General features: G+C 44.6%; 42 protein-coding genes and 1 tRNA gene (2 of these 43 only partly in view). 30 read left to right on the top strand and 13 right to left on the bottom strand.

The features are described 5' to 3' along the window. The 20 genes from A3CY_RS0110305 to A3CY_RS22055 all read left to right on the top strand — a co-directional run. Positions 1 to 488 carry the final stretch of a SusC/RagA family TonB-linked outer membrane protein gene (locus tag A3CY_RS0110305; RefSeq protein WP_155828259.1) on the top strand. The gene continues 3,058 nt to the left of window position 1, outside the view, so the window shows 488 of its 3,546 coding nt (coding positions 3,059-3,546); the start codon falls outside the window, past its left edge; the stop codon is at positions 486 to 488. Between the two features lie 12 nt (positions 489 to 500). After that, complete coding sequence (locus A3CY_RS0110300) at positions 501 to 2,039, top strand: RagB/SusD family nutrient uptake outer membrane protein (protein ID WP_018337834.1); 1,539 nt, start codon at positions 501 to 503, stop codon at positions 2,037 to 2,039. Between the two features lie 11 nt (positions 2,040 to 2,050). Beyond that, complete coding sequence (locus tag A3CY_RS0110295; protein ID WP_018337833.1) at positions 2,051 to 3,019, top strand: hypothetical protein; 969 nt, start codon at positions 2,051 to 2,053, stop codon at positions 3,017 to 3,019. 1 nt (position 3,020) lies between these two features. Beyond that, positions 3,021 to 4,043, top strand: a complete 1,023-nt coding sequence (locus A3CY_RS0110290) for a peroxiredoxin family protein (RefSeq protein ID WP_018337832.1) — start codon at positions 3,021 to 3,023, stop codon at positions 4,041 to 4,043. 89 nt (positions 4,044 to 4,132) lie between these two features. Further along, the gene (locus tag A3CY_RS0110285) at positions 4,133 to 5,854 is read left to right on the top strand and encodes a S8 family serine peptidase (RefSeq protein ID WP_026207535.1); all 1,722 of its coding nucleotides are present in this window, start codon (positions 4,133 to 4,135) and stop codon (positions 5,852 to 5,854) included. A gap of 3 nt (positions 5,855 to 5,857) precedes the next feature. Then, the gene (locus tag A3CY_RS0110280) at positions 5,858 to 6,985 is read left to right on the top strand and encodes a retropepsin-like aspartic protease (protein WP_018337830.1); all 1,128 of its coding nucleotides are present in this window, start codon (positions 5,858 to 5,860) and stop codon (positions 6,983 to 6,985) included. 14 nt (positions 6,986 to 6,999) lie between these two features. Then, positions 7,000 to 8,268 carry a thioredoxin domain-containing protein gene (locus A3CY_RS0110275; RefSeq protein ID WP_018337829.1) on the top strand — a complete coding sequence of 423 codons (1,269 nt, stop codon included), beginning with the start codon at positions 7,000 to 7,002 and terminating at the stop codon, positions 8,266 to 8,268. Positions 8,269 to 8,514: 246 nt separating this feature from the next. Then, positions 8,515 to 9,027: a sigma-70 family RNA polymerase sigma factor gene (locus A3CY_RS0110270; RefSeq protein ID WP_065219452.1), complete on the top strand. Its 513-nt coding sequence runs from the start codon at positions 8,515 to 8,517 to the stop codon at positions 9,025 to 9,027. A 138-nt stretch (positions 9,028 to 9,165) separates the two neighbouring features. Further along, a complete protein-coding gene (locus tag A3CY_RS0110265) occupies positions 9,166 to 10,335 on the top strand; it encodes a FecR family protein (protein ID WP_018337827.1) in 1,170 nt (389 codons plus the stop codon). A gap of 165 nt (positions 10,336 to 10,500) precedes the next feature. Then, positions 10,501 to 14,064, top strand: coding sequence for a SusC/RagA family TonB-linked outer membrane protein (locus A3CY_RS0110260; protein WP_155828258.1), 3,564 nt, complete (start codon positions 10,501 to 10,503; stop codon positions 14,062 to 14,064). A gap of 12 nt (positions 14,065 to 14,076) precedes the next feature. Continuing rightward, positions 14,077 to 15,582, top strand: a complete 1,506-nt coding sequence (locus tag A3CY_RS0110255; RefSeq protein ID WP_026207533.1) for a RagB/SusD family nutrient uptake outer membrane protein — start codon at positions 14,077 to 14,079, stop codon at positions 15,580 to 15,582. Positions 15,583 to 15,606: 24 nt separating this feature from the next. Next, a complete protein-coding gene (locus A3CY_RS0110250) occupies positions 15,607 to 16,515 on the top strand; it encodes a hypothetical protein (protein ID WP_148375350.1) in 909 nt (302 codons plus the stop codon). A 110-nt stretch (positions 16,516 to 16,625) separates the two neighbouring features. Next, entirely contained in the window at positions 16,626 to 19,262 is a 2,637-nt protein-coding gene (locus A3CY_RS0110245; protein WP_026207532.1) for a zinc-dependent metalloprotease, read from the top strand. Positions 19,263 to 19,360: 98 nt separating this feature from the next. Beyond that, positions 19,361 to 19,642 (top strand): RNA polymerase sigma factor, encoded by a 282-nt coding sequence (locus A3CY_RS20760; protein ID WP_231932310.1) that lies wholly within the window; start codon positions 19,361 to 19,363, stop codon positions 19,640 to 19,642. A gap of 108 nt (positions 19,643 to 19,750) precedes the next feature. Beyond that, the gene (locus A3CY_RS0110235) at positions 19,751 to 20,326 is read left to right on the top strand and encodes an RNA polymerase sigma factor (RefSeq protein ID WP_018337821.1); all 576 of its coding nucleotides are present in this window, start codon (positions 19,751 to 19,753) and stop codon (positions 20,324 to 20,326) included. 87 nt (positions 20,327 to 20,413) lie between these two features. Further along, positions 20,414 to 21,589: a FecR family protein gene (locus A3CY_RS0110230; RefSeq protein WP_018337820.1), complete on the top strand. Its 1,176-nt coding sequence runs from the start codon at positions 20,414 to 20,416 to the stop codon at positions 21,587 to 21,589. 164 nt (positions 21,590 to 21,753) lie between these two features. Then, complete coding sequence (locus A3CY_RS0110225; RefSeq protein ID WP_040371621.1) at positions 21,754 to 25,245, top strand: SusC/RagA family TonB-linked outer membrane protein; 3,492 nt, start codon at positions 21,754 to 21,756, stop codon at positions 25,243 to 25,245. A gap of 4 nt (positions 25,246 to 25,249) precedes the next feature. After that, positions 25,250 to 26,794, top strand: coding sequence for a RagB/SusD family nutrient uptake outer membrane protein (locus A3CY_RS0110220; protein ID WP_018337818.1), 1,545 nt, complete (start codon positions 25,250 to 25,252; stop codon positions 26,792 to 26,794). A 46-nt stretch (positions 26,795 to 26,840) separates the two neighbouring features. Next, positions 26,841 to 27,461, top strand: a complete 621-nt coding sequence (locus A3CY_RS0110215; protein WP_240388147.1) for a hypothetical protein — start codon at positions 26,841 to 26,843, stop codon at positions 27,459 to 27,461. Between the two features lie 20 nt (positions 27,462 to 27,481). Next, complete coding sequence (locus A3CY_RS22055; RefSeq protein WP_018337816.1) at positions 27,482 to 28,024, top strand: hypothetical protein; 543 nt, start codon at positions 27,482 to 27,484, stop codon at positions 28,022 to 28,024. A 162-nt stretch (positions 28,025 to 28,186) separates the two neighbouring features. Here the strand turns inward: A3CY_RS22055 and A3CY_RS0110205 are convergent, their stop codons facing one another. From A3CY_RS0110205 to A3CY_RS0110150, 12 genes are all read right to left on the bottom strand, one after another. Then, a complete protein-coding gene (locus A3CY_RS0110205) occupies positions 28,187 to 31,417 on the bottom strand; it encodes a glycoside hydrolase family 2 TIM barrel-domain containing protein (protein ID WP_018337815.1) in 3,231 nt (1,076 codons plus the stop codon). A 186-nt stretch (positions 31,418 to 31,603) separates the two neighbouring features. Continuing rightward, positions 31,604 to 32,182 carry a DUF4251 domain-containing protein gene (locus A3CY_RS0110200; RefSeq protein ID WP_018337814.1) on the bottom strand — a complete coding sequence of 193 codons (579 nt, stop codon included), beginning with the start codon at positions 32,180 to 32,182 and terminating at the stop codon, positions 31,604 to 31,606. Positions 32,183 to 32,280: 98 nt separating this feature from the next. Next, a tRNA-Lys gene (locus A3CY_RS0110195) sits at positions 32,281 to 32,353 on the bottom strand. Between the two features lie 73 nt (positions 32,354 to 32,426). Then, complete coding sequence (locus A3CY_RS0110190; protein ID WP_018337813.1) at positions 32,427 to 33,143, bottom strand: YebC/PmpR family DNA-binding transcriptional regulator; 717 nt, start codon at positions 33,141 to 33,143, stop codon at positions 32,427 to 32,429. A gap of 101 nt (positions 33,144 to 33,244) precedes the next feature. Then, positions 33,245 to 34,486 carry a FimB/Mfa2 family fimbrial subunit gene (locus A3CY_RS0110185; RefSeq protein ID WP_018337812.1) on the bottom strand — a complete coding sequence of 414 codons (1,242 nt, stop codon included), beginning with the start codon at positions 34,484 to 34,486 and terminating at the stop codon, positions 33,245 to 33,247. A gap of 43 nt (positions 34,487 to 34,529) precedes the next feature. After that, positions 34,530 to 35,444 carry a glutaminase gene (locus tag A3CY_RS0110180; protein ID WP_018337811.1) on the bottom strand — a complete coding sequence of 305 codons (915 nt, stop codon included), beginning with the start codon at positions 35,442 to 35,444 and terminating at the stop codon, positions 34,530 to 34,532. An 82-nt stretch (positions 35,445 to 35,526) separates the two neighbouring features. Next, a complete protein-coding gene (locus tag A3CY_RS0110175) occupies positions 35,527 to 36,558 on the bottom strand; it encodes an AMP-binding protein (RefSeq protein WP_018337810.1) in 1,032 nt (343 codons plus the stop codon). A 3-nt stretch (positions 36,559 to 36,561) separates the two neighbouring features. After that, entirely contained in the window at positions 36,562 to 37,608 is a 1,047-nt protein-coding gene (locus tag A3CY_RS0110170) for an o-succinylbenzoate synthase (RefSeq protein ID WP_026207529.1), read from the bottom strand. A gap of 27 nt (positions 37,609 to 37,635) precedes the next feature. After that, positions 37,636 to 38,457: a 1,4-dihydroxy-2-naphthoyl-CoA synthase gene (gene menB, locus A3CY_RS0110165; protein WP_018337808.1), complete on the bottom strand. Its 822-nt coding sequence runs from the start codon at positions 38,455 to 38,457 to the stop codon at positions 37,636 to 37,638. A 38-nt stretch (positions 38,458 to 38,495) separates the two neighbouring features. Beyond that, a complete protein-coding gene (locus A3CY_RS0110160; protein WP_018337807.1) occupies positions 38,496 to 39,074 on the bottom strand; it encodes a DUF4840 domain-containing protein in 579 nt (192 codons plus the stop codon). A gap of 31 nt (positions 39,075 to 39,105) precedes the next feature. Continuing rightward, entirely contained in the window at positions 39,106 to 40,800 is a 1,695-nt protein-coding gene (gene menD / locus A3CY_RS0110155) for a 2-succinyl-5-enolpyruvyl-6-hydroxy-3-cyclohexene-1-carboxylic-acid synthase (protein WP_018337806.1), read from the bottom strand. Further along, a complete protein-coding gene (locus A3CY_RS0110150) occupies positions 40,781 to 41,923 on the bottom strand; it encodes an isochorismate synthase (RefSeq protein WP_026207527.1) in 1,143 nt (380 codons plus the stop codon). Before A3CY_RS0110150 ends, menD begins: the two co-directional genes overlap by 20 nt. Before the next feature lie 151 nt (positions 41,924 to 42,074). Between A3CY_RS0110150 and A3CY_RS0110145 the strand changes: the two genes are divergently transcribed. The 7 genes from A3CY_RS0110145 to A3CY_RS0110110 all read left to right on the top strand — a co-directional run bounded on the left by A3CY_RS0110145 (position 42,075) and on the right by A3CY_RS0110110 (position 52,103). After that, positions 42,075 to 43,439 (top strand): MFS transporter, encoded by a 1,365-nt coding sequence (locus A3CY_RS0110145; protein ID WP_018337804.1) that lies wholly within the window; start codon positions 42,075 to 42,077, stop codon positions 43,437 to 43,439. Positions 43,440 to 43,857: 418 nt separating this feature from the next. Continuing rightward, positions 43,858 to 44,409, top strand: coding sequence for an RNA polymerase sigma-70 factor (locus A3CY_RS0110135; RefSeq protein WP_169503616.1), 552 nt, complete (start codon positions 43,858 to 43,860; stop codon positions 44,407 to 44,409). 71 nt (positions 44,410 to 44,480) lie between these two features. Beyond that, positions 44,481 to 45,647 carry a FecR family protein gene (locus A3CY_RS0110130; RefSeq protein ID WP_018337801.1) on the top strand — a complete coding sequence of 389 codons (1,167 nt, stop codon included), beginning with the start codon at positions 44,481 to 44,483 and terminating at the stop codon, positions 45,645 to 45,647. A gap of 165 nt (positions 45,648 to 45,812) precedes the next feature. After that, positions 45,813 to 49,319: a SusC/RagA family TonB-linked outer membrane protein gene (locus tag A3CY_RS0110125; RefSeq protein ID WP_018337800.1), complete on the top strand. Its 3,507-nt coding sequence runs from the start codon at positions 45,813 to 45,815 to the stop codon at positions 49,317 to 49,319. A gap of 6 nt (positions 49,320 to 49,325) precedes the next feature. Further along, positions 49,326 to 50,867 (top strand): RagB/SusD family nutrient uptake outer membrane protein, encoded by a 1,542-nt coding sequence (locus A3CY_RS0110120; protein ID WP_018337799.1) that lies wholly within the window; start codon positions 49,326 to 49,328, stop codon positions 50,865 to 50,867. A gap of 26 nt (positions 50,868 to 50,893) precedes the next feature. Continuing rightward, on the top strand, positions 50,894 to 51,550 hold the full coding sequence (locus tag A3CY_RS22050) for a hypothetical protein (RefSeq protein WP_018337798.1): 657 nt from the start codon (positions 50,894 to 50,896) through the stop codon (positions 51,548 to 51,550). Positions 51,551 to 51,560: 10 nt separating this feature from the next. Next, positions 51,561 to 52,103 (top strand): hypothetical protein, encoded by a 543-nt coding sequence (locus tag A3CY_RS0110110; protein ID WP_040371554.1) that lies wholly within the window; start codon positions 51,561 to 51,563, stop codon positions 52,101 to 52,103. Positions 52,104 to 52,180: 77 nt separating this feature from the next. Here the strand turns inward: A3CY_RS0110110 and A3CY_RS0110105 are convergent, their stop codons facing one another. Then, a complete protein-coding gene (locus A3CY_RS0110105; protein WP_018337796.1) occupies positions 52,181 to 52,801 on the bottom strand; it encodes a trimeric intracellular cation channel family protein in 621 nt (206 codons plus the stop codon). 237 nt (positions 52,802 to 53,038) lie between these two features. Between A3CY_RS0110105 and A3CY_RS0110100 the strand changes: the two genes are divergently transcribed. From A3CY_RS0110100 to A3CY_RS0110090, 3 genes are all read left to right on the top strand, one after another. Continuing rightward, positions 53,039 to 53,665 carry an RNA polymerase sigma-70 factor gene (locus A3CY_RS0110100; RefSeq protein ID WP_018337795.1) on the top strand — a complete coding sequence of 209 codons (627 nt, stop codon included), beginning with the start codon at positions 53,039 to 53,041 and terminating at the stop codon, positions 53,663 to 53,665. Between the two features lie 153 nt (positions 53,666 to 53,818). Next, positions 53,819 to 54,973, top strand: a complete 1,155-nt coding sequence (locus A3CY_RS0110095; protein ID WP_018337794.1) for a FecR family protein — start codon at positions 53,819 to 53,821, stop codon at positions 54,971 to 54,973. A gap of 76 nt (positions 54,974 to 55,049) precedes the next feature. Continuing rightward, positions 55,050 to 57,671, top strand: the 5' portion of a protein-coding gene (locus A3CY_RS0110090; RefSeq protein ID WP_018337793.1) for a SusC/RagA family TonB-linked outer membrane protein. Its footprint extends 774 nt past the window's final position; 2,622 of the gene's 3,396 nt are visible here — the first part of the coding sequence; its start codon is at positions 55,050 to 55,052; the stop codon falls past the right edge of the window.

Raw genomic sequence — 57,671 nt, 5'->3', positions numbered from 1 at the left:
GTTCTTTCACGTTAGGGACTTCGTTTTCTTTATTGTTGGGAGGTGTTACCCGATTGAGTTCTCCGTATCGCGATATGAAAGATGGGTACTATATGCCGAATGCAGAGAAAAATCTCAATAGGGATTTATTGAAGCGGTGGAAGGAACCGGGAGATGAGGTATTCACAAGTATCCCGGGATTCGTGATCGGGGGAAAGGACAGGATGATGACATTGCCTACAGGTGGTAGTTATAATCTTCTGCAAGCTTACGCGTATTCGGATGCATTAACTGTTCCGAGGTCATTCCTGCGTTGCCGGGGATTGAATTTGAGTTGGAGATTGAATAACGAGATGACGAAGAAGATCGGGTTAAATAATTTGACGGTAACGGCATCCGTGAATAACCTGTTTGTCATCGCTTCCAAACGATATAACGGATTCGATCCGGAAATGCAGGATCGGGTGATGCCGAAGACTTATTCTTTTGGAATTAATGTTGGTTTTTAAATGCTTTGATATATGAAAAAGATATTATTCAATATAATTTTAGCCGTGAGTTTATGCGGGTGTTCCAGTTTCCTGGAACCGGATTCTCCCAGCGAATACGTGCCGAAGACTGCTAATGCATTGAACGAAATGTTATTGGGGGACGCTTATCCATTAGCTAATTCCACTTGTTTATTTACTTTTCACAATGCTCTGGATGATGATATCGAGATGAGTGAAGATTGTATTTTGCAGACTTCTTCTTCGGGTATCGAGGGTTTACAGTACGTTTATTCGTGGGATCCCCAGATGTTTGATTTATATCCGGCGCAATCTAGTGTTAAGATATGGAGTACGTATTACCAGTATATCCTGGGAACGAATGCCGCGTTGGATTATCTGGATGACGTGAGTGGCTCTGCCGAGGATAAGGCTTACGTGGCAGCCCAAGCTCATGCGTTGCGTGCGTTCTTCTATTTTAACTTGGTAAATCTTTTCGGGGAACCGTACAATCATAATAAAGATGCCGACGGGGTGCCCTTGAAACTGGCGAGCGGTTTGTCAAGCAGTTTGGAGAAACGGGAATCAGTTGCCAAAGTGTACGAGCAGATTGTTAAAGATTTGAATGCGGCAGAAGAAAATTTCCTTACATTGCCGGCAACACAACAGAAAAAAGCGGGTTATCGTATAAACTTGCCTGCGGTGCAGTTGCTTCACGCTCGCGTGTGCCTGCACATGGAAGATATGGAGGGGGCTGCCAAATATGCAAAAAAGGTGATCGAAGACTGGGGATACGAGTTATATGATTTGAAGTCATTCGAGAAGAAGACTACGATTGTTGTGGGGGAGGATGCTTCTTATCCTAGCTATGTAACTTTAGATAATCCGGAAACCATTTGGGTGTACGGGAATGCAGCAGATTTTAGGGGAATCATTGGAATGCAAGACAAAATGGAAGATGGAATCACGTATGCCTATTTTGTTAATGCTTCCCGGGATTTAATTGCTTGTTATAAGGATGAGGATTTGCGGAAGACGTTGTATCTCGTGGAAGAGTTGCGAGGACCTTTAAGTGCTAAACCTTCAGAGCTTAAGCCTGCCGAGGGACATTATCTCCCGTGGAGCAAATGTGTCATGCAGTACAATAATGCGGTGAAATTCAATACGGAGTTCGGTATGTCATTGCGTTTGTCGGAAGCTTACCTGATTCTTGCCGAGGCTGTGTACGATACGGACGAAACGTTAGCTCTGAAAATGATTAATGATTTGCGCGAGAAACGATACGCGGAGAATGTGGATTACGAGGTTCACTATTCCGGTGAGGATTTGTTGAGTTTTATCCGGGAGGAACGCCGCCGGGAATTCTGTTTCGAGGGGCAACGTTGGTTTGATCTGCGCCGTTACGGGATGCCTCGTTTCGAGCATCGCTGGGTAGAGTTGGGGGTTAACTTGGGTAAGTACGTGATCGAGGAGGGGGATGCCGCATATACCTTGCCGATTCCTTCGGACGTGATGGAGCGCAATTCGGCATTGAACCAGAATAAATTAACAACAACGAAGACATTACAATAAAACGAGGAACGATGAAATACAAGAATATTTTTAGTTTGATATTTTTACTGGCGACGCTTGTTGCTTGTGACGATGAAAAAAAATTGTATCCCCGGAGTGAGGATGCTTCCAGTATCAGTCGTTTTGAATTTCCGCAAGGGAGTAATTCTTGGGATTCGGATTTGGAAGAAATGGCGAATACTTTTGGAACGATTCCAATATACACGGCTTTTGATACATTGGATTTGAATCAAGCTTGGTCTGGGACGTATACTATTAAATATTATGGGGAACCTTTGAGTGACGAGTATGCGATATTTTATACCGATTTTTTCAAGAATCATGTATTTGGTTTCTTAAAACCGGAATTGTGTAAAGGTGTGTTGCCTAATTATATCTATTTGGTCGATGATCTTCGTCAGGTGGTTGCTGGTGCTATTGGATATGCGCCTTTGCTCTGTTTTTGGGACGGGTTGGATTATTGGGCGTTTTCTTTCCGTGCGAAGGAGGAAAATTTGGCTTACTATGATTACGGGAGCATAATTATTAGACCGTATAAGCCTTACGATTTGCCGAAAACTCCATGGGAGTATAAGATGCGGCGTACCGTTATTCTGCAAAACATTTTGGCTAAAATGGTGGAGAAAGGCAAGATTGCGATTCCGGCAGATTTCCAGACGGGAGGGGCTTTTGATTATTCTAAAAAATTCAGCATCTCGGTGAATGCTGAGAATTATTACATGAAACTCGGTTATCCCGGGAGAATGCTTGCGGCGGCTTACGATTTCACACCTCTTCAGACAAATGTGACGATGGATGCTACAACCAATTTCGCGAGTTATTTGAAATTGGGTATGCGCTACACTCGTGATTCGGTATTGATCAAGTACCCGGAAGATAAATATCCGTTGATCATCCGGTACTATGATTTCACGGTGAAGTACATGAAAGATAAATATGATTGGGATATTACTCGAATGGCAGCTTTGAAAGAAGATTAATATGATGAAATTATTGGTATCTACTTTATTTATGTTGTTGACGTTAAGCGTTTCCGCACAGTTTTCCCTGAAGGGGAAACTGCGGACGCTGCGTCCGTTGACGATCAAGGTGACTGATCTGGCGGGAAAGACAGTTGTCGAGTGTCCGGTGAAAAGTGGAGAGGAATTTAAGACAAAAACCGTGCATATCAAGAAGGATTTGTATAACGTTCATTTCGGGGAATATTCCGAGATGATGATCCTCACGGATCGTCCTGTAATATTGAAAGGCTTTCTGAATGAAGACCGACCGGAAGAGAGTTCGATGGAGTTTGACGGGATTGATTTGTATATGCAATACATGGATATCATGACAAAATTTCGAGCTTCGGGTTCCAGACGAGCCGTGATTCAAGAAGCCGTGGAGAAGGATTTGGTGATAGATCCCGTGGTACGTGTCTCGTTAATGTACCAGAACAAGGGATTCTTTGAACTGGATTACGAGTCCTACAAACGGATATTGGATCTGATTCCTGAAAACGAGAGGGAAGCGCAAGTAGTGAAATATCTTGTGGATGAAGTAGCACGCCGTCAGAAGTTTGCTTTGGGGCAGCAGGCTTACAATTTTACTTTCGTGGATTTGGACGGGAAAGAAGTAAGTTTGAGTGATTTTAAAGGAAAATACGTGTTGTTGGACTTCTCTGCATCCTGGTGTGGGGGATGCCGGATGGAGGCGAAGAAGTTAGTGTCGGAGTATGGAGAATTGAAAGGGGATGATCTGGTGATTATCACGATATCAATGGATAATCGAGAAAAGGATTGGCGAAGAATGGTGGAAGAGGATAAGTTGCCTTGGGTGACTCTGTGGAATCCGGAAGGATTCACGAAAGGGAACAAGCAGAATGTCATTCAGGATGCTTATGGTTTTTACCAGATTCCTTTTATCGTTCTGATCGATAAAGAAGGGAAGATTATTGCCCGGGACTTGCGGGGTGATAAGGTGAAAGAGGCAATAGAAAAAGCGAGAAAGATGGATCAATTTTAGATTTTAAATTTTAGATTGAGGGATTAGGGAATTTTCAATTTTCAATTGAAACAGGGTTTTGTATTGTGTAAAAATAATAAACTGTAATGATGAAAAAGTATTCTATGATTTTGATGATGAGTGTATTAGTCGCTATTGGCAGTGCGGCAAAGGCTCAACTGGTGAAACAAAAGGCGAAAGTGGAAGAGCAGAAACAGTCGGATCGGGACTGGTACAACTGTTCTTTTGAAAAAGACGGTGTGTATGGGGCTTGCGTGAACGAGGCATACGAGTTTTTGAAAGGAAAAAAAGCGAAGACGAGACCGATCGTGGCACTTATCGGTACGGGTGTTGACACGGAACACGAAGCTATGAAGGCAAATATCTGGAAAAACCCGAAGGAGAAAACCGACGGGAAGGATAATGATAAAAATGGGTACACGGACGATGTGAACGGCTGGAACTTCATCGGGGGGAAGGATGGGCAGGTGATGCCGTTCGTGAACCGGGAGGGGGAACGCGAGTTCTTCCGCTTGAAAGATAAATACGGGGATATCCTGAAAGACGGGGATAAATATTATACCATTATTAACGGGGAGAGAAAAGAATGTGCCGCTCCCGAAAACATGGAGGAATTTCGTTACTATAATTCCGTGGTTCGGGGTGAGTCCCGTTTATTGCAGGCTTATAGTGCCGTGAATTCAGGATATAATTCTCAATATTACATGGGGGTGTTCGACCGAGAGGTACAGGCGGCTTTCCCGGATAAGACCGAATTCACGGTTGGAGATGTAGTAGAGGCGTGTTCACCTAAAACGGCTCAGGATTCTACAAGCCGGGGAATATTGATAGCTGCCTTACAAATGAGGGCTAGTATGGTGAAAAACAATGCTTGGGAATCTAACCGGGATGCTTTTCTAAAGGAAAGTTATATTGCGGATTTGAAAAAGAAATACGACCGGGCTGTTCAGCAATATGGTAATGACGGGCGTCGGGCGATCGTGGGGGATAATTATTTGGATATAAACGACAGTAAATACGGGAATAACGTGTTGTTGACGGCGGATGCCGCTATCGGGACGATGATCGCAGGTGTGATTGCCGGACAACGGGGTGTGGAAGGACGGAATAATCCGATCGCAGACGAGGCGGAAATCATGACCTTAGTGGTAGAAGCCGGGGCGGGAGAGCCTTATTTGAAAGATATGGCTTTGGCGATTCGTTATGCCGTGAATCACGGGGCTTCTGTCGTGGTGTTGCCGCAACAGAACTCGTTTTACCCGGAGATGCAGAAGAAATGGATGAGCGAGGCGATTCGCTATGCCGAACAGAAAGGGGCATTGGTTATTGTTCCCGTGCACGATATGTCCCGTGACTTAAGTGAGGATACGTTTTTCCCGAATCGCTGGATGGATGGCGGAAAAGAATTTACCAACTTAATGACGGTGGGAATGTCCGACAAAGACGGGTTACCTTCCGAGAATTCAAATTTCGGGGCGAAAGAACTGGATATTTACGCTCCGGGGGTAAAGATGTTGTCTACTTGCACGGGGGATACTTATCAATACGGGAATGGCGTGCCGATGGCTTCAGCCACGGTAGCGGGTGTTGCCGCTTTGATTAAAACGTATTACCCGAAATTGACGGGCAGCCAGATTCGTGATATATTGTTGCAAACAGTGACTTCCCGGAAAGGCGTGGAACTGGAAAAGAATGTTACCAGAGGCGGGAAGAAAGCTGTCGACCTGTATCTTTTTGAACAATTGTGCCTTTCCGGTGGTATTGTGAATGCTTTGGAAGCCGTGAAAGCTGCCGATAAATTGAGTAAATAAACCATGAGGTATAAGATAATCATTTTGTGTTTGCTTTGCGTGATCGCTTTCCCGGCGATCGCGCAGCAATACAAGGCAGAATTGCCTTACCGGATGATCGGGGGTAAGATGGTCGTGGAGATGAAACTGAACGGAACGCTTCGTTCATTTATTTTCGACACGGGGGCATCCCGAACAACCTTGAAGGGTGAGTTTTGCCGGGAGTTCGGGTTGGCGGTAACGGATTCGTTAGAGGTGACAGACGCGAACGGGCGCAAGTCATTTTATCCGCTCGTGCGGGTGGATAGTATCGAGACTCCCGATAATGTGTTCCGCTTCAAGAGCGTGGCGGCAATGAAAATGCCGGAACCGTCGCCTTTGGCTTGTTTCCCTGTTGATGGGTTGATCGGGAGCGATTTGTTCGCCCAATTGATTTTGGTTATCGACGGGGAGAAAAAGACCGTGACAATCTCTACGGCGGAGAAAGAATCGACCGTGTCGCTTCGGAAAATGACTCGTTTCGTGCAAGCGAAAATGCCGATTATTTCGGTTCAGGCGGGAAGCGGGCATAACATTGTTTGCTTGTTTGACACGGGGTGCCCGAGATTCCTTTCATTGAAGGAATCCGATTTCGAGGCTTTGTCGTCCGGTTCCGCTTATGAATTTTTGTCCGAGGGATGTAGCGTGGGAGCCATCAGCGTGGGGGGAGTGTCTGCGGAGAGAGTTTCCCGGCGGGTAAACTTTCCCTTGTTGTCCGTGGCAGGCTCTAAATTCAGGAACGTGGTAGCCGAAACGGCTACACCGCCTTACACGTTGTTGGGCGTAAAATTGTTGGATTATGGCAGGGTGACGATAGATTATCCCCGGGCTCGCTTTTATTTCGAGCCATACAAGCCGGAGAGTGATCTCGCGGAGAAGCCCCATGACGTGAGGTTGCAGGTGAAGGACGGCGATCTGGTGGTTGCGGCAGTATGGGGTGCGATGAAGGACGTGGGGGAGATGGGTGACAAGGTGCTTAAGATTAACGGGAAGCCTATCGGGAAATACGATTTTTGCGAGAGTATCATCAACGGAATCCCGGAATTGAAGGCGAAGAAGAAAACAAAATTGACGGTTCTAACCCGGAAGGGCGAGAAGGTGATTGTTTATTGAAATCAGAACAAAAGATGAAAAGTAAATTATTTGTATGGCTTTTTGTAGCGCTGCTGCCCTTGATGTCATGGGCGCAGACGAAGAATAATGTTTCCGAGGTGAGAGATTACCGGGTAGTAGACGGGAAAATCATTATAACGTGTGTCGTGAACGGCGTGGATGCCGATTTCGTGTTAGATCTGGCGGGACAGACGGCTATTTTGCCGGAGTACGTGGAGAAGTTGAATGTTGACCCGGATAGCAAAGGAAAACTTCCGTACGATACATTCCAATTCAAAAAAATACCGACGTCTAAAGTGGTGTCGATTAATTCGGTTTCTTTCGGGAATAGCGCTTTCGCTAACGAACTTGGAGCTTTTGTGCTGGAAGATGAGCCTTATCTGCGGGAATTGGGTGTTGCCGGTATCATGGGGGGAGCTCTTTTCCGGGGTGTCGTTTTAACCATCGATTCCCGCAGGAAAAAGATTACGATGTCACTGCCTTATCGTCCAGCTTACATGAAATTGGATCATCGTGCGAATGCCAAGTTATTGCAAGGAGTCGGGATGGAATGCCCGGTAATAATAGACGGCATGGCTTTTTCTTGTATACTGGATACCTGGACCCCGGGATTGGTGGAATTGAACGAGGCTGATTTTACCCGTTGGAAAGGAGAGCCCGGGAATGCGGTATCGGTGTATAACGGGTATGGCAATACTCCGGTGTCCAGCCAGACAAAGGTGGCGTCACAATGTGATTTTGTACGGGAATCTTTTCAAGGAACGGTGATTCCCGTGAATGGTTCTCTCGTGCGTTCCGTGGTAGGAGCCGGTATATTGGAATACGGGATTCTTTCGTTGGATTTTTCTCGACAAACAATTTATTTCCAGCCTTTTGACTTGGTGGAAGTGAAGGATGAGGTAGCGGAGAAAAAAATCGTGATAGAACCCGGGAAATTAAACGAGATCACGGGAATCTATTTCCGGGAGAATATCCATGATTATAAGAACGGGACCGAGTTCACGTACAAGGGTGACAAGCCGGTTGTGATTGATTTTTGGGCTTCGTGGTGTGGTCCTTGCATGAGATTGTTGCCCGTGATGGAGCAATTGGCGGAAAAATACAAGGATCAGGTGATATTCCTGAAGGTAAATGCTGATAAGGAAAAAGAATTGTGCAATAAATTCAAAATAAATGCGTTGCCTACCTTGTTCTTTTTACCCGTGAATGGCAAGCCTATTATCGAAATCGGGGCAGAGCCTGCAAAGTACGAGAAGATTATACAAGAGCAATTGTTGAAATAAGCACTCGTGACAGCTTAGAATCTATATTGAGAAGTAAGCGCTTCACTTCTTTTGGAATGCTTAAAAGTCCCTGAACGGATTTTTAAGCATTCCTTTTTTGGTGGTATGATAATTTCTCCTAATTTTGTAAATATGGATTTGAGATGAGAGAGTTGTTAATTATTAGAAATAAAGCGAGTGGATAATTCCGGGAAAAATAAGGATCAGGAAATATGTATCGTGTTGTGTTCCAAAAGCCAGAAGGGGATGGATATGCTATTTGATGTATACTATAAGCCTTTGGTTGTTTGGGCTGATACCTTTTTACGGGATTTGAATTTGGCGGAGGACGTGGTGCAGGATTTATTCGTTTCTATTTGGAAAGATAAGGTTTACCTGAAATTCAAGCCGGAGACGTTGGCTTCTTTTCTTTACGTGTCTGTGCGTAACCGTTGTTTCAAGCGGATAGAAAAACGGGATGTTTTTCGGAATGCTTTGGAGTTGGATCACGTGAATTTGGCTTTCGAGGAGTATAATGAACGGCATGATCAGATCGTGTCGAGAGTGTTGGAAGAAATGGCATTATTGCCGGAGCGGAGCCGGGAAATAATGAATTGCGTTTTTCTGGAAGGCTTGAAATATCGCGAAGTGGCGGAGCGGTACGGGATCTCCGTTTCCACTGTGAAAACGTTGCTGGGTAACTCCGTGAAGAAGCTAAGAGAGCGGTTGGATAAAGAGCTGTTCTCGGGCTTTTTGTTTTTCTATTGTCGTCGGGAATAGTGTTATTGATAGGGTAGAAATACCCGCTTGCAAAAGTAAGGCTTTGGTGTGGCGATAAAAAATAATTTGAAAAAAAATTGTAAATCCATTAGACCTTTTTGAAGTTTTCCGGTATTATGCATGAAAACAAGTTGAACTATGGAAAAAGATTTAATGGGTCAGGAAAAGGAAACACTACTGCTGGATTATTTCAACGGGGAGTTGGATGACGTGCAGGGTGCTGCTGTCGAGCGGTGGCTGGATGCTGATCCCGCGAACAGGGAGGAGTTCGAGCGTTTGGTGAAGGACTGCTTGCACATCCGATGGGCACGGAAGGAGCAATTGGTGGATGCGATGACAGGGAAGAAGTTGGTGTCACGTCGAATAAGCAGGATAAAAGTGCGTCGGGTGTGGTATGGTGTGGCGGCTTCGATAGCCATCCTTGTGGCGATAGGCGGGATGTATTTGGTCAATAAACCTTTGCCCGAAAAAAAGTCGATCGCCCGCAATGAGGTGATCCGTCATGGATTCCCGCAAGCGAGGCTCGTGCTTTCTTCCGGTAAAGTTATTGATTTGACGGACAATGAAGACTCGATCTTGGAACAGGATGGTTCCGTCGTGAAGATGAAAGATGGTAAGGGAATCGAGTACAATACGGAACAAGCGGGAGTAGCAAATCAAGTGATATATAACAAGATTATCGTGCCAAGAGGGGGAGAGTTTTTCGTGACGTTGGCAGACGGCACGGAAGTGTGGTTGAATGCTGATTCGGAGTTAGAGTACCCGGTGAAGTTTACTTCCGACAAGCGGGAAGTACGCTTGAAGGGGGAGGCTTATTTTAGCGTGAAGAAAGACACGGAAAAGCCTTTTCTGGTACGTTCCGGGGAGTATCAGCTGAAAGTGTACGGCACGGAGTTTAACTTGAATACTTACAAGAACAACGAGATTCAGGCGGTACTGGTGAAAGGTTCGGTCGGTTTTAAGGCGAATCGTACCGCGGAGGAAGTGCGGTTGAAACCGAGTCAACTGGGAGTGGCGAATGAGGTGACCGGGAAAACGGAAGTGAATAATGTTGACGTGTATCCTTATATCGCCTGGAAGAATCAGGATGTGGTGTTCGTGAACGAGCGGTTGGAGTCGATCATGGAAAAGGCAGCACGTTGGTATGACGTGAACGTGTTCTTCCAGAATGAATCGCTCAAGGACTTGCGCTTCTTCGGGAATATGCAGCGGTATGCCGATATTCAGGAGTTGTTGTTCTTCCTGGAGAATACCTCGGATGTACGTTTCAGCGTGAAAGATAGAACTGTAGTAGTTAGTGGTAAATAAAAAACGGAGAGTTGTGGCGACTCTCCGGATTGTAGTAATCCGATAACAACATCTTGGGGGATGCGGTTATCATGTTTAACACAAAAATTCTTATACAAAAGTATGAAAAAAAAGAGAATGTCGTGCCTCTTTTTGGGTCGAGTGCGCGAAAAAATTTGGAAAATTATGAAATTAACTGTCTTTTTGATCGTGTTTTTCGTGTTCTCTGCTGTTGCGGAAGGCTTGGGGCAGGAACAGAATGTGACGTTAAAATTAACAAAAGTTAGCTTGTACGAGTTGTTCGATGCTATTCATAAGCAGACGGGGTTGCGTTTCTTGTACAATGCGGAACAGATGCAAGAGATTTCCACGGTCGACGTGGATGTCGAGAATAAGAAAGTGAAAGAGGTCTTGGCGGATGTACTTGCTGGTTCTTCTCTTACTTTCAAGTATGACAAGGATGTGGTGATGCTAGTGAAAAGAACTGCGGTAGCCCAACAGAAAAGCGTGAAGATCTTCGGTTTGGTGACCGACGAGAAGAAAGCCCCGCTACCGGGAGTTACAGTGATGGTGAAGGGCTTGACGGTAGGCACCGCCACGGATAAGGACGGGAAGTATCGTCTTCAGATCCCTAATCTGGAACAATTCTCTTTGGTCTTCTCTTTTGTCGGGATGGAAACCGTAGAGGTGAAGTATCAGGGGAAAGACACCATCAACGTGGTGATGAAGGAGGAGTTGAACACGATGGAAGAAGTTGTGGTTACCGGTTATCAAAATATCAATCGCCGGGATATGGTAGGGTCTTATAATACCATGAAGGGAGATGATATTATGATGCCGAATTATAATTCTCTGGATCAAATGTTGCAGGGACGTATGGCAGGAATGATCGTGATGAACACGAGCAGCCGCGTGGGAACGAGTCCCAAAATTCAGATTCGAGGCGCCTCTACTCTGTTGGGGAATACCGATCCCTTGTGGGTGGTAGATGGTATTATTCAGTCAGATCCGATCACGTTGAATGCGACGGCTGTGATGACGCAGGATTTGTCCACGATTATCGGGAACCAGATTGCTTGGTTGAATCCGCAGGATGTTGAAACGATCACGGTGTTGAAAGATGCGTCTGCCACGGCGATTTATGGGTCGAAGGCTTCCAATGGGGTGATTGTAATTACCACGAAACGGGGAAAAGTTGATCGGATGACCGTAAATTACACGGGAAATTTTTCGTTTACAACACGCCCCACGTATGATCGTTTCAATTTGATGAATTCCCAGGAACGGGTGGCGTTTACTGACGAAACGATAGAGGAAGGTTCTTATTATACGTATAGGCCTATAAAACAGATGAATGTTTACGAGGGACTATACCGGATGTTTCTCGAGAGAGATATTACGGAAGCGGATTTTCTGAAGCGTAAAAAGGAGCTGGAAAGCGTGAATACGAATTGGTTGAAATTGCTTACCCGGAATGCTTTCAGCCATAAACATAGTGTCAGTGTTTCTGGAGGGTCTGAAAAGTTTACTTATAATGCGTCTATTGGGTATTCGAAAGAGAACGGTCAGGAGATTGGTAATGACAAAGAAATGTATACCGGGAGAATTGCTTTCAATACGAAATTACGGAAAAATATTACTTTGGATGTTACCGCAAACGGAACGTCGATGATCACGAACGGTTTTGGTCCTGGCGTAAATCCCATGGATTATGCTCTTTCCACTAGCCGTGCAATTCCGGCTTATGACGGGCGTGGGGATCTTTTGTTTTACCAAAACCGGACAACTTACACTTATAACGGAAACGTGGAATCGCTAGGATATAATATTATTAACGAACGAGATAACAGTGGCTCTGAAGTACGTAATTTTACGATAGCTTCGTCTGTTGATTTCAAGTGGGAGATTATTAGTGGTCTGACTTACCAGTTTACCGGTGGATATAGCCGCTATACCAAGAGTAATGAAGTTGAGGCGTTGGAGCGTACATATTATATCGCTAAAAATTATAGAGGATATGATTATGGAAGTAAAAGTACGGGGGATCCGGAATTTAAAGCTGCCATGCTGCCTTATGGCGGTTCTTTGTACACGAACGAGATCACGCAAGCTTCTTATAACGTGCAGAATAAATTATTATACACGAAGACGTTTAATACGGATCATCGCATAAATGTGATGTTGGGGATGGAAGTGCGTTCTAATCGTAATATGACAATTGAGAATATGGTATGGGGATATATGCCTGAACGAGGCTATAAATTGGCTCGTCCCACGGATGCGGATAAATTGGTGCCGATTAATGCTCCTTATTCTACCCCGAAGCCATTGGGACCATTGGAAGATATATATAATACACTTCGTCCTTCTTGGGGTAAGAGTGACCAAACGGATAATTATTTTTCGTGGTTTGGGACGTTGGCTTATTCTTACAAAAACCGCTACGTGTTGAATGCCAATATTCGTAATGACATATCAAACCGATTTGGTCAAGATGTAAAGAAACGTTTGGACCCAACTTATTCATTCGGTTTGTTATGGCGGGTTACCGAGGAGTCTTTTATGGAGTCAACGAGCAATTGGATCAATAATTTGGCTTTTCGTGTGACTTACGGTATTCAAGGGAACGCTCTTTCGAATAAATCCATGGATTTGATTTTAAAGATGGAGGGTGTCGATGCCGTTTATAACCAATATTATTCGTCTATTAACGACATTCCTAATCCCCATCTGTCCTGGGAACGTACGACCTCGTGGAATCTTGGCGTTGATCTGGAACTTTTCAAGATTTTTAATGTAACCGCAGAGTATTATACTCGTTCGTCAAATGCTATCGTGAGTCAGGATGTGGCTTATGAATACGGGAAAACTTCATTAGATCTCAATGGGGGAATGATTGATAATAAGGGGATGGAGTTTACTGTTGCTTTTACTCCTGTCCGGACAAAAGATTTTGCTATAAGTGTCAGTTTGAATTCATCTAAAAATTGGAATAAGGCAAAGTCAACGGTGAAAAATCCCAAATCAACAGAGCTGGTTACCGCATTTACCGATAGGTTACAAAAGGAAGGGTATCCCGTGGAAAGTTTTTGGTCGTTCTCGTTTAAGGGGTTAAGCCCGGAGGATGGTCGCCCGCTATTTAATTATTTTGATGTACCAGAGGAGGAACGGGATGCTAATATGGACCCGACAAAATTTATGGTTTGGTCGGGACAGAAAGATCCTTACTTCACGGGAGGTTTGAATCTCGGAATACGTTATAAAGGGTTTACATTGAATACGGATTTTGCTCTTTTGCTGGGAGGCAAAAAGCGTCTTCCGAGCCCGTATAGTTCTTTTATGTCCGGAAAAGTACCTGACTCTTACCAAAATCTTAGCCGGGATTTATTGAAACGTTGGAAGCGGCCGGGAGATGAATTGAAAACTAATATTCCGGCATTGACTCGCGGAATTTCAGATCCGAGAATAACAGCTCCGGATAATTATTCGACAAACTGGTATTGGTTTTGGGCAAATTCGGATGTTTTGGTCGTGGATGCTTCTTTCCTGCGGTGTCGTGGAATTAACCTGACTTGGAATATGCCATTGGATTTGTGCAAACAGGTGGGAATCAAAACACTTGCCTTGAGTGCCACGGTGAATAACGTGTTCGTGATCGCCAGTAAGCGTTTTGACGGTTTTGATCCGGAATTGTCGACACAAAGCGTGATTCCACAGACCTATTCTTTGGGTATCAATATAGGATTTTAAATGTATGAACAGATGAAAAAGAATTTATTATTAATAACTGTTATTCTTGGATTGATGGGCTGTGATAGCTTTTTGGAGCCCAAATCCGATACCTTGTATATTCCAAAAGATGTTACTTCTTTGGATGAGATGTTACTGGGAAGCGCTTATCCCCGCCCGACCTCAACTTCGGTGGTAATAAGTGCTGGACTTCAGTTGTTGGATGATGATGTCACTTGTACGTCGGCATCTGGTGAAGTTTCGAGTTATAATGAGCCAAAAGTGAATAGCGTGAGGTATATTTATTCGTGGCAACCGAATATGTTTGAAGAGGCGGCGAAGGTTAGCATGATGTATAGAGGTATGTGGGAGTCCCAGTATAAATTGATTTTGGGGGCAAATGGGGCATTGGACTACGTGGATGGTGTCGATGGCACGTACAACGAGAAAACGCTGGTGAAGGCACAAGCATACGCATTGAGGGGGTTCTATTTTTTCAATTTGGTGAATATCTTTGGTGAACCTTATAATCATAACCCAAAAGCACTTGGAATCCCGTTGAAATTGAACAGTGGGGTGGAACAAGAAGATATTGCCCGCAACACGGTCGAAGAGGTTTATAAGCAGGTGCTGGAAGATTTAGGAGATGCGGAAGAGCTTTATCTCTCTTTGCCGAAAGATATGCAGCATAAAGCAGATTTACGTACGAGTTTGCCGATGGTACAATTGCTGAAATCAAGAGTGTATCTTTACATGGAAAATTGGAAGGAAGCCGCCCAATATGCCAAAAAGGTAATTGATGATTGGGATTTTGCTTTAATTGACCTTAATACCTTGGAATTGTCGACCGGAACTAGAACTTATTACCCGTTTATAACTAGGGAATCATCCGATGTGATATGGTTATTTGGTCAAGGTGGGGATATTACGAATTACTATTCATTAGAAACAGTTGGAGCGGGGTACACTTATCGAAAGATTTTTAACGCTTCGGCGGAGTTGACCGATGGTTTCAAGGAGGGTGATTTGAGAAAAGAATGGTATATTTTTAGAGAATCGTATAGATTCCCGGACGTGTTTTTAGCTCACGGTAAAATTAAAACCTCTTCTTCGACAGGAATCCTACTAGAAAATAATGCATTCACGCAAGCGTTTCGTTTGGCAGAAGCTTATTTGAATTTGGCGGAAGCGGCAGCAATGGATGGAGATGAAACAACAGCATTGAAGGCGTTGAACGATTTGCGGGAGAAACGTTTTACTCCCGGTGCTCCGGATGTAGAAGTGTCAGGTTTAACAGGAAGTGCGCTGGTTGACAAAATCAGGCAGGAACGCCGATTGGAATTGTGTTTCGAGTTTCATCGTTGGTTTGATTTGCGTCGTTATGGAATGCCATCTATCAAGCACGTGTGGAATGATGGAAAAGGACCGGTTGAGTACGTGTTACAGGAAAAGGATCCCGGTTATACATTGCCTATACCTGAAGTAGTGATGAATCAAAACAGGGCTTTGATACAAAATAAGTTGGCAAGCCCGAGATAATGTCTGATGTAAAAAATGGAATTTATGAGATATATCGTATTAATATTATTGACTTGGGGATTACTGGCTTCGTGTAACGATGAAGACACGATAATTCCGAGAGAAGCAGAAGTCGTACTTCGTTATGAATTCCCACAAGGTACGAATGAATGGGATGAGATCGCGAAAGAAATCAAGGAAAAACATGATGTGTATTTGATTTACAAAGGGTATTCTTCCTTGGATTTTAGTCGAGCTTGGACGGTTTCCTCTGGAACCAATTATTTCGGGGAATCTTTGACGGATGAGAAAGCCAGCGTTCACGTGAAATTTATGAAGGAGCATATATTTGATTATTTACCTGTAGAATTGACTCGTACAGTTTTGCCTTTATATTATTTTTTGATTGATAATTACCGGACAGAAAAACTCAATTATTCAGGGGGTATAGATAAAACGAATGTTACTAACTCTGCTGACGGATTAGATTATTGGGCGAGCTCGATCTATACGGAAAACTTGACAGAATTTCCCTCTACATGGGAGAAATTGAGAGAGCATCGGACAAGAATTATGAGGCAATTATTGGAGGCTGCAATTAATCGCGAGCGAATAGTTATTCCAGCTAGTTTTAATGAGGGATTTGATTACGTGAAAGCAATAAATTCATGGAATACTAGCGATCCTGATTATTATGTGAAGCGCGGGTTTTTAGGCTCTTTAAATGTGGATGCATATAATTTCGGAAGTATTTATAATATTACTAGTACAAATCCGACTTTGAATTTCCTGACTTACGTTTTCTTGGGAATGCGTTACACGGAAGAGGAGTTCCTTGCTAATTCTTTGGCTACTTACCCGTTGGTCGTGAAGAAACGCCTGGAAGTCATCAATTACATGAAAGAGAAGTATCATGTAGATTTGGAGGCAATAGCACGAGGTCCGGAACTTTAATTATGTGTTTTTTTCATTTCACAATAAATGTCGGTAGGATAACTACCGGCATTTAGGAGAGAATTGTATGTTTTTCAATTATATATGAATTTTATTTTAAAATGAATTTTATGAAAAGATGGATGTTAGTATTGTTGGTAGCCGTACTCGTGCTACCCGTTAGCCAAGAGGCTTTGGCGTCTTCCCGGAAGAAGAAAAAGGCGACCGTGGAGAAGAAGGAAACGGCTCCCGCCCAGACGGAGTATGACAAATTGCTGAAGAAGCCGGGGAAAGTGACGGCTACAAGTAATTTTATCACGTTGCACAAGTTGAACGGGAAACTTTATTTTGAAATTCCGTTGAAATACTTAGGACGGGAGATGTTGTTGGCTTCTACGTTGACCGAAACTTCAAGTGATCTGATTGGCGGAACCGTGGGTTACAAGCAGCAAAATCCTTTGCACGTGCGTTTCGTGATGGGTGATAGTTGTCTTTATTTAAAGAAAATTACGACATCGGCAACCGTTGATCCCGGTAACGAGGCTTTGCAGAATGCTGTTGACCGGAGTTTCAGTGATGCCATCGTGGGAAAATACAAGATCGAGACTTATAATAACGACCGAACTGCCGTGGTGATCGATATAACGAGTTTGTTTACCACGGACGTGAAAGACTTCTCATTCTTGCCTAACATGGGAATGCTTACCGTGAAAGGTGATTTCCGTAGTGATGCTTCGGGTTTGGATGAAATCAAGAGCTTCGACGATAACCTGGTCGTGAAATCTTATATGTCATATCGGGTGTCGGTTGGTTTTTGGATCATCACGTTATTGAGTGATGTCCCCGTAACCGGTAAAGTGACCCGTTCTTTGGTGTTGTTGCCGGAAGATAAAATGCGTCCCCGTATTTCGGATTCACGCGTGGGTATTTTCAATACAACCAAGCAACACGTTTCCACGAGAGAGGATGGAATTCAGGTATATTCGCTAGCTCATCGTTGGCGGTTGGAACCCAAGGATATGGCTGCATATCAACGGGGTGAATTGGTGGAACCGGTCAAACCGATCGTGTGGTACGTGGATGATGCTTTCCCGGCGGAGTGGAAAAGCCCCGTGAAGAAAGCTATCTTGAGATGGAACAAGGCTTTCGAGGCAATCGGTTTCAAGAACGTGATGCAGGTACGGGATTTCCCGAAAGACGATCCCGAGTTTGACCCGGATAATATTAAGTACACGTGTATCCGTTATTTGCCCTCAACGACGGAAAACGCGATGGGACCGTCTTGGATAGACCCGACGACAGGTGAGATCGTGAACGCTACCGTATTGATTTATAACGATGTGATTAAATTGCTAAACAACTGGCGTTTTGTTCAGACTGCACAAATCGATCCCAAGGTAAGGACAAAAAAATTGCCGCAAGATGTGATGGAAGAGGCGATGATTTATGTCGTGGCTCACGAGATCGGTCACACGCTTGGGTTCATGCATAATATGGCAGCATCCGCTTCTTACCCGGTTGATTCTTTGCGTTCGGCATCATTTACCCAGAAATACGGGACAACGCCGTGTATCATGGATTACGCCCGTTTCAATTACGTGGCTCAACCCGGAGATAAAGGTGTGAAGTTGACTCCCCCGGATTTGGGTGTTTATGATTATTTCCTGGTTAAATGGAACTATCAACCTATCCCGCAAGCAAAGGATATATGGGAAGAGCAGGCTACGCTGGAAAGTTGGGTAGACGAGAAAGCCGGTGATCCGAGATTCCGTTACGGAAGACAACAGATATTGTCTCGCTATGACCCGAGTGCTATCGAGGAAGACCTGGGTGATGATCCGATCAAGGCAAGTACCTATGGTATCAAGAATTTGAAGTATATTTTGCCTAATTTGGAACAATGGATCGAGGATGATGCGGATTATAGCCACCGGGCAGACCTGTATAAGTCGATCGCTAACCAGTATTTCCGGTATATCACGAATGTTTCTTATAACGTGGGTGGTATTTATTTGACGGAGATCAAGGAAGGTACTCCCGGGGAGCGTTATGTAGCGGTTCCGAAGGATGTACAAAAGGCTTCTTTAGCTTGGTTACTGAACGAGTACAGAAATGCAGATTGGTTAAGCAAATCTCCTTTGTTGAAGAAATTCCCGATGGGAGTGGATATGACTACGGTATTGAGAATAAGATTGGCAGGAAACTTGACGAAATTGAAAGATAACGTTGTTCTTTCCGCATACATCGCTTCCAATCCTTATACGGTAAAAGAGTTCTTGAACGATTTGTATAACGGTGCCTTCGAGAGCGCAATCAAAGGTAAGAAGTTGACGGACGGTGATAAGTTATTACAAAGTACACTCGTGGATCTCGTGATCGCTCCTTTGGCTGACAAGAAAGAATCGGGCGGGTTGTTTGGCTTGAACTCGGCTTATGCCCCGAGTCTTGACGAGATATTGGCTTATGACCTTGATCCTAGCGGGTTGGTTGGTCGTTTCGAGGATCAGCTTCGGGCTATCGAGCAAGAGCATGGTGCGGGGTTCATCGCTTCACAGTTGAGATTGGACGAATTCGGAGCTCCCGGGTATGGTTTCTTGCAAAAAGTGGACACGAAGGCGATAGACAATTCCACGGTTTATTTGATAGACCTAGCATTTAAGGCTCAAAAGTTGGTTAATAGTAAGTTAGCTACTTCCACGGGAGAAGACAGACTCCATTATCAGGCTTTGGCTGCTAAGATCAATAAGACGTTGAAAAATAATAAATAGATGTTGTTTTAATGTTTTGTGAAAAGGGGCTGTTCAATACAGCCCCTTTTATTTCTAGGTGGTGTGATGCCTGTCTGTTATTTTGTTTGTTCTGCAGAATGTTTTATATTTGTCGGGAATCCAATGAAGAGAAAGAAAAGGAGTATAATTTGATGCGGGAAGAAATTTACCGGGAGATGTATTTGGCTATACAAGAATTACCGGATCGTTGCCGAGAGGTTTTCGAGTTACACTTACGGGGAAAAAAGAATGAAGAGATTGCCGAATCGCTTGATTTGCCTGTGCAAACGGTGAAAATGAGCAAAAGGGAAGCTATCGCCTATTTGAAGAATCGTTTAAGAAATAGGTTCTGTTGGTTTATTTTCATGCATATAATTTAAAATTGTTGCCTGTTATTGAATAAGGAAAAATTTTTAACTTTGCAAGAGGAATAAGTGGGAAAGGTGGTGCAATTTAAGGCATGGTATGTAATTAAAGCATAAAGGACAATGGGGAGATCCGTGATGAACAGGCAGATTTGCGATTTGTTGAATGCGCATGACCAGAAAGGGATGAAGCTTCTGTTTGAGGCTTATTATAAATCTTTGGTTTCATGGGCAAACACTTTTTTGAATGATCTGGATCTGGCGGAGGATATTGTTCAGGAGTTTTTTATCGCGTTATGGAACCAGGAAATACACCGGGAATTGAAGCCGGATACGCTTGCTTCGTTTTTACGGGTATTGGTGCGTAATCGGTGTTATAACCGGATGGTGAAACGGGATGTTTTCAGCCGTTTCGTGGGGTTGGAAAGAATTGAATGTATATTTGAAGAATATGATGATTCCCGGGATCAGGTGGTGGCGAAGGTGATGGCAGAGATAGATCTTTTACCCCCTCGTAGCCGGGAAATATTGAATTGCGTTTTTGTCGAGGGAATGAAATACCGGGAGGTGGCGGAACGATATGGCATATCTGAATCGACCGTAAAAACTTTATTGGGAACATCCGTACGTAAACTTCGGGAGCGGATGGGACGGGATGGATTTGCCGATTTTTTACTTTTCTATTGCCGGTATTGTTAAATTTTTGAATTCAGTTCATTTTTTTTGAAAAATCACTAGACTTTTTTCTCCTCTTTTTTGTACTAAGTATGAAAAATGAGGTGATTTATGAAAAAACTAAAGTTAGATCAGGAGATAGAGGATTGGTTGGTTGCCTTTTTTAATGGAGAATTGGAAGAGGCGGAAGAAGAAAACGTGAGCGAGTGGCTTAAGAAATGTCCGGAAAACCGGGAGGCTTATGACGTGTTATTGGAAGATTACTTGCGAGTACGTTGGTCACAGGAAAATGTCCGGATTCGGGAAGACCGGGCAAAGAAAGTAATTTTCTCATCCTTGAAAAAGAAGCGGCATCCGTGGTTATATTATAGTGCGGTGGCATCCGTCGTCCTGTTGCTTGTCTTTGCCGGGATTTTATTCACGAGGGAGAAAACGAACGTGTTACCGCAGGGAGCGGTTGCCGTGGAGATAAAGCCGGTTCGTTCACAGGCTGTTTTGGTCTTGTCATCCGGAGAACGAGTGGAATTGGCTTCTTCGCATTTAGAAATTCGGGAACGGGATGGCTTGATCGTGAAAGTGGATAGCAATTCTGGGATTCGTTATGATTCATTAGCAACGGAAGTATCTGAAAAAGTAGAGTTGATTTATAATAAAATCATTGTTCCGCGAGGGGGGGAATATTTCGTGACGTTGAGCGACGGGACGAAGGTATGGCTGGATGCCGAGTCGGAATTGGAGTATCCTGTTAATTTTAGTGTGGATTGCCGGGAGGTAAAGTTGAAAGGGGAAGCCTATTTTAGCGTGACTAAGGATAAGGGGAAGCCTTTCCTTGTACAGTCCGGGGAGTATGGCGTGCGGGTTTACGGGACGGAATTTAACGTGAACGCGTATAATCCCCGACAGATTGAAACGGTGTTGGTGGAGGGGACTATCGGTTTCAAAGCGAATGTTTTGTCCGAGGAACGTATGTTACAACCGAATCACTTGGCTGTCGTGAATATGGAAACGGGGGTGAGCGAGATTCGCAAAGTGGATATTTACCCGTATATCGCATGGAAAAATCAAGATATCGTGTTCGCGAACGAGCGTTTGGAGTCGATCATGGAGAAGGTGGCACGTTGGTATGATGTAGTGGTGTTTTTCCAGAACGAGGGGTTGAAGGATTTGCGCTTCGATTGTAATATGCAGCGTTACGCGGATATCAAGGATTTGTTTTTCTTTATGGAGAAGACGTCAAATGCCCGTTTTTCTATAAACGGAAGGACGGTGACCGTGAGTAAAAAATAAGTGATGAAATAGATTGAGCCCTTTTCATCACTTACGTTAACCCAATAGATAGGTATCCTTAACCCATACCTATCAAGTATTAATAGTTCAATTACAAATGTATGAAAAAAAGAGAAATCATGTGCCATTTTTTTGATAAGGCACATAAAAAATTTTGGATGATCATGAGATTATGTGTCATTTTTGTGGTTTTTCTGGAGTTTGCGACTTTTGCCAATGGAGTGGCACAAGATCAGGTCGTTAGCTTGAATTTGAAAAACGTGAGTTATTACGAGTTGTTCAGTGAGATTCACAAGCAGACGGGGTTGCGTTTTATTTACAACACGAACCAGTTGGAGAAGATGTCGCTGATAGATGTGCAGGTTCACCGGAAAAAGGTTGCCGATGTATTGAGCGAGGTACTCGCGGGAACTCCTTTCACGTGTTTGTTTGACAACGAGGTGGTTATGCTGATTCAGCGTGAGGATGAAGACAAGAAGGGATTTACGATTGTTGGGAAGGTGGTGGACGAGAAGAAGGAGCCTATGCCGGGGGTGACGGTGAAGGTTGGGGGCACGACTTGGGGTACTGCCACTAATGTCAAGGGTATCTTTCTGTTGGTGTTGCCTATTCAAAAAGGGTCGTTGGAATTTTCTTTCGTGGGGTATAAAACGCATAAGCTGGAGTTTTCGAAAGTGACAAAAGACACGCTTTTGATCGTGATGCAGGAGGATGTACAGGTGTTGGACGAAACGGTTGTCGTGGCATATGGAACGACTACACGGAGAGAATCTACCGGTTCTATCTCTGTCGTTAAAGCTGATGAATGGAAGGGGATACCTTCACCAAGTATCGCGAACCTGTTGCAGGGGCGTGTTGCCGGATTGGACATCACGAATATGTCCGGGGCTCCCGGTAGTGGAGGTACGGCAATCACAATACGGGGGTACAATTCTTTGGATGTGGAACAAGGACGTCGTTTTTCCAACCCGCTTTGGGTGGTAGACGGGGTACCGATGAATACTTTTACTTCTCCGATTACCGGAACGAATCTGTTGGCAGAGATTAACCCGGATATGATCGAGTCCGTGCAAGTCTTGAAGGATGCTTCTTCGGCAGCTATTTACGGTTCCCGTGCCGCGAATGGAGTAATTTTGGTGACCACGAAAAAGGGACGAAATGGGCAAAAAGCTTCTTTTTCGGCAAATGTTTCCCAGTCGTGGAATGTGTTGCCGAGATTACCTTTGGTGACAATCGGGCGTGCTGAACGAAATTTTCGCTTGAAAGCGTTGAAAAATGATTATAAGGCTTATTTGGATATGGAAACTTATCGGTACAAGTATCCTACTTCTTTGCTAGAATCTTATTTGCATAATAAGGGTAGTATTGATCATTTTTTTAAAGCTCAGCCAGAGGATGCTGATGGATATTTTTTACAAGATAGTTTGAACTCGTTTTATAATAATTCTACGAATTTCTTCCCGGTTTATTTCGAGAAGGCGAAGATCACTAACGCTAATATACAAACTTATGGTGGTACTGAAAATGTAAATTACGCTCTTGGAATAGGGTGGTATGATGAATCGGGTATTTTGAAAGGAACCGGTTTTAACAGGATTGACTTGAATTCCACGTTGAGCGTGAAACCGACCAAGCGATTGGATGTTGATTTACGGTTCGTGGCTTCATTGACTAACAGGAAACGGGGAAATAAGGATGATATGTTGGGTTATAGTCCGGCAATTGAAACTGTACCTGGTGATCCTTATAAATTGTCATCTTTATACCCGGGGAAGGGCACCGAGGTGTGGAATTATATTTTAGAGAAATTAGGTGGGACGAAAGAAAAAAATCGTTCTGTGCGTTTTCGACCGACGTTTAAATTGGGATACGAGGTGGTTGACGGGTTGTATTTGTCCAGTTCTTTCGCTGCCGATTATTCGGTGCATCGGAGAAATTATTTTTCACCTTCTTATTTGAGTGATGAAGGTTTTTCTAATTCGGTCGGGGAAACGGGTGTGAACTTGATGGTGTTGAGCGAAAGTTTGCTTTCTTGTAATAAGACCGTTCGAGAAAATCATAATTTCAATTTCGTGGCAGGATTTTCTTACCAGTATGACCAGATGGAATACAACGGGGGTACAGCGGAAAATTCCCCAAGTGATAAAATTTATTACGCACCATCGGGAATGCCGGAGTTGATAAAAAAAGATTATGATTCTGGTGGTGAGATTGTTTCCGGAACAACTGATTATAGAGCGTTGCAGCATTATCAGTCGGATATGCAGGAGAAAGTGTTGATTTCTTATTTCGCTCGTTTGGAGTATAATTATAAAAAGAAATATTTGTTGTCAGCAAGTTTCCGTAGGGATGGTAGTTCAGTGTTCGGTAAAAACAATAAATGGGGAACATTTCCTTCTGTCGCCGTGGGATGGGCGTTCACGGAGGAGTCTTTTATGGAGCGTTTTTCTTCTTGGTTTAATTTTGGTAAGTTCCGCGCAAGTTGGGGTAAATCGGGAATGCATTTCGATTCGCCATATTTAGCCTTGGGTTTGATGCAGGTTGGTTCTAAGTCTTTTTTGGGTAATGGAATTATTACACCTCAGTATGGTACCGGTTTATACAATGAAGATCTTTCTTGGGAAGAAACGGATCAATACGATTTCGGGTTGGATATGGACTTTTTGAATTACCGTTTGGGGATCACGTTCGATTATTATTATCGTTATTCGGATAAAAAGTTGATGCTAGTGGGGTTACCGGGAGATCATAACGGCTATGGAGCGCAATGGCGTAATGCGGCAGCTGTTTCGAATGAAGGGATTGAGTTGTTGGTGAAATACGAGATATTCCGGCAGCAGGATTTGTACTGGAAAGTATCGGTTAATGCCGCCAAGAATTGGAACCGTTTCGAGAAGTCATATGACGGACGGGATGTTGCTGATAATAATTGGATTATCGGTAAAGCTTTAAACGGTATATACGTGGGAAAGACAGACGGGTACGTGAATCGTCAGGATGAGTTGCCGATATATTATAATGCCGGAGGTGTGAGCGCATATTACGGTAGTAAAAGTAATTATTACAAGCCAGGTGATTATAAGTTAGTGGATGTGGATGGAAGTGGTTCATTTGGAGGTGATAATGTTTATGCCGGGAGTGCATTGCCGGAACTCACGGGTGGTATTGTCAGTGAGGTGCGTTGGAAGAATTTTGATTTGAATTTATCGATGTCGTTTCAGTTAGGGCGGCATATGATTAATTTGACGGAGCCGAACTCTGTAGCCACGGATGCTAGTAGTAATTTGATGCATCCATTGTTATTTGATATTGGTAAAGTGACATTTTGGGAAAAACCAGGTGATAAGTCCGATTACCCGATGTTGCAGTACGATCATAACGTGGGAAATTTTACCGGTTATTTGGATAGGTTCGTGGAGAAAGTGAATTGGATAAAATTGAAAACAGTTACGTTGGGTTATAGTTTGCCGGACAAGTGGATGAGGCGTTGTAATTTGGAACAGGTGCGGATTTTTACCAGTATTGAAAATGTGTTTACGCTCACGAATTATTCGGGTTTGGATCCGGAAATTATTTCGATCAATTCGGGTATTGATAAAGGTGACGGGTACCCGTTACCCCGGAAATTTACCTTGGGTTTAACCGTAAAATTTTAGGATTATGAAGAGGATTATATTTTTATTGGTCATGTTAGCGGGAAGTTTTATTTCTTGCGAGGATGCGTTGGATCTTACGCCTGAAAACTCGTTGACATTTAGAAACGCATTGGAGACAGAGAAGGATTTGGAAGGTGTTTTGTCTGGTGTGGGATATTATATGCGTCAATTGGCTATAAACGGTACATGTCAGTTGATGAAGGGGGCTTATATGGATTTTGACCCACATGAACAATTTACTTCAGAAAGAACTTTGGCTCCCGACGGGGGTGAAGTAGATGGAATGGGATGGGGGAGATTCTATGATGTTATAACTCAGGCGAATGTTGTGTTGCATTTTGCGGATCAGGTGAAAATGACGGATGCTCGCAGAAAGGTTTACAAGGGACAGGCTTATTTTTATAAAGGTTTGATGTATTTGGAATTGTTACGGCGTTGGGGGGATTGTATTTTGGTGAAGGATGATGTTAGTCTTGTGCCGCAAGGGCAATCACCGTGGGGAGAGGTATGTGATTATGCTATTGAGATGGCGCAAAATGCGGTGAATTGTTTACCGGAATTTCCCCAGGTAACCGATCATTTGGGAAACGCACCTCGCTATAAATCTACACCGAGTAAAGGGGCTGCGAACGCATTGTTGGCTCATTTGTGCGCTTGGAAGGCGGGGGGCAAGTATTTTGCTGCAGATCAGGATTATGATGACCAAACGTTGTGGCGAAGAGCGAAAGAGGCTTGTGATAGTATTATCAGTTCAAATATTTACGCTCTGGAAGATTCTCCCGAATTGGTGTGTACTTCGGCTTTGGTGGGTGATAGTAAGGAGAGTATCTACGAGACGATTTATAAAGATTTTTGGCATGAAATCAATGATAATGATCGAGGGATGATGATGTTTTGTTTGGCAAAAAAGTATCAATCTTACCCGGTAGAACCTAATAGTACACCTTATGATGCCTTGGATCAACCTTGTCAAATTTATTTGTCCGAGATGGAGAAGATGTTCCCGGGGAGTGACGAACGGAGGAATGCTTATTTTTATAAATTCGACGAGTATAATTGTCCGGATAGTGTAAAAATAACGCACGGGTTGGCTTATCCGTATAAATGGCGGAATCCTTACGTGGAAACAAGTGGATGGAATGCCGGATCTATGATTAATTATAACCAGAATCGTATCTGGTGGCGTTTGGCGGATATTATTTTATTGCGCGCAGAGTGTGCGGCTCGTTTGGGAGATACGGAAACTGCGATTAAAGATTTGAATCGAGTGCGGGCGAGGGCTAATGCAAAATTGTATGATGCTTCCGAGTACGAGGGGGATGTGCGTTATGCCGTGTATAAGGAAAGGGAGAAGGAATTGCTGTTCGAGGGGTATCGTTATTATGATATTATTCGCAACGGGTATTACAAAACCGAATTGGAAGGAGGTTTTCGGACGGCGTCGGAGCAGGATTTTAGAGATGGAGCGTTTTTCCTTGTGATTTGGGTGACTTCGATGGATAATAATCCCGCTATACGGCAGAATAAATATTGGTTGAAGTATTTTTAAGGAAATTTTAAAGTGTAAATCAAGAACGATGAAAAATGTATTTCTTATGATATGTGTATTACTGGGCATGAATGCTTGTAACACGCAACAAGATGTGATTGATACCGGGGTGGCATCTCCTTATTTTGAAGGTACGATAATGGATTTTTTGCGAGCCGATTCATATAATTGGGAATTGACGGTAAAAATGATCGAACGAGCCGGTTTGGTAGATCTTTTTGAAGGAAAGGATGATGAATATCCAGAAATCACGTTCTGGGGACCGAAGAGTTATTCGATTCAGCGGTATATATGGGACGAACAGTTTAAGAATGGGAGTAATATTCAGTCTGTGGATGATATCCCGGTGGAGGATTGTCGGGCGTTTATTTTGCGTTATGTTTCTAAAGGAAAGTTGTTGAAAAAGGATGTCGCTTATCGGAACACGGAATACCAAATTAATGATAAACGGCAGGATGGGAGAACTTTGGTGACGTGTCTTGCCGGAAATTCGTTTTATGCTTATTTGGAAGTGCAACCTTACGGGGGTGTCGCTGACGGGGGACCGGTAACGTTGAGATTATATTCGCCTGTGTATTCGAAAATACCGATGGCAACTCCTGATATTCAGCCTGCAAACGGAGTGGTACATGCATTGAATTATGGTCATGCTTTCGGAGAAATTTAAACGATTGAAAATTTGAAACTATGAAAACTGGAATTAGAATAGGGATAATTGCATTATTTGTTTGGTTGATAAGTGTCCGGTGTCAAGATGTGACGGTCGGTTATTTGTCACTTGATTATGCTGGATACGAGATTGATTCATTGGTGGTGAAGAAAGAGTTGGATATAACTCCGCCGATAGAAACTCCTAATCCAACTTTTCAGACTTTTGTTAATATATTTAAAATGGATCCCGGTGATGTTATTTCGATGGGAATTTATCCAACGATTAAAACCGGAGGCGGTGAAGATTATGATCGTAATTTATACGGAATTCCGTGGACTTCAACTCCGATAGAAGGTGTGGATGGAACTTCCCAAATCTACGTGGATATAAAAAATGTCACGACGGACACTGGAGATGTGGATCTTTTATTAAATGAATTGACCATTCTATCTAGTGGGGTATTTAGCCTTCCGTTGCATAATAATGTCCCGAAAGGGCGGTATAAAATATCTTTGACTTTCTCGAACGAAGGTTATTCCAAGGATTTAGATAACTGTTTCACGATTATCGTGAAATAATAGAGTGTAGTGTGTTAGTAAAAGAGGTGCCCGATGGTTTCGGGTGCCTCTCTCGTTTTTAAATAAAGAATTTTGTTGTGATAAGATGGTTGGTTGTGTGTACTACGCAAATGGAAAATTGGATGTAATGAGTACATCTGATGTGGAAATATTAACAGCCTCTTATGGCATATACCGATATCCCGTGTGATTGCTGATTTCAGCGTTATTGCCGATAGGAATAATCATGACGCTCCAATGGTAGTCCCGGTTTGCCGGTAGCGTGTATTGCGGATAGGGACGGGAGCCCCAGCTATCATCTCCGGCGACACCCATCATCCGGTGGTCGAGGCAAATTTCCACGAAATTGCGGGGATAGATGTCATTGATGTGGGTTTGTTTGGGTTTACGGTTTTGTGCCATTAATGGGTCGTGGGATTCATCTTTCGTGAAGTTCTGCCACTGGTAGGGGCGTGTGGATTCTTCCCCGTCGAAATCTTCAATACGACTGCGGGAAACATTGAATTCCATTAAATTGGAGTCGGCAATGAACAACAATCCTTTGCCTGTTTTGTCTGTCAGGGTTAACCAGCGGATGTCTGTCTTGTGCCCGTTTTCTTGCGGTCGCACGTAGGGCACGTACTGTTGTTCTGCGGTACTCTTGTAATGTCCGACATGGGTACTGTGATTGCGGTCACAATAATTCTCTTCGGGTCCTTGTCCGAAATATTCCATTTGGTTCAAATCAGATGGCATGCGGAACCTAGCACCTATTCTGGGTATTTCCGGAGCGTTGGGATTGGCTTCCAGGTGACATGCCACGTTCAGGTATCCGGAGGGATAGATCGTGTAGGACACGTGGTAACGGGTGTTGCATTCCTGTAACCGGTACGTGACGGTTAGGTTCGTGTTTACAGTAGAAGCGGAAGTCCTGATTCCCGCGATTTTGAAATTCTTGCTGGCTTGTTTCCATGCCTGCATCCGGTTGGGCATACCGTTCCCGTAATCATTGTCAGTTGGAGCTCGCCAGAAATTAGGTCGGAATCCGAAGTCATCCGCAATATACTGTATGTTGTTCACTTTATAGGAAGTAACGTATCCTTTCTGTTTGTGGAAAACGAATTCCATGGTAGAGTTGAAGATGCGTATTTCCGGTCCGTTTTCTTCCATGGAGAGTACTTTGTCCGGGGCGGCTTGGTAAACAGGTTTCGGTGTCGTTGCCGGAATTGGGAATTGTTCGGAAGCCACGATAAATCCGGTGGGGGCAAATTGACTGGATTTCTTGGTTTTTACGTGTAAGTTCAGGAAATACTCTACCCCTGGCTTTACCTTTAGATTTTTGAGCGGAATCGTTACTTGGCGGCTCTTGCCAGGTGCGATGTTTAGTGAAGGAAGTGTACCGCTGCTTAATGTTTCCGTGTTTCCGATAAGCGTGTATTCTATCGTGAACTGATCGAGGTTCGTGAAATCATGCCGATTTTCAATTTTCACGATCCCTTTACTAATATCGATAGGTTGGAACCAAACGTATTGATATGCTTTTTTTACTTCTGCAAGTCCCGGGTGCGGTTCCCGGTCGGGACCAACAAGACCGTTACACAGGAAATTACCGTCGGAAGGAGCGTTTTCCCCGAAGTCCCCGCCGTAAGCCCAGAAAGGTGTTCCGTTCTCATCCTTCACGAGGATGCCCTGGTCAATCCAATCCCAGATAAATCCGCCCTGAAGGTTGGGATAACGGTAAATCACATCCCACAAGTCCATGAAATTTCCGGTACTGTTACCCATGGCATGAGCGTATTCAGACATGATATATGGTCGGTCTGTTCGTGTGTTTCCCCATTTCTCGAGGGCATCGGCTCCCGGGTATTGGGGGCAATAAATATCCGTGTTCCACTCGAGCCCGGCTCGCTCGTATTGTATCGGGCGTGTCGTATCTTGTGCTTTTAACCAGTTATAAGTCATGTAAAAGTTATACCCGTTACCGGCTTCGTTACCAAGCGACCAGAACGTGACGCAAGGATAATTTTTACTCGTTTCATACATATTCATGGTACGATCCATATGGGCATTCAGCCATCGGGGATTGTTGCCAAGCGTGCGCCCTCTGCGAAGATCATAACCCATGCCGTGAGATTCTATATTCGCCTCGTTGCACACGTAAAAACCGTACTCGTCACACAGTTCGTAAAAACGGCGTTGTTGAGGGTAATGGCAACAGCGGATGGCATTGATATTGTGGCGTTTCATGTTTTTGAAATCTTTCCGCATATCAGCTTCACTAAGCACGTGTCCCGTGTATTCGTTATGCTCATGGTAATTGACACCCTTGATTAGCACGGGACGTCCGTTCACGAGGAATTGATTCCCTTTGATTTCCAGTTTGCGGAAACCGACCCGGAAGGGGATAATTTCGGTTTGTTTCCCCGGTTGTTCGATGCGGATAAAAAGTTGGTATAGATTGGGAGTTTCCGCCGTCCATGCTTCAACTTGCGGAAGCGTGGCATCAAACCGGACGTGAGCGACGGAATCAATGCTGATTGCTTTGTGTCCTTTTGCTACCCGTGTCCCGGCTGGACTTTCCAGTTGATAATGCACGGTGATTTGTCCCGTTTGCTTTGGATTCTTATTTTCAAGGAAAAGATCGAGTCCGAAAAGTCCTTTGGAATACGTGCTATCCAGATCCTGTTGGATGGAGAAATCCCGGAGATGGACAGGCGATTGGGCAAAAAGATAAACATCCCGTTCGATGCCGCTGATACGCCAAAAATCCTGGCATTCAAGGTAACTGCCCGTCGACCAGCGATATACCTCAAGGGCAATCAGATTCTGACCCGGTCTCAGATAACGGGTGATATTGTATTCCACGGGATCTTTCGAGTCCTCGCTATATCCCACTTTTGTACCGTTCACGTAAAGATAACAGCCGGATTTCACCGCCCCGATGTGCAGGAATATCTCTTTCCCGTTCCATTGTTCCGGTATTTCAATCTGTTTGCGGTATGAACCTACCGGGTTTTCTTCTGGCAGGAGTGGAGGTTGTGGGTTGCGGGGACAGAATTCATACGGGTGATTCGTGTATAGTGCAATCCCGTGGCCACTGGTTTCCCAGTTTGCCGGAACATCAATTTCATCCCACTGTGAGTCATTAAAATCCGTGCGGTAAAAATTTATCGGGCGTTTCTTGTAGGAGGTAACCCAATGGAATTTCCATTTCCCGTTCAAAGACTTGTAGTCTGCCGATGCCTTGAAATCGTTATCCCGGGCTTTGTCCATATCCCCGTATGTCATAAATGGAGTCCGCGGGTATTCTTTCCCGACAAATGGGATCGTTTCGTCCTGCCATTCCGGTTTATCCTGCATATAGGCGGTCAGACAGATGAAATAACAGAAAATTGTAAAGAATAGTCTTTTCATCTTTCGTGTAGTTTGTAGGTTATCGTGTCTAAAGATAGTACATTTTTGTTAAATAAACCTATTGTTAATATGATGAATAGAAATATTTCTTTGAAATCAGAATCGGTCGTATTCTTTGTATCGGATATAATAAAAACGGCAATAGGAGAAACCTATTGCCGTTTTATACATCCAACGTGATTAACATCAGCGTTTGATTCCCTCGAAAATACGGGCTTTCCCTTGTTGCAATAGCTTCCCGTTCATCGTGAGGGTGTTTGAATTGAAGGAAGGCGAAATCCTTGCGGAAACGCTATTTGAACCGGGGGAAAGTGAAATACTAACGTAAGCGGAAATACTCACACCCTGGACAAAAAAACTGTAAATCACGTTTCCCTTCTTGTCTTGTTTCATCTTGACATCTGAAACATTACCTTCCACCGTGAAACCGCCTAATCCGTTTTGGAGAGGGCGAGGGGTATCGAAACTTACTTGCACGGTAGCCTTTTTGTTTGCCATGGAAATAAAATTCTTTATGGAAGTTACGCTTATCGACCTGCCTCTTTTGAAGATCAAACGATCGGCTTCCAGTACGAAATTATTATTCTCCAGTGCTTGAATAGCCTCCTTGTGCAATCGTTCATTTTCTTTTTGTTGAGCGATTTTACGTTCTTGTCTGGTTAGTTTGCGTTGCTCTTTAGCCGTCATGCTATTCTGTGCGGTCAGAGATGCGAATGTGCCTAGCACGAGTGCCAGCGTCATGAATAATGTAGTGATGTGTCTCATAATATAGTGTATTTTATGATTTTTACGGGGAAAAGAGAAGAAAGTTTATTGTCTCCCAAAAAGAAAACCACCTACTTTCGTAAGTGGCTTATTTTCTGTGACCTCGGAGGGGCTCGAACCCTCGACCCATTGATTAAGAGTCAATTGCTCTACCAGCTGAGCTACGAAGTCTTCCTTGTTGCAAGCGGTTTTAACCGTTTTGCGGGTGCAAATATGCAACAATATTTTTTAATCTGCAAGAAAATTACTCTTTAATGTTGTGATAAACGTTGGTTACGTCATCATCTTCTTCCAATTTTTCCAGTAATTTGTCGACAGTTTCTCTTTGTTCTTCGGTTAATTCTTTTGTATCAAGAGGGATACGTTCAAACTCTCCACTTACCATTTCGTAGTGGTTATCCTCCAAATATTTTTGAATAGCGCCGAATGCTTCGAATGCCCCATAAATAATTACATGGTTCTCGTCATCTTCAAAGATTTCGTCGGCACCGTAATCAATCATTTCCAACTCGAACTCTTCGAGATCGAAGTTTTCGGGACGGGTGATTTTGAAAACGCATTTCCGGTCGAACAAGAAATCCAAACTACCGGTTGTTCCAAGCGAGCCGCCGTATTTAGAGAAACAGTGGCGCACATTAGCAACAGTACGTGTGTTATTATCGGTAGCTGTTTCAACAACGACAGCAATACCGAAGGGGGCATATCCCTCGTACACGATTTCCTTGTAGTCCGAAGTATCTTTTGAAACGGCACGCTTGATGGCACGTTCCACGTTTTCTTTCGGCATATTTTCCGCTTTTGCGTTTTGGATAAGGATACGCAGACGGGTATTATTTGCTGGGTCAGGTCCTCCTGCTTTTACGGCAATATCAATCTCTTTTCCTATTCTCGTAAACGTGCGGGCCATGTTGCCCCATCTCTTTAGCTTCCGTGCTTTACGGTATTCGAACGCTCTTCCCATATGATTGTGAATATAATTTTATAATACAATTTGGAACGCGAATTTAGTTTTTATACTGAAAACTAAAAAGGAATTCCATGATTTTCTGACATGAAAGTATCTCATTCGACGAGTTCTACACTAAAATCGTCTATATAAATTCCTTCCCCCGGGAGGATTTCTTTACCGTAGGTACGGATTTCTACCCGTAAAAGTTTTGCGCCTTCCGGGGCAGTGAATGTTTTGCCGTTGAATACGTTAAACCATCCATCGGTCTGTTTTTGATAGCTATGTGCTTGAATGGGTTCGTTGTCTTTAGCCGGAAGTGCCGTACTTTTGCTTTTTCGCCAGTAACAATAATATTTCCATGAAAAATTGGAAGATGCGGCATTCACGAACATTTTAATTTCATAACGTTGAAGAGCTTTAACCTCAACATCTTGATATAAATAGGTCTTACCTTGTAGAAATACGGCTTGTTTTCCTGAATGTACTTTATCCTCGTTTACTTTTACGGCTGAACTATCCCGTCCGTCCTTGAAGAAACGCCAACCATCAGGTTCTTTGGAAAGATCATTCCAAATCTCGAAATCCCCGTTTTGCAATAAGTTAATCCCGTTCCCTTGTAAACCGCCTTCTTCCAGTTCCGGGAAATTCTTTTCTATCCGGATGATTTGATTCGTGTCCACACTTTCCGAGAATGGGATGATTTTACGTTTTTCTTTATCCCCCGTGCGATAAGTTACGGACAGGGTAGCCTCCCCCTTTTTAGCGGGAAAAGTCAGGAGTTCAACACTGGCTTGGTCTGCTTCCCGGTTGAAAGGCTTCGTGATCGTGCCGAACGTGTTCGTGTTCGTTCCCGTGAAGTTTATGGCAGACGGTACGAATGATAGTTCAAAATTCAAATGATCGACATCTTCGGGAATGTCATTCAGGGTAACTTGTAACCGAGCCACTCGCCGGGCAAGGCGTATCACGAAAGTTGCATCCTTATTTTCCGAGATGCTGACACTTTGGAGGGCTGTCCGTGTATCATTCGCTTCTTGAAAAGTATCCCCTTTTCGGGGTAGGCGGAGTAGAATATTTTCCAGTGTTTCTCCCGTGTTAAAATCTATATCAGGACAATTGGCAACACAAGCAACACGATAGCGTCCCAGGGGAAGATTCGCTTGAAGCGTGTTATCATGTAAATCCTCTTGGGTGAAATGCTCGTGACGGACAATACGGTTGTCCCGGTCTATGGCGAATAAATCCAACGTGTTAAATTCACTCTGAAACACGAGTTCTGTTTCTTTACCCGTGACCTTTTCATCTTGGTTACAGGAAAAGAGCAACAGTAGCCCGAAAAAGATGATTCTTTTCATATACACGAATTTCTACATACTTAACAAAAGTAGGGAATAAGTATTAGAAAATAGAAATCCCGATGTTCGTGGTGAACCTTTCCAGAGTTTCTATCCCCATGTAAGAATTGCCGTGTTGGTTCAATTCCGGGCTCCAAACAGCGATACTCAGTTTGCCGGGAATGATGGCAACGACACCGCCGCCGACACCGCTCTTGCCGGGCATCCCTACGCGGAAAGCGAAATCACCCGATTCATCGTAGAACCCGCAGGTAAGCATCAAGGCACTGAGTCGTTTGGAACGGCTTACGGTCAAAATGTTCTCGTTATTATGCGGGTTGATTCCATGGTTTGCCAGGAATAAGAACGACTTGGCAAGGTCTTCACAAGTCATGGCGATACTACATTGATTACAATATACATCGATCAGCGAATCCACGTCATTGTCGATGTTCCCGAAACTTTTCATGAAATGCCCCAAAGCTTGGTTACGGCTGGCGTGTTCCAATTCCGATTGGGCAACTATCTTATCGAAATAAATATCTTCTGATCCCGCTATTCCCCGAACAAATTGGATAATCGCTTCTTTGGGTCTATGATAAAGATTCATCAGTTTGTCCGTTACCACGAGAGCCCCGGCATTGATAAAAGGATTACGCGGGATACCGTGTTCATGTTCAAGCTGAACCAGTGAATTGAATGGAGTCCCGGAAGGTTCCCTGCCTACATATTGCCACAAGTCGCCTCCCATGTGGCGTACCACCATTGCCAACGTGTACACCTTGGAAATACTTTGAATGGAGAATTTCGTTTGGTAATCCCCCGTCCCGATAATTTGCCCGTCGAGAGTGGCAATAGCGATGCCGAATTGTCGCGGGTTGACATTAGCCAGTGCCGGGATATAATCGGCGACTTGTCCTTTGCCGAAAAGAGGTTTCACCTCGTTGTATATGTTTTCGATAACTTCCTTGTAATCCATGAGTTCAAAAACTTTGTTTTTGAGTTACGGCTTGTAGCCCTAATTTGTATGTTTTTCACGGGCAAAGATAGAAAAGTTTTTGTTATATTAGTTTCCGGATGATTTTTCCCGAGTAAGTTTCCATGAAATGTTCCCGGAAGTAAATCTTTTTAGGTATCTCGTACGGGTGCAACTCTTGGCGTAGTTGTTCCAGCAACTGCTTTTTCTGTTCCTCGTCCCATGCTCTGCCTTCAATGACGAGGACGGCTCGTTGTCCCAAGCGGGCATCTTCCTCGGGCATAATAAAGAAACGTTGTTCCACGAAAAGGGCAATTTTTGCCTCTATTCTTTCGGGGAACAGTTTGACTCCCCCGGAATTAATCACGTTATCATGGCGTCCCAACCATTCAAAACGAGTATCGTCAATCAATCTGGCGATATCATTCGTGACGAACCTTTGTTGTTGCAGGTGCGGAGCCCGAATCACGAGGCAACCCCTCTCGTCTGTTTCGAAGTGGACATCTCCTAGGGCAAAATAGAAAGGAGATTTACCCTTTCCGTTAATATCCCTCAACGCGACGTGCGACACTGTTTCCGTCATCCCGTAAGTGCAGTAACAGGCGGTCGGTACTGTTTGCAGTTGTTTTTCCATGCGGACGGAAATAGCGGCACCCCCGATGATTACTTGTTTCACGCGGGTAAACCGTTGAGCCGTTTCCGGCGTGCTCAGGGAAGTTTCCACTTGCATGGGCACCATGGCAACGAGATCAAATTCCCCGTCCGTGTCTTTTAATGGGGATGAACTTACTTTTACCGTGCGTAAATCAGCTCCGGACAAGAGGGTACGGACGATCATCATCTTTCCGGCAATATACCGTGGGGACAGGCATAACAGCAACCGGGAATCCGCCCCGATATGAAAGAAATCATTCGTGATCCGTGCGGACGCCAGCATATCTTTTTTCAATAACCGGATCTCTTTCGGTGCTCCCGTGGAGCCAGACGTGTGCCCGATGACATATTCTTCGGCATTATACCATTCCCGCAGGAAATCAACAACTTGCGAGTCGTCGATCTCGTGCAACGATTCGAGCGTCGTGTATCGTGTGCCGTTGATTCTGATATTGATCTTCATTGTTTAAAATTGAATCAAGTCCGTTTCCCATTTGCTTGTAGGGCAATACCGGATAGTAGAGCCTGTTTGTTCCAGGGGCGAAGGAATATTATTCGTGTACAATTGCCCGGTGCCCAGTCCCTGGGGCATAGACGCGTGTAAGGTAAAAGTCCATTGTGCGATAGCATTCAGCCCGATGTTGGATTCCAGTGCGGAGGTCACCCACCAGCCGATATTCCTTTCCCGGGAGAGGTCTATCCATTCTTGCGAACCGGCGAAACCTCCGGCAAGGGAAGGCTTCAGGATGATATATTGCGGGCATATCGTATCAAGCATTTCGATTTTTTGGTGGCTCTCGTTGATCCCGATCAATTCTTCGTCCAACGCTATTGGGATCGGGGTATTCCTGCATAGGCGTGACATCGCCTGCCATTGCCCTTGACGGATAGGCTGTTCGATGGAATGAATATCATATCGAGCCAATTGTTCCAGCTTCCGGGGAGCCTCTTCCGGGGAGAATGCCCCGTTGGCATCTACCCGGAGTTCTACCATCTCCTTGCTGAATTGCGACCGTATCGCGTGCAACAGGTTCAATTCCGATTCAAAATCGATAGCCCCTATTTTTAATTTGATACAGTGAAATCCGGCATCCAGCTTCTCTACAATCCGTTGGCGCATGGTTTCCCGGTCGCCCATCCATATCAAACCGTTAATCTCGATGGTTTCCCCTCCCTCCGTGAAGGTGGAAGGAAAAATCAAACGTTTTCCCCCGTTTTCTAAATCCGCGAGGGCGGTTTCCACCCCGAACCGGATAGAGCTCCACTCGCTTAAAGAAGGCGGGTCTATCTCGTTGATGCGGAGGCAAACTTCTTTCAGTTTATCCTCGTATCCCGGTCGGTCGTCCGCTCCCAATCCCCGGAACACGGCACACTCCCCTAGCCCGAAGATTTCCGGTTGTTTCGAGTCCCAAACCTTGATAAACCAAGTTTCTTTCTCCGTGAGAACCCCCCGGGAAGTACCCGAGGGTTGTTTGAATCTCAAGATATATTTAGAGTATTTTGCTTGTAACATGTCTGTAACATCATGAAGCGAATACGATTACGGGAATTTCGGGAATTGCTGGAAATCGGGATCGCGTTTCTCCAGAAAGGCATTTTTACCTTCTTGCGCTTCCTCCATGAGATAATACATCAATGTGGCATCCCCGGCAAGTTCCATTAACCCGTGTTGTCCGTCAAGTTCCGCGTTCAAAGCCCGTTTTATCATGCGGATAGCCATTGGGCTACGTTGCATGATCGTTTTGCACCAATCTACCGTTTCGTCTTCCAGCTGGTCGAAGGGCACCACTTTGTTTACCATTCCCATCTCTTCGGCTTCCTTCGCCGTGTATTGGCGGCAGAGGAACCAGATTTCCCGTGCCTTCTTTTGTCCCACGTGGCGGGCGAGATAGGAGGAACCGAATCCCCCGTCGAAACTTCCCACCTTCGGTCCCGTTTGTCCGAAGCGTGCGTTCTCCGAAGCAATCGTGAGGTCGCATACCACGTGCAGCACGTGTCCGCCGCCTATGGCGTAGCCGTTGACCATGGCGATCACGGGTTTCGGGAGTGAACGGATAGCCTTGTGCAGGTCGAGCACGTTCAATCGGGGTACCCCATTCTCGTCGATATATCCGCCCACGCCTTTCACCTTTTGGTCGCCTCCCGAGCAGAAGGCCTTGTCGCCTGCTCCCGTGAGAACCACCACGCCGATGTCGTTGCGTTCGCGGCAGATATTCATGGCGTCCAGCATCTCGAAATTCGTTTGCGGTCGGAAAGCGTTGTACACCTCTTGACGATCGATCGTGATCTTGGCAATTCCCTCGAAGAACTCAAATTTAATATCTTCGTACTCCTTGATAGTTGTCCAGTTTCGTGTTGACATATTCTTGTTATTTTAATATTTATACATCGTGGTTCCGATTATTCATATTCTCCGCGGAAGTGATAGACAAGTTGTGTGAAAGAGTCGAGTTGGACGCCTCCTGCCCGAATCCCCACGGGCGAAATATTGAACATGATAAAATTCGAGTTTTTTTCAAAATCACCGCCAAATGAATTGGAGAGGACTATTGTAATGTCCGGCGTAGTTCCATTAGCCGGAATGACAATGTTTTCCGGAATGAGCCCGAAATGTACGGAGTATCCCTCGTTGTCAATTTGTAAGAATTGGTATTCGGCTTTAATTTCCACTTCTTCAACCTCGCGCAATGTGGCGGCAATTTCTTTATCGTTGATGATGTCGGCAATGGGCGCAAGCGGCAACATGAATGAAAGCGAATCGCGGGACGAGGCTTTTGCATCATCAATCTTTACAATTTCAGCTCCATGATAAAATGCCACTTTGATAGAACCGTGGTATGTCCCTTTCATATCAAACAAGGCTTGTTGGATTTGCTTGCCGCTAATCTTTTTTTCATCATCATTGCACCCTGCTAAAAGGATAATAAGAGAAAGAATGCTTAAAATCTTAATCCTAATTAATTTTGTTTTTATTTTCATGGTTTAAAAGTAAATAAATTTAGTGCCAAGTTTATTTCAGAGCCTCGAAATATCCTTTCAAAATCTCGCCGCTCGTGTCCCCCGGTGTTTCGATGATGAGGATTGCCGGGTGTTGCGAGGGAAGGAAGAACTGAACCAGCGCCTGTTGCAAGGACATCTCATCCGATACCTTGTAAACATCGAAATTGTAAACACTCGCGAGTTGTTTCAGATCCACCTTGTGCGGCGTTTGGAAAAACTTTTCCACCTCTTGCAGGGCAGAAGGTCCCGGGAGGAAGCGAAAGATGCCGCCGCCACCGTTCTGCATCACGATGATCCGCAGGCGGGGAGGAATGCTCTTCATCCAAAGGGCGTTCGAGTCGTACAGAAAACTGTTGTCCCCCACGATGAGGGTGGTCATCCCGTTGAAGGCGCAAGCCGCACCGATAGCTGTGGAAGTACATCCGTCGATGCCGCTAGTGCCGCGGTTGGCATCCGAGCGGGACACCTGCGAATAGCGGAAAAGCTGGGCGTAACGGATGGGAGTGCTGTTGCCGAGTTGCAGGCGGCTGTCGGCGGGAATCGCGGGCATCAGTATTGAAAAAGCCTTTAGGTCGCACCACGGGATGCGGTTCACGTAAGCCTCGTGTTTGCTTGTCGCGGTTTCCGCTTTTTGCAACCATTTCCAGGCATACCCGGAAGCCGATACTAACGGGAAGGGCGTCGTTAAAAATTGTTTGAAGAACTCCCCGGCGCTCATTTGCACGTGGCGGGTCATCGATTTGTAGGTGTCCGGCGGGCTCGTGCGTTCGTCGATATGCCAGTGTACGCGTGGCGGGTGGTTGCGGATAAATGCCTTTATCATGCGGGAAACGATGGCTCCCCCGAACGTGATAAGCAGGTCGGGAGCGTAAGCCTTGCTTTCCGCCGGGCGTACCGTCGAGATGATGCGGTCGATGGTCGAGAAAGAACAAGGCGTGGTCAGGTTGGAGATGCTTTCCGTGAAAACCACCGTGTTGGAGAATCCGGCGAGTTGCTCGATACGTTGTTGCAACGCCGGGTCGGGAGCCTGGAATCCGGCGATAATCATCACATTGGTCGCCGATGAGTATTCTTGCCTCAATTGATTCAAGACTTCTCCCGGGATGACGTTTCCCGCGGGGGTGGGGTCAATCTCCCGTTCCGTCTGAAGAGCCTTGTGGTGGAATTCGTACAGGGGTTCCCGCAAGGGTATGTTGACGTGTACGGGTCCTTTGCGCGGGGTGCGTGACAGGTTGATGGCTTCGTTCACCAAGCGGTTAGCGTGCCAGTGGTCTTCCTCGTTCGTGATCACGGTTGGCAATTGGTAGCTAGCCTTCACGAAAGGGGCAAGGGCATTCTGTTGGCGTATTGTTTGGCTGTCATCCTGGTCGATCCACTCCGTCGGTCGGTCGGCGGAAATGACGATCAGCGGCACACCTTGATAGTAAGCCTCTGCCACGGCGGGAGCGTAATTCAAGAGTGCCGTGCCCGACGTGCAGACGAGAGCCACGGGCTCCCCGCTTTGTTGTGCCATGCCCAAAGCGAAGAATGCGGCGGAACGTTCATCCACGATCACACGGTGATGCAAACGCCTTGCCCGTGAGATTGAAACCAGCAGGGGGGCATTGCGCGAACCGGGCGATAGAACGACGTCGCGAATCCCTTTTTGGATCAGCAGGCTCACGAGAATGCGGACACTCTCTATATCAGAATGTAGTTTTTCCATAGTTGATTTGGCGTATCAGGTTGAGTAACGTGTCAGCTTTCTGGCAAGTTTCCTGCCACTCGGTTTCCGGGTCGGACAAGGGCGTGATACCGCCTCCCACGTACAATTTCAAAGCGTCGTCGAACACTTCCATCGTGCGCAGGTTGACGAAAAGGTCGAATGCCCCCGATTCTTGCAGCGGACCGAGGTACCCGGCGTAATAGCCCCGTTCTTGTTTCTCGATCTCGGAAATGACCTGCATCGCCCGTTTCTTGGGAATGCCGCAAACGGCGGGTGTCGGGTGCAATTGTGCTACCAGTTCGTCAATCTTGTCGGCGGGAAGTTGCTCGTCGCTTCTGAAAAAAGTGCAGAGGTGGAACACGTTGCCGGCTTGCAGCGTGATCGGTCCTTCCGTTTCGAGATGGCGGGTAAAGAACTGTTTTAGCGTGTTTTGTATATAGTCGGTCACGATCTGTTGTTCTTCGATGTCCTTCTCGCCCCATTGCGGCGGGTCCTGTGCGGTAGCCACGGGTTGCGTGCCTGCCAGCGACATGGTGAAAAAGCCGTTACGGTCGTATTTCAAGAAAGTTTCCGGGGAAGCCCCCATCCACGCGCATCTGCCGGGTATGGCGGCGAGAAAGAGAAAAGCATGGTGGTATTGCTTCATCTGCTCGAACAACACGGGGGCTATCCGCAGCGAGTCGCACGGGAGGGTGATCGTGCGGGATAGCACTGCCTTCCTCATCCCCTCTCTTTTCAGCGTGGCGATCAGGGTTTGCAATTCATCCAGGTACTCGAAATGCTCGCAGTCTTGCTTGGTGAAAATCCGCCCGGGCGTATTGAACACCGTGTTCCGGAGATTGACGATCGCTTCCCGGTCCGTGAGGTAATCCGTGAACGTCAGGTCTGCCTGTATAAAGAAAGGGAAGCTCCATGACGCGTGATTGAAGGGGGTAATGACAAACCCTTTCTCTCCCCGGTGTTTCTCGAACCCCTTGAAAAGGCGGGTGTCGTTGGATAACTGTGCCCCGAACACGACTTCACGCGAACCGGGCAGTCGGTAAGTGTAAAAGGGAATATTGTTTCTCAGGCAAATGGCTTGTGCCTCTGCCACGGATAATCTGTTTTCTGTTTGTTGTGTCATGGCGTTAAACGTGTGTACCCTAATCTTTACGCGAAAGTAACTAAAATTCTTCCGCTATGCTTCATGATTCCGTTAAAAACTAACTACTTTTGTAAGTTGTTGTGGCTGCGCCACGTTGCAAGTTACAAGTTGGCACGGTAAAAAAAATAGCATGGACAAAAGTGACGGTAGATATAAATTCTTGGGCGGTTGGCGTGGACTCCGTGAGCTATTGCCGGATAATCCCCAGGCATTCTCGCGGGTATTCTCGTCGTTGAAGAATCGCAATTTCAGGCTTTATTTCGGGGGGCAATGCGTGTCGCTCATCGGGACGTGGATGCAACAGATCGCCATGAGTTGGCTGGTATTCCGCTTGACGGGTTCCGTGTTCCTGCTGGCGACGGTGACCTTTATGGCTCAGATTCCCATACTGGTTGTCACGCCTTACATGAGTGTTTTCGTCGATCGTTTTAATCGGCGTAGCCTGCTGGTAGTGACACAATCGTTATCCATGATCCAAGCCTTATTGATGGCTTTGCTGACCTTGACAGGATGGATCGAGGTATGGCATATCATGGCGTTGAGCTTAATGATCGGGTTAATCAACGCCTTGGACAATCCTACCCGGCAATCCTTCTACCCGAGTTTGGTACCCAAGGAGAATTTGGGTAACGCTATCGCTTTAAATTCAGCCGTGATTAACGGTTCCCGTTTGATCGGTCCCGCCGTCGGGGGCGTACTGATCGGTCTATTGGGCGAGGGGATATGCTTTCTGTTGAATGGTGTCAGTTATGTTGCGGTGATTATTGCCTTGTTGATGATGAGGATACAACCTAACCGGGAAAAGATCGTGAAACAGCGGGTGTGGGAAGATATGCGGGACGGGTATTTGTACGTGGTACATGATATGCCCATTCGTTCGCTGTTACTGCTGATGAGTGCGATTAGTTTTTTCGGTCTGCCGTTGATGACTTTTATCCCGGCTTACGTGAAGACCATCCTTGGCGGGGAGAGCGAGATGCTGGGGTTGTTGCTCTCGTGCGTGGGTGTCGGGTCGTTCATGGCGGCTTTATATTTGGCAGCACGGAAAAGCGTATTGGGTTTGGGAAAAGTGGTGATGCTTTCCGGAGCCCTGTTAGGGATCGGTTTGGCAGCGATGTCTTTCGTGACGGTGCCGTGGGTGGCAGCCGTGTTGTGCGTGCCCGTCGGGTTTATGATTATCGCGGTGGTGGCTTCTATCAATACTTTGTTGCAAACCTTGTCGCGGGAAGATAAGCGGGGACGGGTGATGGGCTATATGGCGATGGCATTCACGGGCATGGCTCCCGTTGGGAGTATGGCGTTGGGGGCTGTCGAGAAGTTCGTGGGGTTGCAGAGTATCATCCTTTTGTCCGGTATCTGTTGTTTCACGGCTTCACTGGTCTTTGAACACTACCGTCCGGTGGTGAGGAAATATGCCCGTCCGGTTTATGTCGAGAAAGGAATCATCAAGGAAATAGCCGAGAGTATCGGTTCCGCTGAAGAATATAAATTCTAATTTCTTTTTTTTATATGTTATTCCGTGAGAAGTCACGGGGAAGTACTGTTGACAATACAGTGGAATCAAGTTGCAATAGTGTATCAGTTCCGTATGAATTCCGTCATAAACGCTATAGGAACCCTATATGAACCCTATACGAACGCTATTTATAATAGCGTTCGTATAGAATTATAAAAGCTTATCTAAAAGTTTTTACACGGAATTAAAACGGAATTAATACACTATTACTACTTGATTTATATATGAATTCTTATTGTCTGGAGTATGTCTTTGCTTTCTCATTTTTATATATTATTTTTGTAGCTTTAAGGTGTTTTTATGAAGAATTTGTTTGCTTGCTCACGGATGAGATAATCGTGAAATGAATTTGCGTAGAGAAGTAGTTCGTGGTAACAAAATAAAAAGGGAGTGCGAGGTGAAAAGTAAGTTCGATATATTATTTGAACAGTATTATGAGCGTCTTGTCTTGTTTGCCGAGAGTTACGTGGGGGATTTGCAAACGGCGGAGGATATGGTACAAGATGTCTTTTTGGCGCTTTTTTCCCGGAAGGATTTTAATGAAGTGGCGTATACTCGTTCTTATCTTTTTAGTTGCGTGAAAAACGGGTGCGTGGATTATTTGCGCAAATTGAAGATCACGGATCCTTTGGATGTGAAGTTGTTTGATGCAGCTTATTACACGGGTGATTTTGATGTGTTGGAGCAGGAGGAATTGATTCGCCGGGTGGAGGAGGAAATCGAAAAATTGCCGGAGCAGCGACGGGATGTATTGAAAATGAATGTTTACCAGGGGATGAGCTATCCCCGGATAGCGGAAGTGACCGGGTTGTCGGTTAACACGGTGAAAACACATATGAAAAAGGCGTACCAAGATTTGAGGGAGGCTTTGTCCGGGGATCGCTTGCATTTTTTCTTATCTTTTATCTTGTTGAAAATAAAGCGTAAATCAATATTTGAAATTGTTTAGGGTATATTTTTAATTTTTTCGTTCACCCTATTTTTAATTTTTTACGTCTTAGGTGCAAAATTATAAAACAGATGAATGAATTGGAGTTTATAAATGTATCTCTTTTGTACCGGAAAATGACGGGAGAACCGCTTTCCGGTGAGGAACAACAGGCATTTGACACTTGGTATGCCGAAAGCGGGGAACATAGGTTGTATTATGAACGTTTCTGCCGCCAACAGGAGAAGACCATGGCGAGGGAGTGTTCCCGCGTGGATGTTGAAAAATGTTTGTCAGAGGTGAAACGCAAAGGGAGGGCAGGACGATTTATTGGTTGGGTACGGTGGAGCGGTGTTGCTGCCGGTGTTTTGATTTTATTGACAGCGGGGTGGATTATCCGGGCGACAAGTGAAAAAAAGAAGATGTTTGTGCCCGTGATAGCACAACCGATGCCAGGTCATGCCGCGGTTACTTTACAGTTGAGCCATGGGGAGCGAGTCGTGCTGGATTCTACTTTAGCAACGAGAACCATTAATAAAGACCATGTGGCGATTCGGGTGGAAGACGGAGTGTTGAGGTATGATGCGGATTCTGTTGCAACAAGCGGGAGTGTTTATAACGAACTGGCGGTTCCCGCTTCCGGGGAGTATATGGTTGTTTTGGGGGATGGGACGAAAATACATTTGAATTCGGCATCCCGCTTGCGTTATCCTACCGTTTTTTCAGAGGGCGAGAGGCGGGTGCAATTGACCGGGGAAGCTTATTTTGAAGTGACCCAAGGGGAGAGTCCTTTTGTGGTGGAAACGTCGCGTGAGGAGGTGAAAGTGTTCGGAACGGAATTCAACGTGATGGCTTACGAGGATGAAGATATTTCCAAAACGACCTTGATAAAAGGCTCTGTCGGGGTACGAGTGAAAAATACCGTATCTGTTGAATTCCAGAAAATTGTTCCCGGGGAACAGTTCCTGTTGAATCGAGAAACGGGCAAGCCGGAAATCGTCAAGGTGGATGTTTATCCTTACACGGCATGGAGAGAGGGGCTTTTTGTTTCCCGGAATGATAATCTGGAAACCATTTTGCGAAAAGTAGCCCGGTGGTTTGATGTGGAAATTTTTTACCAAAACCCGGGTTTGAAGCAAAAACGTTTTTTCGGAATCATGAAACGACAAACGAGTTTGCAGGAAGTGCTTGATGTGATAGCGGAAGCGGGTGATGTGCATTTCAACGTGAAGGGACGGACTGTCGTGGTGTGTGAATAAATTGGAAACAGGAGTTGTTAGCAGCAACTCCTGCTTTAGATAATCCACTGGGAACAAGTGTTTAGCAAGAATTGTTCCCAATATGTTTCATTTAATTACAAATGTATGAAAAAAAATCAGAGGTCTGTTCCCATCAGAAGGAATAGTTTACGAAAATTATGGCTTATGGCGAGATTTTTATTTGTTTTTGTGTTTGTTGCTTCGCTACACGTGTCGGCGAAATTGCATTCCCAAAATAAGGTAGTTACCCTGCAAATGAAAGGGGTGGACCTGGAGGAGGTGATCCAGGCGTTGAAGTTGCAGACGGATGTCGGTTTCTTTTATAACATTGATAATTCCGAAATTCGTAAGGTAAAAGAGATTGATGTCGATGTTCGGGAGGTTTCCCTGGAAGATGTGCTGGAACAAATATTACGGGGAACGAATTTGACCTACACGCTCGTGAATAACGTTGTTATTATCAAGTCGAGAAACGTCACCGAAGAGAAAAAGGAGTTCCGGATTGTCGGCAAAGTAATTGACGAGAAGAAAGTGCCGATGCCTGGGGTGACGGTAAAATTGGGAGGAACGGCTGTAGGTACCGCGACAAACACGAAGGGATTTTTCTCGTTGCTGTTGCCCGTGGACAAGGGAACGCTGGAATTCACGTTCGTGGGTTATAAACCGCAAAGGGTAGATTTCACGCGGGAAACAAGAGATACTCTTCTAGTGGTAATGGCGGAGGATGTGCAGGTTTTGGATGAAACGGTAGTGGTGGCTTACGGAACAACGACAAGGCGGGAAGCCACGGGATCTATTTCCGTGGTGAAAGCGGAGGAATTGAAGGGGATTCCTTCGACGAGTATTGCCGGATTGTTGCAAGGGCGTGTTGCCGGATTGGATATAACCCAAATGTCCGGTTCTCCCGGTGGCGGAGGTACGGCGATTGTTATCCGGGGATATAATTCTTTTAATGTTTCCCAGCAAAATCGTTTTTCCGATCCGCTTTGGGTGGTTGACGGGGTGCCTTTGAATGCTTTTGATTCCCCGGTGACGGGAACAAATCTTTTATCGGATATTAACCCGGACATGATAGAGTCTATACAGGTGTTAAAAGACGCTTCCGCCGCTTCGCTTTACGGTTCGCGTGCGGCGAACGGGGTGATTATCGTGACCACAAAAAAGGGGCGGAAGAATATGAAAGCGAATTTTTCGGCTAACGTGTCATATAGCTGGAGTTGGGTACCGGAGCTACCCACGATTACGGTGGGTAAGGCGGAACGCAATGCCCGTTTGTTAGCTATCGCGAACACGAAAAAGGCTTATTATGATCCGTTGACACAAGTGTACAAGTACCCGGTTTCTAATGAAGAGGCGTTTGAGAATAAAGAAACTATTTACGATTATTTTTTTTCGGCGCAGCCGGGGGGACCTGCCGCGTTGATTTATCAAGATAGTTTGAATTCTTTTTATAATAACCAGACAAATTTTTTCCCCACTTATTTTCGCACGGGCAAAGTGTTGAACGCGAACGTGCAAACCTATGGCGGAGGTGAAAACATGAATTATGGCATAGGTTTGGGATTTTATGACGAGTCGGGCGTGTTCGTGGGGACCGGATTCAGGCGGGTAGATTTGAATACCACGTTGAACGTGACGCCGGTAAATCGCCTGAACGTGGATTTGCGGATGAATGCCTCGCTTTTAACCCGTGACAGGGGAGAGAAGACGGAAGAATTGGGTTGGACAGCGCCATCAATAGAAGCCGTGCCGGGTGATCCTTTTTGGTTGAGTTCCCTTTACCCGGGAGAGGGGTCCCAATCATGGCAAGCCACGTTGGACGCGTTGCGGGGAACCAAAGAAAAGAACCGGGGCGTGCGTTTGCGGAGTAATTTTAAGGTCGGTTATGATGTGATTCCCGGGTTGAATGTATCGGCATCTTTGGCTGCTGATTATTCTATCCATCGGCGGAATTATTTCCAACCTTCCTATTTGGATGATGACGGTTTTTCTAAATCTATCGGGGAAACAAGTATTAATTTGATGGTGTTGAACGAGGACCTTGTTTCTTATCAAAAGGTTTTTAAAGAGCATCATTCCTTGAGTTTTATGGCGGGTTTTTCTTACGAGTATGACCAGATGGAGTACAACGGGGGAAGCGCCGAAAATTCCCCGAGCGATAAAATCTATTATGCGCCTTCGGGTATGCCGGAGCTCGGTTATGTAGACCGATGGGGACAACAGGTTCCCGTGGCTTTCCAGCATTATCGTTCAAATATGGAAGAGAAAAAGTTGATTTCCTTTTTTGGGCGTATGGAATATAATTACAAGAAGAAATATCTTTTTTCTGCCAGTTACCGGCGGGATGGGAGTTCTGTTTTTGGCAAGGATTGCCGCTGGGGGGCTTTCCCTTCCGTGGCTGCCGGATGGACGTTCTCGGAGGAAGATTTTGTTAGGGATAATTTCGGTTGGCTTTCTTTCGGGAAATTGCGCGCAAGTTGGGGTAAATCCGGAAAGCAATTTAAGGATGCTTATTTAGCTTTAGGGTTGATGTCGTTGGGGGAGAGGCCGGAATATGGGAATTCCGTATTGGAGCCCAATCTTGTAGGAGGGTTATATAATAATGATCTTTCGTGGGAAGAAACTGACCAATATGATTTCGGTTTGGATCTGGATTTGTTTAATTGTCGGCTGGGGATTACTTTAGATTATTATTATCGTTACACGGATAAATTATTGTTTCGGGTTCCTCTTGTGGGTGATTATAATGGTTATTATCACCAATGGCGAAATGCCGGGGCGATTTCGAACGAGGGCTTGGAGCTTTTGGTGAAGTTCGAGATTTTACGCAATTCAGATTTTTATTGGAAAGTATCGGTGAACGGGGCGAGGAATTGGAACCGGATTGAAAAATCTGAAACGGGCAAGGATTTGAACACGCAGCTTGTCGTGGGGAAACCGTTGAATCGTATTTGGGGGTATTTGACGCAGGGATTTATTAATCAACAGGAGGATGTGCCTACCATGTTCTCAAGCGGGGGAGAAAATTGTTATTTGTACCCGGATTATAGTAAATCAAATTTTTACACGGTTGGGGATTATAAGTTTGTGGACGTGAATGGAGACGGGAGAATTGATTATGCCGATCCCGTTGCTTTGGAAAGCGCATTGCCCATAGCTAATGGAGGTATCGTGAATGAATTCGTGTGGAAAAATTTTGATTTGAACCTCGTGATGCATTATTCTATTGGGCGACATATGGTGAATCAATTGGGAATTAATTCTTTGATATTCGTAACGGATCCATCGAACAAGTATTATGATCATCCTTTGTTGTTGGATTTTAACAAGGTTTCTTTCTGGGAAAAAGCGGGAGATAATAGTGCGGAATATCCCTTGTATCAATTGGCGGGGAAATATCAGTATGGAACTTATCCTTTGGACCGCCAAGTGGAGAAAGTGAATTATTTGAAATTGAAGACCGTGACTGTCGGTTATAATTTGCCGGAGCGAATCACGGAACGTTGGGGAATTTCTCAAATGAGAGTGTTTCTCACGGGAGAGAATCTGTGGACATGGACGAATTATTCCGGAATAGACCCGGAAACAGTAAGTATCGAGAATGGGGTAGATCCCGGGTGGAATTACCCGCTTGCCCGGAAATTCACGTTAGGTTTAACCGTTAAATTTTAAGGAGGAATGGTTATGAGAATAGTGGTATTGTTGCTGATTTTGGGTTGGTGCGTGGTTGGTTGCGATGATCAATTGGATGTTTTGCCGGAGAATTCGTTGACGTTAAACAATGCTTTGACGACCCCGCAAGATTTTGAATCGGCTATTGCCGGAGTCGAACAAGAATTAAGGCAGACGTGTATTATGAATGATCCGTTGGTACAGGAGCAAAAAGGTTTTTACGTGGATGAAATTGCCGATTGGGTAACGGGGGGATGCACGAATGATTATACTTCGGAAGAGATTGTGAATTATAATACAAATCATTGGCAAGGTTATTATTTAGGGATAGCCAAGGCTAATGCCATATTGAAGAGGGTGGATGATGCTTCTTTGTCCCGTGAACGGAGGAATATTTACAAAGGTCAGGCATTGTTTTTTAAAGCGATGTTTTATTTGCGCCTCGTGCAACGTTGGGGGGATTGTATGCTGGTAAAAGATGACGTGATTTTTAAGCCAACGGCTAAGTCCCCGTGGGATGAAGTTGCTGCTTATGCCATCGAATTGGCTCGGGAAGCGGTCGATATACTTCCTGAATTTGACAAGATGACCAATTGGAAAGGGGAAAATTATGCGAACAAGGCAACCCCTGGCAAGGGTGCGGCTAATGCATTGTATGCTTATCTTTGTGCCTGGCGTGCCGGTTGCAAGTATTTTGCTTCGGATCAGGATTATAATGAGAAGGTGTTGTGGGAAGAGGCAGAAAAAGCTTGTAGCGGCATTATCGGTTCCGGCGTTTATTCTTTGGAACCGAACCCGGAAGCTGTCTGTACCCGGGGATTGGTGGAAAATAGTCCGGAATCTATATATGAAACGATAAATAGGGGGTTTGAGTATGAATTGAGTTCCTCCAGTGATATGATGGCGTTGGTGAAATTGCTTGCTTATGAAGTTTACATGAATTATCCTTTTAATCCTTTTGCAAATGAAGAAAGCATTAAGCATGGGGCATATAAAATAAAGGTGGCAACCGTGAACAAGTGGTTTGCGAATGGAGATTCACGTAAGGAGGCGTACTTTTATAAGGTAGATGAATTGGCAGAGAAGGCTGGTGGTAGCGCACACGTGTATAAATACAGGGAAGCCGTGTTTGATAAAGATATGGGATATATGTGCGGGTTGAACCAAAACAGGGTTTGGTGGCGATTGGCTGATATCTATCTTTTAAGGGCGGAGTGCCGGGCAAGGTTAGGCGATACGGAAGGTGCAATTGTTGATTTGAACGAGATCCGGAGGCGTGCCGGGGCGAAAAGTTACGATAGTTCCGAGGATAACGGGGATTTGCGTTACACGGTATTTTTGGAAAGGCAAAAAGAGCTTTTGTTGGAAGGGCATCGTTATTTTGACGTGATTCGTAACGGTTACGTGAACACGGAGTTGAAGGGGAAGTTCAGAACTCTTAGCGAGCAAGATATAAAGGACGGAGCGTTGTTTATGTGTATTGGCAGCAGTGCTTTCTCGAATAACCCGTTGATGCGGCAGAATGTTTATTGGTTTAGAAGGATGTAAAAATAATTTGAAATTCAGGATTTAATATGAAGATGTTACGATATATATTATTGAATAGTTGGGTGTTGCTGTTCCTCGTGGGGTGTGACACGAAGCAGAATGTGATATACACGGGAGTTTCCAATCCCTATTTTGACGGGACGATAATGGATTACTTGAGGTCGAATAAAGGTAATTGGGAGTTGACGGTGGAGATGATAGAACGAGCAGGTTTGGTCGATTTATTCGAGGGAAATGACGAGAGTGTGCCGGAAATGACGTTTTGGGCACCGCCTTCTTATTCTATATTGCGATTTTTGTTGCAATCGCAAAAAGATGCTATCCCGGGTGCTACTTACCGTACAGTAGGGGATATTCCTGTTGATCTTTGCAGGAGTTATATTTTGAGATGCGTGGTAAAAGGGAAGTTCGTGAAGGATAGTATCGGTTTCAGGAACGAGATGTATCGAATTTCTGACGATGAACAGGATGGTGGAATGGAGTTTATGGCTTTGGATGGGAATCGGCTTCGGGCATGCCGCGAAAAATCGGATTGGGCAGGTGTTCCGGATGTGGGGCCGGTGGCATTGCAATTGTGGTCGATCACGAGGAACGCGCTTATAGAGGTTGCATCGCCGGATATTCAACCCACGAATGGGGTGGTACATGCCTTGGGATATGGTTTTGAATTTGGTAAAATCTAAAAAAATCGCTATGGAAGGAATGAAATTAGGAATATGGGGAATGTTTTTTTGTTTGTTGATGATTGGTTGTCAGGGAATTGATGTCGGTTTCTTGAGTACGGAATATGCCAGTTATGGGTTGGATTCCATGGTGATCCGGAAAGAGTTGGATACGACGGAACCTTACTGGGGGCCTAATCCGGAATACCAACAGTATTTGGAAGGGGGATTCTTACCGGAACAGATAGAAATGTTTTTTCCTGGTGTGAAGCCAATAACTCTTGTCGGTGCGGGAGAAGATTATTATCGGGTGTTGAATAATCAACCTTGGACGGGTAGTGCTATTGAAGGGGTAGAAGGGTCGATCCCGATATGGGTGAAGGTGAAATCGGTGACAAGCACGAACGGGGATCCCTCGAAATTAATGGAATGCGTATCGGTGCGAGGCAATGGGGTGATTGAGGTCCCTCTGGAGAATGATATCCCTGTTGGAAAATATCTCATTTCGTTGACATTTTGGAATGAAGGACGATCAAAGGATGTAGATGATTGTTTCACGATTATCGTGAAATAATGTTCGTGTGTTGTTGAAGTTTACCCGGTGTTGTATTTTTCGGAATACGATACCGGGTTTATGTATCGGGGATGCTATTATTTATCTTCGTGCCCTTTCAGTACCGGGAGGCTGATATGGTATTTTACAGCTACGATCCGGGCGAGGATAACGCTTCCGGCAGTGACGATTTGCGTGGAAACGTGCCCGACGCCCAAGGCATCACAGGTGAAATAGATGAATCCACCGAGGATGCAGGCGATGGCGTAGATGTCTTTCCGGAAGATAAGGGGTACCTCGTTGATGAAAATGTCGCGAATGACTCCCCCGACGGCACCGGTGGTCATACCCATGATGATGGCGACCCACATGGGGAATCCGGCAAGCAGGCTTTTTTCGATACCTACCACGGTGAATAGCCCGAGACCGATGGCGTCGAAGATGAAAAAGGTATTATTTAGCCGAATGACATATTTGCCGAATATGATGACGAACAGGAGAGCTAGTCCCGTGACAATGAGGTAGGACGGTTGATGCATCCAGAAGGGGGTGACGCCTAATAGTAAATCCCGGGTGGTTCCTCCCCCGATTGCCGTGGCTGCCCCCACGACGTAAGCCCCGAACCAGTCAAAACGTTTGGCGGAAGCAAGACGGATACCACTGATCGCGAAAGCGAAAGTTCCGATATAATCGATGATGGTTGTAAAATCAATATGCATAATTCAACTTTTTTGAGCGGACAAAAGTAATAATAATGTGTTTCGGTCAATCTCGTTTTTTGATGTTCTTCAACATCTTGTTTCTCTGTACTTAAATACGTTTGCTGGAAAGAAATGTTAATGCCGATTTTTTGTTCTTATCGATTGAAGAATAACTTATACATTGTTGCTCTACGGTAAGAATCGAGGTACATTCTAAAAGTTTGAATCAACTTTCATAGAGATATTTTATTTTGAATGAATTCTTTATATATTTGCCGCCTAACGGATCTCTACGTGTATTATTATTGTGAGCAAGTGATGGTAAAGAGAGAATACGAAAAAGAATTTGAAGGAATATACCGGGAGATGTACGTACGTCTGTGTGTCTATGCAGAGTCTATCGTGGATGATGCTGATACGGCAAAAGATATCGTGCAACAAGTTTTTGTGCGTTTATGGGAAAGGGTAGATTCAATCGTGTGGACGGGGGTGCAGGGATATCTTTTTCGTAGTGTGTATAATGCTGCAATGAATGTTATCAGGCATGAGCGTGTGAGGCACGAGTTTATGAAATTTATTCAGGCTCAAGGGGAGGACGAGGGAGAGAATAATCCATTGTTTTGCGGACAGGATGATCAGGAGTTTTTGCTTCAAAAAGTGAATGAATTAATTACTGCAATGCCGGAGCAGATGAGGGAAATCTTTTTGTTGAGTCGTTTTTCAGGAAAGAAGAGTGCTGAAATTGCATTGGAATTGAATTTGTCTGTACGAACAGTAGAAAATCAGCTTTACCGGGCAATGAAGTATTTGAAAGAAAAATTGCATACAGCAGATAAAGGAAACTTGCTACTTCTTCTGTTTTTCTATAATGATGATATTTAATTGTTTGTCGAAAGTTGTTTGTCCCATGATAGCTTTATTCGGGCGTTTGTTAATTGTGAATTATTCTTAAATAAGTTCCTGTAGTTTTTTTTTGCTCATATCGTGTGAGTATTTTTCATAGTGAACGTGTGTATTGTGTATAAATGGAAAACTATGGAAAACGTAGATCGCATTAAGCACGGATTTGAGCAGTTAGTTGTACGTTTTTTGGAAAAGACGATAACTGATGATGAATTGAGGAGGCTACGATTGTTGATGGAAAAATCGGAAGAGAGAATGCTGCAATTCCGGGAGATACGACAGATGTGGTTGCAAACAAAATTGTTGGACGCGGAGAAGTTGTATGATACAGAAGGGACATTAGGTGTTTTGAAGCGAGAGTTAAGGCGAAAACGTCAAATTTCTTTGTGGAAGAAATCTTTGGCTTATGCAGCCGGGATTATTATATTGTTGAGTGTCGGAGGATATTTTTTATATCAGAACTTGTGGCAGATGAAGGAGTATCCGGTTATAGTGTCTAAAGTAGAAATGCCGGATTTTGGAAAGGTGTATCTGGAGGTAAACGTCGGAGAAACGATCGAGGTGACCGATACAATGCCTGTGCAACTGGCAAAACTGGATGTATATGATAAAGCCGGGCAAGATTCTGTTGGCTTAAGAGTGGATGAATCTAAGTGGAATCGATTGTTCACGACAAAGGGGGCAGAGTATTCCGTGGTGCTGGCTGATGGTACGAAGGTATGGTTAAATGCGGAGAGCGAGTTAAGATTCCCGGATGTGTTTGAAGGAAAAAAGAGAGAGGTATATTTGAAAGGAGAAGGTTATTTTGAGGTCGCTAAAAATAAGAATTGTGAATTTGTTGTTCATTGTTCCGCGGGAGATATTACTGTACTTGGGACTCAATTTAACGTTAGTGATTATGTGGAAGAGCGTGTTTGTGTGACCTTGGTCGAGGGGTGTGTGGCTTTACAGGATCGGGAGAATCGGGAGAAGAAGATTCTGGCTGGTCAACAAGCTTTGTTTACCAATACAGGAATTGAAGTGAAGAATGTGGATGTGGAAGAATATGTCGCTTGGCGGGAAGGGCGTTTCGTGTATAAAAAAAGGTCGCTGGATTATATCTTGAAATCACTGGTCCGGTGGTATGATTTTGAATATTTGTATCAGGATGCGGAGTTAACAAAGGAGATTTATACGGCTAAATTCGAGCGTTTTGATAATGTGGATATTATTCTAAAACGTTTGGAACAAGTTGGGAATATAAAATTTGAAAGAAAAGGAAATACTGTTGTTATTAGTAAAAAATAAGAGGGAATAGAAAGTGCGAAATGCTATCCCCCCTTTGTCAATCAATAAATGATTTATAAATTTTAATTACAAATCTATGGAAAAAAAGCGAAAGAGTGCTTATTATCCTCGAGAAAAAATGAGGATGGTTGGTGTGTTTTTATTTTTTTGGATTTTTTGTTATTTCGGTTGGTTCCAACAAACCGTTTATGGGCAAAGTAAAGATGAGCGAGTGACATTGAAATTTAAAGGAATCTCGCTGGAGCGGTTATTTGTTGAGATTGAAAAACAAACTTCGTTAGCATTTGTTTACCGGGCAGATGATTTGGTCAACCAAAAAAACGTGGATGTTGATGTGGTGAATAAGAAAGTGGAGGAAGTTTTGCAATCCTGCTTGAAAGGTACCGGGTTGACTTTTACACGTGAGGGGAATAATATTCTATTGAAGCGGGAAAATGAAACGAAAGCGAAAAAAATTATTGAGATTTCAGGTAAAGTGAAAGATGTTAAGGGTGAGTTTTTGCCGGGTGTTACAGTTTTGTTGAAAGGAACGACATTAGGAGTCGTGACAGACACTGCCGGTTGTTTCCAATTGAAGTTCCCAAAATCAGAGAAACAGGTTTTAGTTTTTTCTTTTTTAGGAATGGAAACAAAGGAAATAGACTTGGCGAGTGTAAGTGATTTAACGAAATCTTTGGTCGTGACATTAGAGGAGGATGTGAAGGCTATTGAAGAAGTGGTCGTTACTGGATACGGGAATTTTAGGAAGACGTCTTTCACGGGTAAAGCCGTGTCCGTTAAAGGAGAGGAGTTGAAGAAAGTTGCGACCAGAAATATTATTAGCGCTTTGCAGGTATTTGACCCGTCGTTGCGAATCCGGGAAAATAACCAGTTCGGTTCAGACCCGAATGCTTTGCCGGAATTTAATATTCGAGGCAATTCCAGTATTGGGGTGACAGGATTGGACCAAGTACAGAGCTTGAGTAAAGCAAATTTACGTAACAATACGAATTTGCCTTTGTTTATCATGGATGGTTTCGAGGTTTCCGTGGAAAAGGTTTATGATATGGATATGAGCCGAGTGGAAACAATTAATATTTTGAAAGATGCGGCGGCGACTGCCATGTATGGTTCTCGGGCGGCAAACGGGGTGGTTGTAATCACGACGGTAAAGCCTAAAGCAGGAGAGGTCCGAGTTTCTTATAACTTTTTGGCAGAAGTGTCTGCCCCGGACCTTTCGGATTATAATTTGATGGATGCGGCAGAAAAGTTGGAAGCGGAACGTTTGGCTGGTTTGTATCTGTCCGATAAGCCGAATGAGCAGATTGAATTGGAAGAGGATTATTACGGTAAATTGCAGCTAATCATGAAAGGGGTGGATACGGATTGGTTGTCCCAACCCTTGCGTAATGTTTTCAACCATAAGCATACGCTTTATATTGAAGGAGGTGCAGGCGATGTTATGCGTTACGGGATTGATTTTAAATATGATAAGAATAATGGTGTAATGAAAGGTTCGTTCCGGAAGACGATGGGGATCGGGTTAAACGTGGAATACCTTCTGGAGAAGTTGCAGATCCGAAATACGGTAAGCTATAATAAGATGAATTCGGAAGAGTCGCCTTACGGGTATTTTAGTGATTACTCCCGGAAGCAGCCTTATGACCGCTTCAAGGATGAAAATGGGAATCTTTTGCTTAAAACGAATGATTTGTTGTATAATGACCAAAATCCTTTATACGATGTTCATTTGGATAGTTATAACAAGTCGGATTATGATGAGTTCGTGGAGAATCTGAATGTCAATTGGAATATCATGCAGGGGCTTCAATTACGGGGGACGTTGGGAGTGACGCTTCGTAATGGGTCTTCTGCCCGGTTCGTGGATCCCGCTTCCAGTAAATATAGAATTGATGAAGATCCGTCAGAACGCGGTACATTGGATTTGACGGACGATAAAACGGTGAGTATAGATGGAAACGTGATGTTTTATCTTTATAAGATGGTGAATGACCATATGTTTAATGGAAATATCGGTATTAATGTTCGTCAGTCGGCTTATTCTCAAAATTCATATAGCTACCGGGGTTTCCCGTTAGGAACGATGGATGAAGTAACGTATGCCCGGGAGATTGTTGATAAACCGGGAACAAGTGAGCAGACAACCCGTTTATTCGGGTATGTCGCTTCGTTGAACTATTCTTACAAGGATATTTATTTGGCAGATATTTCCGGGCGATTGGATGGTTCATCGGAATTCGGAACGAATAATAAGTTTGCGCCTTTCTGGGCTTTCGGGTTGGGATTGAACGTGCATAAATACAAGTTCATGGAAAATCACGCGTGGTTGACTCGCTTGAAAGTGAGAGGTTCTATCGGGCAAGTCGGAAAAGTAAATTTTCCCGCTTACGCGGCGATGTCTCAATATAAGCCGTTTACTGATTGGTATTCAACTGGATCTGCTTCGAAGCTGGTTTATATGGGAAATCCTGATTTGAAATGGGAAATTACGAAGACGAAGGATTTAGGAGTGGAAATAGGTTTGTTCCCCGGGGAACGGTTATTTTTTGATTTCTCTTATTACAATAAACATACTCATGATTTGATAACAACCGTGACAATCCCGACATCTTCCGGATTTAAAGAATACCGGGATAATATGGGAGAAATTATCAATGAGGGGTTCGAGGTGGATATGCGGGCAACATTGGTACGAAAT

Source organism: Butyricimonas synergistica DSM 23225 (genome assembly GCF_000379665.1).
Classification (GTDB): Bacteria; Bacteroidota; Bacteroidia; order Bacteroidales; family Marinifilaceae; genus Butyricimonas; species Butyricimonas synergistica.
The sequence above is the reverse complement of the archived record's forward strand: the minus strand, read 5'-3'. Positions and strand labels throughout refer to the sequence as shown.

What these genes read in the sequence shown, in the direction of transcription:
- A3CY_RS0110290 (WP_018337832.1), top strand. Translation starts at nt 3,021, where the DNA reads ATGATGAAATTATTGGTATCTACTTTATTTATGTTGTTGACGTTAAGC.
- A3CY_RS0110235 (WP_018337821.1), top strand. Translation starts at nt 19,751, where the DNA reads ATGGGGAGATCCGTGATGAACAGGCAGATTTGCGATTTGTTGAATGCG.
- A3CY_RS0110230 (WP_018337820.1), top strand. Translation starts at nt 20,414, where the DNA reads ATGAAAAAACTAAAGTTAGATCAGGAGATAGAGGATTGGTTGGTTGCC.
- A3CY_RS0110220 (WP_018337818.1), top strand. Translation starts at nt 25,250, where the DNA reads ATGAAGAGGATTATATTTTTATTGGTCATGTTAGCGGGAAGTTTTATT.
- A3CY_RS0110260 (WP_155828258.1), top strand. Translation starts at nt 10,501, where the DNA reads ATGAAATTAACTGTCTTTTTGATCGTGTTTTTCGTGTTCTCTGCTGTT.
- A3CY_RS0110180 (WP_018337811.1), bottom strand. Translation starts at nt 35,444, where the DNA reads ATGGATTACAAGGAAGTTATCGAAAACATATACAACGAGGTGAAACCT.
- A3CY_RS0110095 (WP_018337794.1), top strand. Translation starts at nt 53,819, where the DNA reads ATGGAAAACGTAGATCGCATTAAGCACGGATTTGAGCAGTTAGTTGTA.
- A3CY_RS0110265 (WP_018337827.1), top strand. Translation starts at nt 9,166, where the DNA reads ATGGAAAAAGATTTAATGGGTCAGGAAAAGGAAACACTACTGCTGGAT.
- A3CY_RS0110175 (WP_018337810.1), bottom strand. Translation starts at nt 36,558, where the DNA reads ATGAAGATCAATATCAGAATCAACGGCACACGATACACGACGCTCGAA.
- menB (WP_018337808.1), bottom strand. Translation starts at nt 38,457, where the DNA reads ATGTCAACACGAAACTGGACAACTATCAAGGAGTACGAAGATATTAAA.
- A3CY_RS0110105 (WP_018337796.1), bottom strand. Translation starts at nt 52,801, where the DNA reads ATGCATATTGATTTTACAACCATCATCGATTATATCGGAACTTTCGCT.
- A3CY_RS0110120 (WP_018337799.1), top strand. Translation starts at nt 49,326, where the DNA reads ATGGTTATGAGAATAGTGGTATTGTTGCTGATTTTGGGTTGGTGCGTG.
- A3CY_RS0110130 (WP_018337801.1), top strand. Translation starts at nt 44,481, where the DNA reads ATGAATGAATTGGAGTTTATAAATGTATCTCTTTTGTACCGGAAAATG.
- A3CY_RS0110100 (WP_018337795.1), top strand. Translation starts at nt 53,039, where the DNA reads ATGAATTCTTTATATATTTGCCGCCTAACGGATCTCTACGTGTATTAT.
- A3CY_RS0110185 (WP_018337812.1), bottom strand. Translation starts at nt 34,486, where the DNA reads ATGAAAAGAATCATCTTTTTCGGGCTACTGTTGCTCTTTTCCTGTAAC.
- A3CY_RS0110125 (WP_018337800.1), top strand. Translation starts at nt 45,813, where the DNA reads ATGGCGAGATTTTTATTTGTTTTTGTGTTTGTTGCTTCGCTACACGTG.
- A3CY_RS0110285 (WP_026207535.1), top strand. Translation starts at nt 4,133, where the DNA reads ATGAAAAAGTATTCTATGATTTTGATGATGAGTGTATTAGTCGCTATT.
- A3CY_RS22050 (WP_018337798.1), top strand. Translation starts at nt 50,894, where the DNA reads ATGAAGATGTTACGATATATATTATTGAATAGTTGGGTGTTGCTGTTC.
- A3CY_RS22055 (WP_018337816.1), top strand. Translation starts at nt 27,482, where the DNA reads ATGAAAACTGGAATTAGAATAGGGATAATTGCATTATTTGTTTGGTTG.
- A3CY_RS0110250 (WP_148375350.1), top strand. Translation starts at nt 15,607, where the DNA reads ATGAGATATATCGTATTAATATTATTGACTTGGGGATTACTGGCTTCG.
- A3CY_RS0110205 (WP_018337815.1), bottom strand. Translation starts at nt 31,417, where the DNA reads ATGAAAAGACTATTCTTTACAATTTTCTGTTATTTCATCTGTCTGACC.
- A3CY_RS0110170 (WP_026207529.1), bottom strand. Translation starts at nt 37,608, where the DNA reads ATGTTACAAGCAAAATACTCTAAATATATCTTGAGATTCAAACAACCC.
- menD (WP_018337806.1), bottom strand. Translation starts at nt 40,800, where the DNA reads ATGGAAAAACTACATTCTGATATAGAGAGTGTCCGCATTCTCGTGAGC.
- A3CY_RS0110145 (WP_018337804.1), top strand. Translation starts at nt 42,075, where the DNA reads ATGGACAAAAGTGACGGTAGATATAAATTCTTGGGCGGTTGGCGTGGA.
- A3CY_RS0110190 (WP_018337813.1), bottom strand. Translation starts at nt 33,143, where the DNA reads ATGGGAAGAGCGTTCGAATACCGTAAAGCACGGAAGCTAAAGAGATGG.
- A3CY_RS0110160 (WP_018337807.1), bottom strand. Translation starts at nt 39,074, where the DNA reads ATGAAAATAAAAACAAAATTAATTAGGATTAAGATTTTAAGCATTCTT.
- A3CY_RS0110280 (WP_018337830.1), top strand. Translation starts at nt 5,858, where the DNA reads ATGAGGTATAAGATAATCATTTTGTGTTTGCTTTGCGTGATCGCTTTC.
- A3CY_RS0110245 (WP_026207532.1), top strand. Translation starts at nt 16,626, where the DNA reads ATGAAAAGATGGATGTTAGTATTGTTGGTAGCCGTACTCGTGCTACCC.
- A3CY_RS0110150 (WP_026207527.1), bottom strand. Translation starts at nt 41,923, where the DNA reads ATGACACAACAAACAGAAAACAGATTATCCGTGGCAGAGGCACAAGCC.
- A3CY_RS0110295 (WP_018337833.1), top strand. Translation starts at nt 2,051, where the DNA reads ATGAAATACAAGAATATTTTTAGTTTGATATTTTTACTGGCGACGCTT.
- A3CY_RS0110225 (WP_040371621.1), top strand. Translation starts at nt 21,754, where the DNA reads ATGAGATTATGTGTCATTTTTGTGGTTTTTCTGGAGTTTGCGACTTTT.
- A3CY_RS0110200 (WP_018337814.1), bottom strand. Translation starts at nt 32,182, where the DNA reads ATGAGACACATCACTACATTATTCATGACGCTGGCACTCGTGCTAGGC.
- A3CY_RS0110275 (WP_018337829.1), top strand. Translation starts at nt 7,000, where the DNA reads ATGAAAAGTAAATTATTTGTATGGCTTTTTGTAGCGCTGCTGCCCTTG.
- A3CY_RS0110110 (WP_040371554.1), top strand. Translation starts at nt 51,561, where the DNA reads ATGGAAGGAATGAAATTAGGAATATGGGGAATGTTTTTTTGTTTGTTG.
- A3CY_RS0110300 (WP_018337834.1), top strand. Translation starts at nt 501, where the DNA reads ATGAAAAAGATATTATTCAATATAATTTTAGCCGTGAGTTTATGCGGG.
- A3CY_RS20760 (WP_231932310.1), top strand. Translation starts at nt 19,361, where the DNA reads ATGTTTTATATTTGTCGGGAATCCAATGAAGAGAAAGAAAAGGAGTAT.
- A3CY_RS0110270 (WP_065219452.1), top strand. Translation starts at nt 8,515, where the DNA reads ATGGATATGCTATTTGATGTATACTATAAGCCTTTGGTTGTTTGGGCT.
- A3CY_RS0110255 (WP_026207533.1), top strand. Translation starts at nt 14,077, where the DNA reads ATGAAAAAGAATTTATTATTAATAACTGTTATTCTTGGATTGATGGGC.
- A3CY_RS0110215 (WP_240388147.1), top strand. Translation starts at nt 26,841, where the DNA reads ATGATATGTGTATTACTGGGCATGAATGCTTGTAACACGCAACAAGAT.